The following is a 57,303-nucleotide window of genomic DNA, read 5'->3' as shown; positions in this document are numbered from 1 at the left end:
CCAACGCCTCCGGCGGCAACGCCAGCCGTCCGCACACCGCGATCACGTCCTTCCCCGCCGCCCGCGCCGCCGAGGCCACCCCCGCCGGCGCCTTCCCGTGCAGCGTCTGCTCGTCCAGCGACCCCTCCCCCGTGATCACCAGATCCGCCCGCTCCAGCGCGGAGGCGAACCCCAGCACGTCCAGCATCACCTCGATGCCCGGCCGGAACCGCGCCCCCACCAGCAGCGCCCCGAAGCCGATGCCGCCCGCGGCGCCCGCCCCCGGCGACCCCGCGTGCGCGGAGGCGTCCAGCACCTTCACGTAGTGCGCCAGTGCCGCGTCCAGCCGCTCCACGTCCTCCGGCGAGGCACCCTTCTGCGGCCCGTACACCGCCGCCGCGCCCTTCGGCCCGGTGAGCGGGTTGTCGACGTCGCTGGCCAGCACGAACTCCACGGACGCGAGCCGCGGGTCGAGACCGGACAGGTCGGCCGACGCCAGCTCGGCCAGCGCCCCGCCACCGGGCCCCACGGGCTCGCCCGACGCCGTCAGGAACAGCGCGCCCAAGGCCGCCAGCATCCCCGCCCCGCCGTCGGTCGTCGCGCTGCCGCCGACGCCGAACACGATGGTCCGCGCACCCGCGTCCAGCGCGGCCCGCAGCAGCTCCCCGGAGCCGTACGTCGAGGCGGTGAGCGGCGCGAGGACCCCGTCGGGCAGCCGCTGCAGCCCGCTGGCCTCCGCCATCTCCACGACGGCGGTGCCGTCCCGCAGCGCGTAGCCCGCGGTCACCTCGTCGCCGAGCGGGCCGCGGACCCGGACCTCGTGCCGTGCGAACCCGGCCGCCACGGCCGCCGCGACGGTGCCGTCGCCGCCGTCGGCCACCGGCAGCGCCTCGACCTCGAGGTCCGCCCGGACCCTGCGCAGCCCGGCCGTGACCCGCTCGGCGACCTCCACGGCCGTCAGCGACCCCTTGAACTTGTCCGCGGCGACCAGCACCCGCTGTGCCGACGGCGTCGTACGCGTACCGCTTCCTGCAGCGTCCGCCACTTGCCTTCCCCTCGCTCATCGGGCCCCGCGCACGCGTGCGTGCCGGGGCCAGTCGCGCCGCTGCGACCCTAACCGCCGCACGCCGTGCCCGTCATGCCCCGACCGGCCCGTGGACCGGTCACGCGCACAACCGCCCGGAAACGGGTAGACCGGTCCCATGACCGCCACGACCGACGGGCCCGACGCGACCGACGCGACCGACGCGACCGACGCGACCGACGGGCCAGGACTCGCCGACCGGATCCTCGGCGGCTGGCTGGGCCGGATCGCCGGCAACATGCTCGGCAAGCCGGTGGAGCAGGGCGAGGTGTGGACGCGGGACCGCATCGACCGCTATCTGCGGGCGACGGACGCCCTGCCGCTCACCGACTACCTGCCGGAGCCTCCGACGGCGGAGGAGGAGCGGGCGCTGCGCCCGGAGTGGCGGTACTGCGTGCGGGGCCGGGTGCACGGCAGCTGCCGGGACGACGACGTCGACTACGCGATCCTGGGCCTGCACCTGCTGGAGACCCACGGCTTCGGTTTCAGCACCGAGCAGGTCGGCGACCTGTGGCTGCTGCGGCTGCCGTACCTCCAGACGTTCACCGCGGAGCGCGCGGCGTACCGGAACCTCGCGGGCGGTCTGAAGCCGCCGCTGACGGCGACGTACGAGAATCCGTACCAGGAGTGGATCGGCGCGCTGATCCGCGCCGACGTGCACGGCTGGACCTCGCCGGGCGCCCCGCGCCGGGCCGCCGCGCTGGCCCGCAAGGACGCCGTGCTGTCCCACACGGGCAACGGCGTGTACGGCGCGATGTGGGCGGCGGCGCTGATCGCGGCGGCGTTCACGGCGCCGACCGTGCGCCACGCGGTGGACGCGGCGCTGACGGTGATCCCGGCGAGCAGCCGGCTGGCCCGCACCGTGCGCCGGGTGACGTCCCTGCACGGGAGCGGGCTGTCCTGGGAGGACACGCTCACCACGCTGGAGGAGGAGACGGCGGGCCTCGGCTGGATCCACACGGTTCCGAACGCCGCCGTGCTCACCGCCGGTCTGCTGTACGGCGACGGCGACTTCTCCCGGACCGTGGCGCTGACGGTGCGGGGCGGTCTGGACACCGACTCCAACGGCGCGACGGCCGGTTCGGTGGCCGGCGTGATGTGCGGCGCGGCGGCCGTGCCGGAGCAGTGGAAGGAGCCGCTGGAGGACACCGTGCGCAGCGCGGTCTTCGGCTTCGACGGGGTGCGGATCAGCGAGCTGGCGGAGCGGACGCTGCGGCTGGCGCAGGCGGAGGCCTGAGCCCCTGCCGGCGTCGGCCGTGCTCCGGCGTGTGCGCCCGCCGTGTCGATCAGGGGACGGCGTGTGCTGCCGTGCGCCGTCCGGGCAGGTGGCGACCGCCCCGGCGGGGTTTGTCGGCGCCGTTACCCTTCCCGCATGACCACCACGCAAGAGACCCAGGACTTCGCCGGTTACATCGCCTCCCTCCCCCGTGTTCTCGCCGGGGCCGCCGCGCTCTTCCGCGACGAGGAGGGGCGGGTGCTGCTCGTCGAGCCGAACTACCGGGAGGGGTGGGCACTGCCCGGCGGCACCGTCGAGTCGGACGACGGGGAGAGCCCGCGCGACGGGGCGCGCCGGGAGACGGCCGAGGAGATCGGCCTGGACCGTGAGCTCGGCCGGCTCCTCGCGGTGGACTGGGTGCGGACGCCGGGCGTGCCGCCGCTGGTGGCGTACCTGTACGACGGCGGTGTGCTCGGCGCGGACGAGCTGCGGGCGATCCGGCTCCAGGAGGAGGAGCTGCTGTCGTGGCGGCTGGTGGAGCGCGCGGAGATCACCGCACACCTGCCGGGCTCGCTCGGCCGCCGGGTGCTGGCCGGTCTCGACGTGCTCGCCGACGGCTCGGGCACGGCCGAGCTGGAGGACGGGCACCGGGTGCACTGACCCGCCCGTAATCCGCTGGCCGGGCGCGACCCGGCCGCCCTACCCTCGCCGCATGAGCAAGCCCCTCGTCGCCCTCCTGACCGGCGCCGGCGTCAGCACCGACTCCGGCATCCCCGACTACCGCGGGCCCGCCGGGCTGTGGCGCCGCGACCCGGACGCCGAGAAGCTCGTGACGTACGAGTACTACATGGCCGATCCGGAGATCCGCCGCCGGTCGTGGCGGATGCGGCAGGAGAACTTCGCCGCGCTGCCCGAGCCGAACGTCGCCCACCGCGCCGTGGCCGAGCTGGCGCGGTCCGGGGTGGCGGTGCGGGTGATCACGCAGAACGTGGACGGACTGCACCAGCTCGGCGGCATGCCGGACCGCAAGGTGCTGGAACTGCACGGCACGGCGCGCACCGTCGTCTGCACCACGTGCCGTGCGCGGACGCCGATGGAGGACGCCCTGGCCCGTCTGTCGGCCGGCGAGCAGGACCCGCCGTGCGCGGACTGCGGGGGCATCCTCAAGCCGGCGACGGTGATGTTCGGCGAGGCGCTCGACCCGGTGGTGCTCGGCGAGGCGGTGGCGATCACCAAGGCGTGCACGGTGTTCGTCGCGGCCGGCACCAGCCTCCAGGTCCATCCGGCCGCCGGCCTCGCACAGGTCGCCGTCGACCACGGCGCCCGCCTGATCGTCGTCAACGCCGAGCCGACCCCGTACGACGCCCTCGCCGACGAGGTCCTCAACGAGCCGATCGGCACGGCTTTGCCGGCGTTGCTGCGCCGGATCGCCGCCTAGAGCCGGGCCCGTCTTTCTGAAACAGGGCCGTCCCGCGTTCAGAACAGGGCCGTCCCTCGTTCGAAGTCGAGCAGGCGCCGCTTGCGGTCCAGGCCGCCGCCGTAGCCGGTGAGGCCGCCGGTGGAGCCGACGACCCGGTGGCACGGCACGATGATGCCGACCGGGTTGCGGCCGTTGGCGAGTCCGACCGCGCGGGAGGCCTTGGGGTTGCCCAGGAGGTCGGCGAGCCGGCCGTAGGTGGAGGTCTCGCCGTAGGGGATGCGCGTCAGCTGTCCCCACACCCGGCGCTGGAACGGGGTGCCGTGCAGGCGCAGGGGGACGGTGAACTCCTTCAGCTCACCCGCGAAGTAGGCGGCGAGCTGCTCGGTCGTCTCGGCGAAGGGGGTGTCGTCGGGGGCGCCGAAGGTCTCCTCGGCCGGGCGGTGCCGCTGGCCGGTCATGTAGAGGCCGCACAGGACGCCGTCGTCGGCGACGAGGGTCAGGGGCCCGTAGGGGCTGTCGGTCACGGTGTGCTGTCTCATCGGCTGTGTGTTCTCCGCCTCGGCTGTGAGTCCTCCGCCGGTCAGGCCGGCAGGAAGTTGATCGGGTGGCTGTCGGTCGCCCAGAGGTACTGGACGGCGTAGGCGCGCCAGGGGCGCCAGGCCGCCGCGCGGGCGGTGAGGGCGGACGGGGTGGCGGGCAGGCCCAGGTCGCGGGCGGCGCGGCGGACGCCGAGGTCGGTGGGGAGGAAGGCGTCGGGGTCGCCGAGGGCGCGCATGGCGATGACGTCGGCCGTCCAGGGGCCGAAGCCGGGAAGGGCGAGGAGCGCGGCGCGGGTCTCCGGCCAGTCGCTGTCGGCGCCCAGGCGGAGGTCACCGTCCGCGAGCCGGCGGACCAGCGTGGTCAGGGTGGTGCGGCGGGTGCGGGGCATGGCGAGGGCGTCCGGGTCGAGCGCGGCCAGGTGCTCCGGCGTCGGGAAGAGGTGGGTGAGGCCGCCCTCGGGGTCGTCGACGGGGGTGCCGTGCGCGGTGACCAGGCGGGCCGCGTGGGTGCGGGCGGCGGCCGTGGACACCTGCTGGCCGAGGACCGCGCGGACGGCGAACTCCGCCTCGTCGACCGTGCGCGGCACCCGGCGGCCGGGCGCCTTGTCGACGAGGGGCGCGAGCGCGGGGTCGGTCCGCAGCTGCTCGTCGACGGCGACCGGGTCGGCGTCGAGGTCGAGGAGGCGGCGGCAGCGGCTGATGGCGACGGTGAGGTCGCGGGGGTCGCCGAGGGCGAGCCGGCAGGCGATGTGGTCGGGGCGCGGCGCCAGCGTCATGATGCCGTGGCCGTAGGGGAGCCGCAGGGTGCGCCGGTAGGCGCCGTCCCGCCATTCCTCCACGCCGGGCACGGCGGTCGCGGCGAGGTGGCCGAAGAGGTTGTCGGGGTTGAGCGGGGCGCGGAACGGCAGGCGCAGGGAGAGCGTGCCCGGGGTGTCGCGGCGCGCGGTGTCCCGCGGGGTCCGGGCGCGGAGCTCGCTGGGGGTGAGCGCGTACACCTCGCGCACGGTGTCGTTGAAGGTGCGCACGGAGGAGAAGCCGGCCGCGAAGGCGACGTCCGCCATGGGCAGGTCCGTCGTCTCGACGAGCGTCCGCGCGGTCTGCGCGCGCTGGGCGCGGGCCAGGGCGAGGGGTCCCGCGCCCAGCTCGGCGTACAGCTGGCGTTCGATCTGCCGGGTGCTGTAGCCGAGGCGGGCGGCGAGTCCGGTGACGCCCTCGCGGTCGACGACGCCGTCGGCGATCAGCCGCATGGCGCGGGCCACGAGGTCGGCCCGCACGTTCCACTCCGGGGAGCCGGGGCTGGTGTCGGGGCGGCAGCGCTTGCACGCCCGGAACCCGGCCTGCTGGCAGGCGGCCGCGCTCGGGTGGAACACCATGTTCTCCGGCTTGGGCGGGACGACCGGGCAGCTGGGGCGGCAGTAGATGCCGGTGGTCAGGACGGCGGTGTAGAACCAGCCGTCGAACCGTGCGTCCTTCGACCGCACGGCGCGTACGCAGCGCTCGGTGTCGGTGTACATCCCCTGGTGCATGTCTCCAGGATCGGTTACGGCGGCGTGGCGGTCTGGCGGGAATCCGACATGCAGGTCGGGGCGCGTACGGGCCTACTCGGCGGGGGCCGCCAGAAGCTCCCGCATCGTTTCCGCAGCCCGTACCGCCGCGTCGCCGCAGCAGTTGTTGAACAGCACGTGCAGTTCGTCCGTCCGCCGTGCCGCGCGGCGCAGGCGCGGCACCCAGGCGGCGAGTTCCGTGACGTCGTAGTCGTGGCGGAAGCGGTCCTCCTTGCTGCCCCTCCCCCACGCCCCGCTGCGGCCGTGGAACCGTACGACCGCCAGGGCGGGGCGGGTGACGGGAAGCAGGGGCGGCAGGGAGGCGGTGAGGCCCTGGGCCATGTCGACGCCGACCGTCGTGGCGCCCAGGGAGGCCAGCAACTCCCAGGTGGCGTCCGCTTGTCCGGGGTGCCACCAGGCGGGGTGGCGGAACTCGACGGCGAGGGGCCAGCCCTTGGTGCGTTCCGCGCAGTCCTCCAGGAAGCGTTCGGCCGGGGAGCCGGGGGTGAACCAGGGCGGGAACTGGAACAGCACGGCGCCCAGCCGTCCGGCCGTCCGCAGGGGGTCGACCGCCTCGGCGAAGCGGCCCCACACCTCGTCGAGCAGGGCGGGGTCCACCGGCCCCCGCGCGGGTACCCGCCCGCGCAGGTCTGCCGGAAGCGCCTCCGGGCGGGTGGGGTGGCCGGTGAGCAGGGAGAACGCCTTCACGTCGAAGCGGAACCCGTCCGGGGTGCGCTCGACCCACAGCTCGCTGTTGCGGCGGCGCGGCAACGCGTAGTAGCCGGAGTCGACTTCGACGACCGGCAGGCGCTCCGCGTAGTGCCGCAGCCGCCCTTCGGCGTCGCGCCGTCCGCGGGGATACCAGCCGCTCGCGAGGAGTTGGCGGTCCGTCCACGAGCAGGCGCCGACCAGGATGTCACCCATGGGAGCCCGGTTACCCCGGGCTCCCATTAGTGTGCCCGGCTATTCGGTGGCCGTGGGCCGGCGGGAGAGGGCGTGCGCCCGGTCCACGTCGGTGAGCGGGCGCAGCCGGTAGGTATAGGCGTGGTCGCGGTCCGCGAGGAGCTTGAACTCGTCGTGGGTGTGCGCGCCCCAGCTGTCGTCGCCGCCCACGCCCATCTGCCGGTGGTTGACCCGCAGTACGACCGCGTCGCGCGGGGTGAGCTGGTAGTCGTGGCGGACTCCGGCGGACAGGTCCTCCGGGGTGAAGTGCGAGGCGTTGATCTCCAGGAGGGGTTCGCCGGACACCAGCAGCCCGCGTCCGTCTCGGCCGGTCAGGGCGGCCCAGCGGACGTCGGTCTTGTTGCCGTTCTCCTGGGGGCGGATGTACGGCGTCCACTGGTCGGCCACCGTCGAGGCGTAACGTCCCACGTCGGTGCCGGTGTTGCGGTCCCAGTGGTTCTCCTCGGGGCCGCGCCCGTAGTAGTGCAGGCGGTCCAGGCGGCGGGGCAGGAACAGCAGCGTGCCGACCTCGGGGAGGTAGGGCAGGGTCGCGGCGCCCGGGTGGAGGGTGTTGTCCACCTTGATCTCGCCGTGGCCGAAGACCGTGTACGTGGTGGAGTACGCGGACTCGACGGTGGTGGGGAGGGTGCCGATGACGCGGATCTCGACGGCCCGGTCGTCGAGCGTCCGTACGGTGACGCCGGTGACCGTGCGCCGCGCGCCCGCGTCGCGCCAGGTTCCGTTGCGCAGGTGCTGGCCGTTGCCCCGGTCGTTGTCGGTGGGCGCCCGCCAGAAGTTGGGCACCGGACCGGAGGTGAGCAGGCGGGTGCCGCCCGCCCGGTAGTCGGTGAGGAGGCCGGTGCGCCGGTCGACGGTGACGGAGAAGCCCCGGCCGGTGATCCGGATGTCCTCCTCGCTCACCTCGTGCCGCAGCACGGGGACTTCCGCGAGGGGCGCCGGGACCACGGCGGGGCTGCCGGCGTCGAGCGGGAGCTGGTGCCGGGCCACCTCGAAGCCGGCCTCGGCCCAGGGGGTGCGCTCCCGGGTGGTGAAGGACAGCTGGAGGAAGAACTCCGTGCCCGGGGCCGGGTTCCGGGGCAGGCGCACGGGCAGCTCGACGGACTTCTCGGACAGCGGCGCCACGTCGAGCTGGTCGCGGGTGAGCCGTCCGCCTCCGATCACCTCACCGTCGGCGACCAGCTCCCACCGTCCGTCGACGTCACGGACGTTGGTGAACAGGTACTCGTTGGTGAGCGTGACGGCGCCCGGGCCGCCGCCCGGTGTGCGGGCGGCGCCGATCGCCTGGTGGACGCGTTTGACCTCGGCGGCCTTGCCGGTGAGCCCGCGGTCGGCGGTGAGGATGCCGTCCGCGACGAAGGCGCCGTCGTTGGGGTTGTCGCCCCAGTCACCGCCGTACGCGAGGAAGGTCCTGGCCTCGGGGCGCTTGCGCTCGGTCCTCACCGTGGCGGCGTCGAACCAGAAGCGCACGCCGTCGTCGCCGGGTGCCCGCTCCTCGGAGGCCAGTTCGGCGGCGGTGAGGGCGCGGGCGTAGACCCGGGCGCGGCGGATCGTGCCGTCGAACTCCCGCGTCTGGTTGTCCGCGTCGGAGGCCAGGGACAGCGGCGCCGTGTTGCCGGTGGGCCGGCGGTCGGTGGTGCGGGTGGCGCGGACGGCACCGTCGACGTGCAGGGTGAGGGTGCCCGCGTCGGCGTCGAAGACGCCCGCGACGTGGTGCTCCCTGCCGCTCCAGTCGTCCGGCACGGTCCAGTTGACGGCGATCCACTCGCCGCCGGAGTGGATGAAGAACTCCACCCTGCGGTCGGTCTGTTTGAGGGCGTACTGGGTGTCGCCCTTGGCGACGATCGGCTGGTGGTAGCCGGGCACGCCCGGTGTGAACCACGCCTCCAGCGTGAGGGAGCCGGTGAGGTCCAGGCTGTCGTGCCGTTCGAAGACGGTGATGCCGGACAGGCCCTTGTCGCGGTCGAGGCGGCCGCGGGTGGCGAGGATCTCGCCGCGCAGCGCCGCGGGTCCCGACTCGGTGAGCAGGGTGCGGCCGGGCACGGGGGTGTGCAGGGACTGGTCGGCGAAGTCCCAGATCCAGCCGCCCTGGAGGACGTCGTGGCGGCGCACCACGTCCCAGTACTTCTTGAAGTTGCCGTTGGAGTTCCCCATGGCGTGGGAGTACTCGATCATCACGTACGGCCGTGTGTCGGCGGTGTCCCGGGCACGCTGTTCCACGCGGGCGGGGCTCTCGTACATGCGGGAGCGGATGTCGCTGACGCCGGGCCGGTCGTCGCCCTCGTACTGGATGACGCGGGTGGTGTCGTAGGAGCGGATCCAGTCGTGCATGGCGGTGAAGGTGGAGCCGCCGCCCGCCTCGTTGCCGAGCGACCAGATGACCACCGAGGGGTGGTTCTTGTCGCGGTGGACCATGTTCTGGGCGCGGGCGACGCAGGCGGCGGTCCAGTCGGGGTGGTCGCCCGGGTAGCGGTCGCGGATGCCGTGGGTCTCGAGGTTGGTCTCGTCGACGAGGTAGAGGCCGTACGCGTCGGCGAGTTCGTACCAGAGCGGGTTGTCGGGGTAGTGCGAGGTGCGGACGGAGTTCATGTTCATGCGCTTGACGAGGGTGATGTCCCGGACCATGTCCTCGCGGGTGAGGGCGGTGCCGCGGGCCGGGTGCATCTCGTGGCGGTTGGTGCCGCGGAAGGACACGGGACGGCCGTTGATCCGCATCAGCCCGTCCTTGAGGGCGAACTCCCGGAATCCCACGCGGTGGGAGAGGGTCTCGACGACCGTGCCGGCCGGGTCACGGAGCTGGAGGACGGCCGTGTAGAGGTACGGGTCCTCCGCCGACCACAGCCGCGGCTCAAGCACCGCCCGCGACGCCCGCACGGTGACGTCCCGGCCGGTTTCCACGGACCCCAGGTCGGCGGTCCGCCGCAGCGGCCGGGACCACACGGCGTGCCCGCGCGCGTCGTACAGCTGCGTCTCGACGGTGTACCGGCCGCCGCCGTCCGCGCCGTCGCCGTACGCCCGCACGTGCGCGGTGACGTCCAGCTCGGCGGAGGTGTACGTGTCGTCCAGCGGCGTCTCCAGCTTGAAGTCACGCAGGTGGACCGGTGGGGTGGAGTACAGGAAAACCGAGCGGAAGATGCCGCTCAGCCGGATCATGTCCTGGTCCTCCAGCCAGTCGCCGTCGGAGTAGCGGTACACCTCCACCGCGATCTGGTTGGTACCCGGGCGGAGGTGGTCGGTGACGTCGTACTCGGAGGGCGTGTAGGAGTCCTCGTCGTAGCCGACGAGCTCGCCGTTGATCCACACGTAGTGCGCGGACTTGACGCCTTCGAAGTGCAGGAAGACGCGGCGGCCCCGCCAGTCGCGCGGGACGGTGAACGTGCGGCGGTACTGGCCCACCGGGTTGTAGCGGGTGGGCGCGGCGGGCGGCTGCGGCTCCTCGCCCTGGCCGTTGGGGCCCCAGTAGGGGTAGGTGATGTTCAGGTAGACCGGGAAGTCGTGGCCGTGCAGCTGCCACACCGACGGGACGGGGATGGTGTCCCAGCCGCGGTCGTCGGTGTCGGTGCGGTGGAAGCCGGGGTCCCGGTCCTCCGGGCGGTCCGCGTAGGCGAACTTCCAGGTGCCGTCGAGGTCGAGCCGGTACGGGGAGCGGGTGCGGTCGGCGGCGAGGGCCTGGGGGACACCGGCGTACGGCATGAGGGTGGTGTGCGGGGCTTCGGTGCCGACCCGGAAGACGCCGAAGTCGTTCCACTCCGGAGGGCCGTCGTCCGGCAGCGGGCGCGGGCCGGCCGCATGCGCGGCGCCGGACGGGGCGGACAGGGCGAGGGCGCCGAGCGCGGCGGCGCCGGACTCCAGGAGACGGCGGCGGCTGACGACCGGCCGCCCGGGGCGGGCGGGACCTGCGGCGGGAGACACGTGCGGGTGCGGCATGACCGTGGCCTTCCTCGGTTCGACAGGGCACTGCACGGACTGAGGGCGCGTCGGATCCCCCGACGGCGCGGCGGCACGGCGGCGACGTCACGCCGGGGGAGAACCACGACGGGTGGTGACGGTGCGACTACTGGGCCCGCCATACCCTAGGACTCGCACACAAACGAAGCAATGATGCCGTCGGACTCTGTGCGGTAGTGGTGGTTCCGCACCCGTCGACGGCCGGACGCGTCATGGCTGGGACGCGCCACAGTCTGTACGCGCCGGGGTCTGGCGCGCGGTCGTCCGGAAGGGGATGCGGCCGGCGTCCCGTCAGCTGCCGGTGGTCGTGCCTTCCGGTTCCGGCGTGCCGTGCTCGCCCAGCCAGCGGGCGAGCTTGCCGCGCCGGCCGATGGCCCGCAGCCGGCGTTCGGCGTCATCGCGGGTCTCCGGAGTGGCGATGAGCAGCAGTTCGTCCCCGGCGCGCAGCACCGTGTCGCGGTCCGGCACCAGCGTGGTGCCGTCCCGGACGATCAGCGTGATGACGGTCGGGGGCGGCAGCCGCAGTTCGAAGACGGCCACGCCGTGCAGCTGGGAGCCCTCCGGGATGCTCACCGTGAGCAGGTCGGCGTCCAGGACGTCCAGCGGCGCCGCCTCCACCTGGATCTCGCGCAGCGCGTCGCCACGCACCAGGCCGAGGCGCCGGGCGACGGCGGGCAGGGTGGGGCCTTGGAGCAGGGTGAACAGGGCGACCAGCACGAACACGATGTTGAGGATGTCGCGGGCGTGCGGCACGTCCTCCACCACGGGGAAGGTGGTGAGCACGATGGGGACCGCGCCGCGCAGACCCGCCCAGGAGATGAACGCCTGCTGCCGCCAGGGGATGCGGAACGGCAGCAAACACAGCAGCACGGAGATGGGGCGGGCGACCAGCAGCAGCACCAGGCCGACGACGAGGGCGGGCAGGATCGCGGCGGGCAGCTCGCTGGGGTCGACGAGCAGGCCCAGCATGACGAACAGGCCGATCTGGGCCAGCCAGCCGGCACCCTCGGCGAAGGACCGGGTGGCGGCGCGGTGCGGCAGCTGCGAGTTGCCGAGGACCAGACCGGACAGGTAGGCGGCGATGATGCCGCTCGCACCGGCCGCCCCGGCGGCGGCGAAGGCGATGATGCCGAAGCCGACCGTGGCCAGCGGGTAGAGGCCCGTGGCGGGCAGCGCGATGTGGCGCAGGGCGACGGCGCCCAGGTGACCGATCACGACGCCCAGCAGGCCGCCGACCACGAGCTGGAACAGCAGGCTGCCGAAGAGGGGACCGATCGCCGGGACGTCGCTCGTGGTGGTGGAGAAGACCAGCACCAGGATGATGGTCGGCGCGTCGTTGAAGCCGGACTCGGCCTCCACCAGCCCGGTCAGTCTCCGCGGCAGGGGCAGTGCCCGCAGGACGGAGAAGACGGCGGCGGAGTCGGTCGAGGAGACGATCGCGCCGAGCAGCAGCGCCACGTTCCAGTCCAGGCCGAGCAGCCAGTGCGCCCCGGACGCGGTGACCACGACGGAGACGACCACGCCGAGGGTGGCCAGCACACCGGCAGGCGCGACCAGCCGCCGTACGTCGCTCCACTGGGTGGTCAGACCGCCCTCGACGAGGATCACGGCCAGCGCGGCGGTGCCGAGCGCCTGGGCCAGCTGCACGTTGTCGAACCGCAGGCCGAGCCCGTCCTCACCGGCCACGATCCCCACCGCGAGGAACAGCAGCAGACTGGGCAGACCCACCCGGTGCGCGGTACGGGCGGCGGCGATGCTGGCCAGCAGCACCGTCCCCGCGATGAGCAGCGTCAGGTACAGCTCGGGCAAGGTCATCAATCGGTTCCTCGTGCCGTCCTCTGCCGTCCGTGGTCCGCCGGCTCCCCGGCCCCGCCGTCGGCGCTGTGCATCACGATCACACCGGGCGAGGCGGCGCAGGCGTACATACACGCCAGGCGGAGGCCGACGTCGACGGGATCAAGGGGGCTCTTCGAACCCTCACCCGGCGGGGCGGGCGGCCGCCATAAGGGTCATCACCCAATTGGAGGCGTGCCGGACATGTACGGCGGGAATGCTCGGTGCACGGATCTCGGCGCCCGGGCCGTGTCTGGGTAAAGTGGTCGCAAAGGTGCCGGTTCCCGCCGCTGTGTACCGCCGGCGCCCCGGCCGAAGCCCTCCACCCCGGGTGAGAAGAGGCGCGACATGGACTCCTGGCTGATCTGGCTGATCGTCGCGGCCGTGCTGGCCGTGGCGGAGATCTTCACTCTCACCGCCGCCCTCGGGATGCTGAGCGTGGCCGCGCTGGTCACGGCGGGGGTCGCCGCCGTCGGGATGCCGCTGGGGGTCCAGCTGGTCGCCTACGCCGTCCTCACCGTTGTGACCCTGGTGTTCGTACGTCCCCTCGCCCTGCGCCACGTGATGCGGCCGCAGGGTCCGCGCTTCGGTGTGGACGCGCTGGTGGGCAAGCCCGCACAGGTGCTGACGGCCGTGTCGGGCACCGGCGGCAGGGTCCGCATAGACGGCGAGGAGTGGACGGCCCGCAGTTACGACGAAACGCTGGTGATCTCACCCGGAACGACCGTCGACGTCATCGAGATCAGTGGCGCCACCGCGATCGTCTACCCACGGGACTGAAGCCATGGACATCTCCGCCTCGCTCATCGCAGGCCTGCTGGTCGCGCTCCTCGCGATCTTCACCGTCGTCCGCGCGGTCCGTATCGTGCCGCAGGCGCGCGCCCGCAACGTGGAGCGGCTGGGCCGCTACCACAAGACCCTGAACCCCGGCCTCAACCTCGTCATCCCGTACATCGACCGGGTGCACCCGCAGATCGACCTGCGGGAGCAGGTGGTCTCCTTCAAGCCGCAGCCGGTCATCACCGAGGACAACCTGGTCGTCGAGATCGACACCGTCCTGTACTTCCAGGTCACCGACCCGCGGGCGGCCTTCTACGAGATCGCCAGCTTCCTCCAGGCGGTGGAGCAGCTCACCGTCACCACGCTGCGCAACGTGGTGGGCTCCATGGACCTGGAGAAGACCCTCACCTCCCGGGACACCATCAACAGCCAGCTGCGCGGGGTGCTGGACGAGGCCACCGGCAAGTGGGGGCTGCGGGTCAACCGGGTGGAGATCAAGGCGATCGACCCGCCGCAGTCCATCAAGGAGGCCATGCAGAAGCAGATGCGGGCCGAGCGGGACAAGCGGGCCGCGATCCTGGGCGCCGAGGGGCAGCGCCAGTCGCAGATCCTCACGGCGGAGGGCGACAAGCAGGCGGCGGTGCTGCGCGCGGAGGGCAACCGGACCGCCGCGATCCTGGAGGCCGAGGGCCAGTCGCGGGCCATCGACGAGGTGTTCCAGGCCGTCCACCGCAACGACCCCGACCCCAAGCTCCTCGCCTACCAGTACCTTCAGGCGCTGCCGCAGCTGGCGCAGGGCCAGGGCAACAACTTCTGGGTGATCCCGAGTGAGATCACCAGCGCGCTGCAGGGTGTCTCCAAGGCGTTCAGCGAGGTGCTGCCGCCCTCACCGGCCACCCGGGAGAAGCCCGCCGCCGACGACGCGGCCGCGGCGAAGGCGGCCGACGACACGGCCGAGGCGGCACAGGCCGCCGCCGAGGCGGTGGCGGACGCGGCGGAGGCGGACGGCCGCCCGCCACGGGGCTGAACGAGCGGGGCCGGGCAGCGGCGTGAGCGGTGGCCGGCCCCGTTCGGACCGGCCACCTGGCACCCGCCGCGTGCGTCGCCCGCGTGCCCGTACGCCGTGAGCGCGTGCGCAACCGCGCCGATCCTGTGCGGACGGCCGGCCGGGAGCGTGAGGCTCGCTGCGGGCACCCGCCCGGCACGGTGGCCGGCTCGGGTCAGGCGTTCCGCTCCTGCGGGTGCAGGTCGAGTGTGATGTGCGGGTCGAGCGCGTGCAGGAAGTCCGGGGCGTCGAAGATCTCGCCGGCGGGGACGACGCCGACGGCCCTGGTGCGGCCGGTCAGGACGCGCTCGAGGGCCTCGGTGACGAGGGGCGCGGTGACGGCGTAGATGTCCTGTCCACCGGCCGTGGCCCGGCGTTCGGCTCCGCCGGAGCGGACGACGACGTCGACGAGGAAGGTCTGGCTCGAGCGCCCGCGCTCGTCGGCGGCGGTCGGGACCGGGGTGTGAGGGGCGGCGACGTCTCGGGCCGCCTCGGCGCTCATGTAGGTGGTCACCTCGGGGATGCGGAGGTGCTGGGGGACGGTGACGACGTCCGCCATCGTGAACTCCGCGATCACCGGCCGGGGCCCCACGGGTTGCGGGAAGGTCCACTCCACGGTGGGCGGGGCGTCGGTGCGGCGCTCCCACCGCCCGCCGCTGTAGCGCAGGCGGTGGGCGCCGCGCCGCTCGCGGGAGACCGCGCCCGAGAGCCGGGTGCCGGCGGTGGGGTGCCAGTCGCTGAGGGCGTAGGCGATGTGTGCCTCGTCGGCCTCGGTCCAGTCACCCATCGCCGCGGTGGTCAGCAGGTCGCCGAGGCCGCCGAAGAAGGCCATGGCCGGGACGATCACCGCTCCGGCGTCCCGGGCCCGCTCGCGGTAGCGGGCGAAGGTGTCGAGGTTGGCCTCGAGCTCGGCGGCCACGTCCAGGTAGGGGATCCTCGCGCGGAGCGCGGCTTCGACGACGGGGCCGGTGGTCGACGCGAAGGGGCCGGCGCAGTTGATGACCGCCGCCGTGCCCGCCAGGGCCCGTTCCAGCGAATCCGGGTCCTCGACCGACGCCACGCGGGCCTCCCGCCCGTGTTCGCGGGCCATCTCCTCCAGGGTCCGCACGTTGCGCCCGGACAGCACCGGGACGAACCCGCGGGCGGCCAGCTCCGCGACCACGAACCGCCCGGTGTGGCCGTAGGCGCCGAACACCGTCACCAGCTGACCTGACCCCATGAAACTCTCCCCTGTACGCGCACGCCCGCCGCGAGGTCGATCGCTGCGGCCTGACATCCCCATCCTGTCCCTCCGGCAGCACCGCACAGGAGCGTCGGAAACGACATGTCGCGTACAGTTCCGGACATGCCCGCCGTCGCGCTGGCCGTCACCGACGGCATGCTCCACTACGAACTGTCCGTGGCCCTCGAGGTCTTCGGGGCCGACCTGACCCACGTCGTGAACCCCTGGTACGACTTCTCCCTCTGCGGGAGCGGTCCGGTGTCCGTGGACCGCTTCCGCCTGGAACCCGACCGGGGACTCGACCACCTCGCACACGTGGACACGGTGATCGTCCCCGGCTGGGCCGACACCGACCGCGATCCGCCCGCCGAGCTGGTCGAGGCGGTGCGCGCGGCCCACGCGGCGGGTGCCCGCGTGGCCTCACTGTGCACGGGTGCCTTCATCCTGGGCGCGGCGGGACTGCTCGACGGCAGGCGCGCCACCACGCACTGGGCCCACACGCGGGAACTGGCCCGGCGCCACCCGGCGGCCACCGTCGACCCGGACGTCCTCTACGTCGACAACGGCGACGTCCTCACCTCCGCGGGCAAGGCCGCCGCCATGGACCTGTGCCTGCACCTGGTCCGCCTCGACCACGGCTCGGCCAACGCCAACAGGATCGCCCGACGCCTGGTCACCCCGCCCCACCGGGACGGCGGCCAGGCCCAGTTCATCGCCACCCCCCTCCCCGCCCCGGGCAGCCACCCCCTGGGCGAGCTCTTCCCCTGGGCGCTGGAGCGGCTGGACCAGCCGCTGACGGTGGAGGACCTGGCCCGTCAGGCCCGGATGAGCTCACGTCACCTCGGCCGCCACTTCAGGCACCTCACCGGCACCACGCCGCTGCGATGGCTCCACACCCAGCGCATTCGCCATGCCCAGGAGCTGCTGGAGACCACCGACGCCACCGTGGACACCATCGCCGCGGCCACCGGCATGGGCACGGCCACCACCCTGCGCCGACACTTCCACCGCAGCGTCGGCGTCCCGCCCGACGCCTACCGCCGCACCTTCCGTCCGTGAGGAGCGCCCAGGCCCCCCGTGCGCGGGCCTGGGCGACACCGCGGGACGGGCTCCGCCGCGTCGGGTCAGGTCGTGCGGGCGGTGAAGGCCTGGTGGGCGCGGTCGTCGAAGAGGACGAAGGTCACTTCCTCGACCGCCGTGTCCGTCGCGCGGACCGTGTCCACGGCGATGCGGGCCGCGTCGTCCAGGGGCCACCGGTAGACGCCGGTGGAGATGGCGGGGAACGCGACCGTGCGGGCGCCCAGTTCGTCGGCGACGCGCAGCGACTCCCGGTAGCAGGAGGCGAGCAGCGCGGAGCGGTCCTCGCTCTCGCTGTACACCGGACCGACCGTGTGGATCACCCAGCGGGCGTCCAGCCGGCCGGCGGTCGTGGCGACCGCCTGACCCGTGGGCAGCCCCCTGCCGTACCGGGAGGCACGCAGGGCGCGGCACTCGGCGAGGATCTCCGGGCCGCCCCGCCGGTGGATCGCGCCGTCCACGCCGCCCCCGCCGAGCAGGGACGAGTTGGCCGCGTTGACGATCGCGTCGGCGCTCCGGCGGGTGATGTCGCCCTGGACGAGGGTGAGGGTGGGGGTCATGTCTGGCGGAGCCTCCTCCACACCGCCTTGGCGGCGTTGTGCCCCGGCATGCCGTGCACGCCCGGACCGGGCGGGGTGGCCTGCGAGCAGATGAAGACGGCCGGGTGCGGTGTCGTGTACGGGGACAGGGACAGCTTGGGACGCAGCAGGGTCTGCAGCCCCGAGACCGCGCCGGTGGCGATGTCCCCGCCGACGTAGTTGGCGTTGCGGGCGGCCAGTTCGGGCGGTCCCGCGGTGGCGCGGGCCAGCACGCGGTCACGGAACCCCGGGGCGAAGCGTTCCAGTTGGCGCTCGATGGCGTCGGTGAGGTCGCCGGTCCAGCCGTGCGGGACGTGCCCGTAGACCCAGAAGACGTGCCTGCCGGCCGGGGCGCGGGTGGGGTCGACGACGGAGGGCTGGACGGTGATGAGGAAGGGCGCGTCGGGTGCCCGGCCCTCCCGGGAGGCGGCGCGCAGCGCGGCGCCGATCTCGGCGCTGTCCGCGCCGATCTGCACGGTCCCGGCGGTGCGCGCCTCGGGGGCGGTCCACGGCACGGGTCCGTCCAGCGCGTAGTCGATCTTGAAGACGCCGGGGCCGTAGCGGTAGCGGGCGTAGTGGTCGCCGAAGCCGGCGATGCGGGCCAGCGCGGTGGGCGAGGTGTCGAAGACGTACGCCCGGGCCGGCGGCAGGTCGTCGAGGCGCTTGACCTCGTAGTCGGTGTGGACGGTGCCGCCGAGTTCGCGCAGGTACCCGGCGAGGGCGTCGGAGAGTGCCTGGGAGCCGCCGCGGGCGACGGGCCAGCCGCGGGTGTGCGCGGCGAGGGCGAAGACCAGGCCTATGGCCGAGGTGGCGAAGCCGCTGAGCGGGGCCATCACATGGGCGACGAGGCCGGCGAACAGGGTGCGGGCCCGCTCGTCGCGGAACCGGCGGGTCAGCCATGTGGACGGGGGCAGGCCGACCAGGCCGAACCGGGCGAGGGTGACCGGGTCGCGGGGCAGGGCGGTCAGCGGCAGCGACATGAAGTCGCGGACCAGGGTGTCCCAGTGGGGCAGGAACGGCGTCACGAGCCGCCGGTAGGCGCCGGCGTCACGCGGCCCGAAGGACGCCGCCGTCTCCGCGACCGACCGGGACAGCACGGCCGCCGTGCCGTCCGGGAAGGGGTGCGCCATGGGCAGCTCGGGGTGCAGCCACTCCAGGCCGTGGCGCTCCAGCGGGAGGGCGCGGAAGGCGGGCGAGCTGACGGCGAGGGGGTGGGCGGCGGAGCAGGGGTCGTGCCGGAAGCCGGGAAGGGTGAGTTCCTCGGTGCGGGCGCCGCCGCCGACGGTGTCCTTGGCCTCGAAGAGGGCCACCGAGAAACCGCGCCGGGCCAGCTCCACGGCGGCGGTCAGCCCGTTCGGCCCCGCCCCCACCACGACCGCATCGAGCATCGACGGCACCTTCGGACTCCTTCGTCAGCCGACGGCCACTTGAGGATCAGGATATGCCCGGGCGTGAACGATCTCGGCGGGCCTTCGGTCACACGGCCCGGACCTGGCCCGGCGTGCGGTGAGGGACCGGGATACGGCGACCGCCGTGCGGCGGTCAGACGGCGCGCGACAGCAGCTCCACCACCCGCCGGGCGGTGGCCTCGTCGCGGGCCGCGGTGAAGGGCAGGGTGTTGCCGCCGCGGATCTCGTAGGGCCGCCCCGCGCGGGTGAGGTGGGCGCCGCCCGCCTCCTCCACCAGCAGCAGTCCGGCCGCGTGGTCCCAGGCCAGCTCCCAGTTGAACGCGGTGGCGTCCAGCTCGCCGCGGGCCACCGCCAGGTACTCCAGGCCGGCCGAGCCGCAGGGGCGCGGGGCGACGCCGTCGGTGCGCAGGCCGAGCAGGGCGCGCTTCTGCTCGTCGGTGGTGAAGTCGGGGTGGGAGGTGGCGACGCGCAGGTCCCGGCCGGCCTCCGGGGAGCCGGAGCGCAGCGGCTCGCCGTCGAGGCGGGCGCCCTGTCCGCGGACGGCGGTGGCCAGCAGGCCGCGGGCCGGCGCGTAGGTCCAGGAGGCCCGCACCACGCCGTCGAGTGCGAGGGCGACCAGGGTGCAGAAGCCGGGCTCGCCCCGCACGAACTGGCGGGTCCCGTCGACGGGATCGACGATCCAGACCGGCGTCCGGCCCCGTATCGCCTCGTACGACGCCGGGTCGGCGTGCACCGCCTCCTCGCCGACCACCGCGGAGCCGGGCAGCAGGCGGGGCAGCTGCCGGGTCAGGTACAGCTCGGCGCCGCGGTCGGCGTCGGTCACCAGGTCGTGCGGTCCGCTTTTGCGGTCCACCTCGTGCTCGGCGAGGCGGCGCCAGCGCGGCATGATCTCCCGCGCGGCGGCCTCGCGGACCGCTTCCTCCACGTCGTGGGCGTGCCGGGCCAGGAAGTCGTCGATGGTTGCGTCGGTGTCGATCACTCCTCCATGAGAGCACGCGCCACCGACAGCCCCCGCCCCGCCCGCGGCGATCTCGGGTGCGCGCGGACCGGAAATGGGCTGCCCGCCCCGTGGTCCATGGGCTCAGCGGCCCACCGCGTACCCCTGCTGCCCGCGCGGGTTGGCCGCCGCCGAGAGGACACCGGTGTGCGGATCGCGGGCCACCGCGCACAGCCGTCCCTCGGACCAGGCGTCGCCGACCGTGACGTCGTGGCCGCGGCGCCGCAGCTCCTCCACGACCTCCGGGTCGGTGCGGGACTCGACGGTGACGCTGCCCGGCCGCATGCCGCGCGGGTAGAAGGAACCGGGGAAGCTGTCGTTGTGCCAGTTCGGGGCGTCGATGGCGCCCTGGAGGTCGAGTCCGCCGCGCACCTCGGCGCGCAGGGCGACGGCGAGGAAGAAGTGCAGCTGCCACTGGTCCTGCTGGTCCCCGCCGGGCGTGCCGAACGCCATGACGGGCACCCCGTCGCGCAGCGCGAGGGACGGGGTGAGCGTGGTGCGGGGGCGGCGGCCCGGGGTGAGGCTGTTGGGCAGGCCCTCCTCCAGCCACGTCATCTGCAGCCTGGTGCCGAGCGGGAAGCCCAGTTCGGGCACGACGGGGTTGGACTGGAGCCAGCCGCCGCTGGGCGTGGCGGAGATCATGTTGCCCCAGCGGTCGACGATGTCGAGGTGGCAGGTGTCGCCCCGGGTGGAACCGTCGGCGAAGACCTCGGGTTCGCCGGGCACCGGGGAGGTGGGGCTCTTCGCGACGGTCGGCTCTCCGGCGCCCGGCGCACTCACGGCCTCGCGTCCGGTGCCGGCGAGGCGGGCGCGGCCGGCCAGCCGGGGGGTGCGGCCGCCGGGGCTGCCGGGGCGCAGTTCGTGGGAGGCGCGGGGGCCCACCCTGGTCCGGCGTTCGGCGTTGTACTCGGCGGACAGCAGGTCGTCGAGCGGCACCTCGGCCGCGTCGCCGTACCAGGCCTCGCGGTCGGCCATGGCGAGCTTGCAGTTCTCGATCAGCAGATGCAGATAGGCGGCGGAGCCGTACGGCGGCAACTCGAGCGGGAGCAGGGCGAGTTGCTGGAGCAGTACCGGTCCCTGGCTCCAGGGCCCGGCCTTGCACACGGTCCACCCGTCGAAGTCGTAGGTCACCGGGTCCTCGTAGCCGGCGGACCAGGCCGCGAGGTCGTCGGCGGTCAGGGTGCCGGTGTGGTGCTCGCCGCTGGTGTCCAGGGTGGGGCGGGCGGACTGCCGCAGCAGCGCCTCGGCGACGAAGCCGGTGCGCCACACGTCCCGGGCGGCCTCGATCTGCGCCTCCCGGTCGCCCGCCCCGGCGACCTCGGCGAGCAGCCGCTTCCAGGTGGCGGCGAGGGCGGGGTTGCGCAGGAGTTCACCGGGGCGCGGCGACCGGCCGCCGGGGAGGTAGACCTCGGCGGAGCTGGTCCACTCGGTCTCGAACAGCTCGCGCACGGTCTCCACGGTCTCGCCGACCCGCTCGACGGGCGGGTGGCCGTCCTCGGCGTAGCCGACGGCGTACTTCAGGACGTCGGCGAGGGATTTGGTGCCGTGGTCGCGCAGCAGGAGCATCCAGGCGTCGAAGGCGCCGGGCACGGCGGCGGCGAGCGGTCCGGTGCCGGGGACCAGGTCGAGGCCGAGCGACCGGTAGTGGGCGACGGTGGCGCCGGCCGGGGCGACGCCCTGCCCGCACAGCACGCGCACCTCGCCGCCGGCCGGTGCGAGGAGGATCGGCACCTCGCCCGCCGGGCCGTTGAGGTGGGGTTCGACGACGTGCAGCACGAACGCCCCGGCGACGGCCGCGTCGTAGGCGTTGCCGCCGTCCTCGAGGACGGCCATCGCGGACTGGGAGGCCAGCCAGTGGGTGGAGGACACCATGCCGAAGGTGCCCTGAAGGGTCGGTCGGGTGGTGAACTGCATTCCCTGCCCTCGGTGTTCGCGTCGTCCGGCCGCCCTGTCCGGCCACCGCCCGGTCCGGGCCGGCGGCCTCGGCCACTGCCGCACGCAGGGTAAGCGCGTACCGCCGGACGACGCCACCCCCGGGGCCGTACGGGGCGGCCCGTTGGCCGGAGTGAAGCCCGACGGCGAAGAGGTCTAGACCCCATACGTCTTACGTCCTACGGTCGGTGGGCGGCAACATCCATACGCACAAGCCGATTTCCCGGTCCGTACCCATGCTGGAGGTCTCGTGGGAAGACGCACGACAACTCTGACGGTGCTCGGCGCGTGCTTCGCGCTCGCAAGCACCCTGACGGCGGGGGCGCCCTCGGCCGGAGCCGCGCAGGCCAGTCCGCGCGCGGCCGCCCCGCTGCCGCCGGTGACTCCCGCCCCGCAGTCGATGTCCCGCGCCGGTGACGACGTCCCCGTCACGGGACGCGTGATCGTCGTGGCGGACGCGGACACCGACGTCCCCGCGCGCACCCGTCTCGTCGCGGAGCTGAAGCGGCACGGCGCCGACCGCGTCGACGTCGTCGCCCCGGGGGACGTCCCGCGGGCAGCCGCCGGGCTGCTCACCGTGCGGCTCGGTCCGGCGGCCCGCCCCGACATGGCGGAGGGGCTCGGTGACACGGCCGTCCCCGACCACGCGGAGGGTTATGCCCTGCGTGTCGCGCGGACCGGTCGGGGGCCCCAGGTCGTACTGGGCGGCACGGACGGCGCCGGCCAGTTCTACGCAGTGCAGACGCTGCGTCAGCTGTTCGTCCGCTCCCCGGGAGGCGGCTGGAAGGTGGCCGGTGCCCAGGCCGGCGACTTCCCGTCGATGCCGCTGCGCGGCACCATCGAGGGCTTCTACGGACAGCCCTGGACACACGCCGAGCGCCTCGACCAGATGGACTTCTACGGCGACGTCAAGGCCAACACGTACATCTACGCGCCCAAGGACGACCCGTACCACCGGGGCAAGTGGCGCGAGCCCTACCCGGCGGACAAGCTGGCGGAGCTGGGCGAGCTGGTGGAGCGGGCCACGGCGAACCACGTGCGCTTCACCTTCGCGGTTTCGCCGGGCGGGTCGATCTGCTACTCCGACCCGGCCGACCGCAAGGCGCTCAAGGACAAGCTCCAGGCGCTGTACGACCTGGGCACCCGCGCCTTCTCCGTCCCCCTCGACGACATCGACCACAGCCGCTGGAACTGCGAGGCCGACCGGGCCGCGTACGGCGAACCCGGCACCGGGGCGGCCGGGAAGGCACAGGCCGACCTCCTCAACGACGTGCAGCGCGACTTCGTGGCCACCCATGACGGCACGTGGCCGCTCCAGATGGTGCCGACCGAGTACTACAACCACACGGAATCGGCGTACAAGCGGGCGCTGCGGGAGAACCTCGACCCCGAGGTCGAGGTGATGTGGACCGGGGTGGGCGTCGTGCCCGACGGGATCACCAACACGGACGCGGAGCAGGCCGCGAAGGTCTTCGGCCGCAAGGTGTTCGTCTGGGACAACTATCCGGTCAACGACTTCGGCAACACGAGCGGACGGCTGCTACTCGCGCCGTACGACAAGCGTGAGGCAGGCCTCTCCGACCACCTCTCCGGCGTCGTGGCCAACCCCATGAACCAGCCCTACGCCAGCAAGGTCGCCGTGTTCGGCACCGCGGACTTCGCCTGGAACGACCGCGCCTACGACGCGGACCGCACCTGGCGGCAGGCCCTGTCCTATCTGGCGGGCGGCGACCCGAAGGCCACCGAGGCCCTGCTGACCTTCGCCGACCTGGAGCACCTGGCGCCGACGTTCGGCGCCACCCCGTGGCAGCCGCAGGCTCCCGAACTCGACCGGCGCGTCGGGGCGTTCTGGACGGCGTGGGACGCCGGGGACCGTTCCGGCGCGCTCCGGGACCTGCGCCCGTACGCGGCCGCGGTCGAACGCGCGCCGGCCGTCATCCGCTCCGGCGCCGTGCAGGAGGGCTTCACCGCCGACGCGGCGCCCTGGCTGGACTCCACCGAGCTGTGGGGCCGGGCGGCGGTCCGGATGACCGACGCGCTCGCGGCGCGGCAGGAGGGGGACAAAGCGGCGTCCGACCGGCTGCTGGCCGAATCCTTGGAGCTGCAGGAGCAGGCCCGCGCCGTCCGGACGGACCCGCCCCGCAACGCGTGGGGATCGGTGCAGCCCAAGGTCGGCGACGGCGTGCTCGACGCCTTCCTCACCCAGGCCGACCTGCGGCTGCGGCTGTGGGACTCCGCGGGCGGCGCGCGCAACCTGGCGCCCGAAGGGACGGCGTCCGCCTCCAGCGTGGAGCAGGACCTCGACCGGCTGGCCGCCCGATACGTCAACGACGGCCGCCTGGACACCCGTTGGGCGTCCGGCTACACGGACGACGCCTGGGTGCAGGTCGAGCTGGCCGGGCCGACGAAGGTCGCCGCGGTGACCGTGGCCTGGGAGAGCGCCTGCGCGACGGAGTACGCCGTGCAGACGTCCGTGGACGGGACGACCTGGCGGACCGGGTCCACGCAGCGTCCGGAGTCCTGCGGCAACGACGTCGTCCGGCTCCCCGCCGACGAGGCCGTGCGGTACGTCCGCGTGCAGGGCGTCGAGCGCAGGACGACGTGGGGTTACTCGATCCACGAGCTGGGCGTCTACGGGACGCCCGCCTCCTGATCCCGTGACAGGGGGCTGCCGCCCGGAGTTGTCTCCGGGCGGCAGCCCCCGTCACCCGGCCGCGCTCACCGCGCGAACGCGACCGCGCTCACCCGGCCGTGAGCCCGGCCACGAACGTCGCGGTCAGCGCGGTCGGGGCGGTGATGGCGGTGCCCACGACGACGCTGTGCGCGCCCGCCGCCAGCGCCTCGGCGGCCTGCTGCGGCGTCGCGATGCGGCCCTCGGCGATCACCGGAACGGCGAGCGCACCGGCCAGGTCGGCGACGAGCGCGAGGTCCGGCGCCGTCTGCACGGGCGATCCGGGTACGTAGCCGGAGAGGGTCGTGCCGACGAGGTCGGCGCCCTGCTCGGCGGCGTCACGGCCCTCGTCGAAGGTGGACACGTCGGCCATGACCAGGGCGCCCGCCTCGTGCACGGCCTCCACGAGGTCGGCGAAGGCGCTGCCGTCGGGGCGCGGGCGGGCGGTCGCGTCGGCGGCCACGACGGCGGCCCCGGCCTCCACCAGTGCGAGCGCGTGCCGCACGGTCGGCGTGATGAAGACGCCGCTGTCGCCGTCCTTCCACAGCCCGATCACCGGGAGGTCCACGGCCGCGACGGTGGCGGCGACGACCTCCGGGTCGTTGACGCGTACGGCCGCCGCGCCGCCGGCCCGGGCGGCGAGGGTCATGCGGACCAGGGTGTCGGTGTGCCGCATCGGGTCGCCGGGCGGGGCCTGGCAGGACACGATCAGTCGGCCCTTCAGGGCGGCGGCCAGGGGCAGGGTCATCGCGGTGCTCCGGTGGTGCGGTCGGGGTGGTGCAGGGGCAGGGTCGAGGTCAGCGCGGCCGCGCCGAGGACCCCGGTGTCGGGTCCGCCGCGCGGCGGTACGGGACGCAACCCCTTGAGGGGCGGCATGAGTTCGCCGGTGAAGGCCGCGTGCAGGGCGTCCAGGTACAGGGCGCCGATGCGGGGCACCCCGCCGCCGACGACCACGCGGTCGGCGCCGAGCGCGTTGGCGAGTCCGCCCAGGGCGCGGCCGGTGGCCTCGGCGCCGAGGACGACGGCGGCGACGGCGTGCGGCTCGCCCCGGGCGGCGCGGGCGGCGACCGTCTCCAGGCGGTCGGCGGGGGTTCCGCTCATCCGCGTGTAGTGGGCGGTGATGCCGGGGCCCGCCGCGATCGCCTCCAGGTGGCCGGTGGCGCCGCAGGTGCACGGCAGCCCCTCGGCCTCGGGACTCGGCAGATGGCCGAGGTGCCCGGCGACGCCGGCCGCTCCGTGCAGCATGCGCCCGTTCACGGCGACGGCGCCGCCGACTCCGGTGCCGACGGCGGCGTAGATCATCACGGCCGTCTCCTGCCCGGACGGCCCGGTCAGTTCCGTGGCCGCCGCCGCGCGCACGTCGTTGTCGCAGGCGACGGGGAGGCCGGTGCGGGCGGCGAGTCCGGCGGCCAGGGCGGTGCCGGCCCAGCCGCGGATGGTGTCGGTGGCGCTGGTGACGGTTCCGGTGGCGGGGTCGACGACCCCGGCGGCGGCGACACCGATCGCCGCGGCCTCCCGCGTCCGTACCGCGCGGGCGGCCTTGCCGAGGGCGTCCAGCACGGCCTCCGCGCCCTCGGTCGCCGGGGTGGGCAGGAAGTGCCGGTCCAGGACGGTCCCGTCGGGGGCGACCAGGGCGGCGGCGATCTTCGTGCCGCCCAGGTCGAGGCCGATCACCGGGGCGTCGTCCGGACGCCGTCCCCGTATGCGTCCCCTCATCGGACGGGCAGCAGGCCGGCGCCGCGCAGCCGCTCCTCGACGAAGGAGACCGACGCGTCGCCCAGCTGGATCTGCGGGGCGGCGGTGGTGCCCTCGGCGAACACCCCGAGTAGGCGCAGCGCGTGCTTGAAGGCGCCGATGGCGGACGAGTTGCGGCCCATCTCGCTCTCCGGTCCGGCGTCGACCATGCCGAACAGCTCGACGAGCCGCTCCTGTTCCTTCACGGCGCGGTCGAAGTCCCCTGCGCGCACCGCGTCGTGGAGGCGTACGTAACCGGCCGGATCCACGTTGCCGAGGCCCGGTACGACGCCGTCGGCGCCGGCCAGCAGGGCGGCGTCCACGGTGAGTTCGGACCCGGTGAGGACGCTGAAGCCGGGGGCGGGGCCGTCGGCGCGGCCGTGGCGTCCGCCGAGCTCGACCAGGAGCCGGCGCAGGCCGCCCTCGTCGCCGCTGCTGTCCTTGAGGCCGGCGAGGGTGCCGTCCTCGGCGAGCTCGCGGACCAGGGCGACGGAGAGCTTGCTGTGCACGGAGACCGGGAGGTCGTAGGCGTACAGCGGCAGGTCGACGCGGGAGCGCAGGGTGCGGAAGTGGTGCGCGATCTCGACGGGGTGGGTGCGGGCGTAGAAGGGCGCGGTGGCGACCAGGGCGTCGGCGCCGGCCTCGCGGGCGGCCTCCGCGTGGACGAGGACGCGGGGGGTGGTCATGTCGATGACGCCGGCGAGCACGGGGACCCGTCCGGCGACGGCCTCGACGACCGTGCGCAGGACCGTGTCCCGCTGCCGGTCGGTGAGGAAGGCGACCTCGCTGCTGGAGCCCAGGGCGAACAGCCCGTGCACTCCCCCGCTCACGAGGTGCTCCACGTGCCGGGTGAGGGAGGCGGTGTCGATCTCGCCCGACGCATCCAGGGGGGTGCAGACGGGCGGGACGACGCCGCGGAGGGGCTGGGACGAGGACATGGGTGTCTCCTGGGCTGTGCGGATGGTGGTACGGGAGCCGCCGGCCCGCCCGCCGTCTGGCGTGCGGGCGGGCCGGGGCACCGGGGTCAGGACGTGGTCACGGTGAGCGTGCCGTCACCGTAGGACCGCTGGGTGCCGCGGACGAGGTAGGTGGCGGTCACCGGCGCGCCGCCCGAGGCACCGGCCGGGACGGTGACGGGAATGCGCATGTTCGCGCCCTGGCCGGGCTTGAGCGCCGGCACGGTGACCGAGGGCACGCTCCAGCCGGACGGCAGGGTCAGCGAGACCGAGCCGGAGGGCAGGTCCTTGTCGTTCTGGCTGACGACGCGGACGGTGACCTCGGTGGTTTTCCCGGCGGGCAGGGACGCGGGCGGGGTGACGGTGACGGGCGCGCAGACGCCGCCGAGCCACTGCACGTCGAAGGAGGAGTAGGTGATGTGCTGGTAGTTGCCGCGCTCCCAGAGCAGGCCCACCCGGTCGTTGCCCGCGGTGCCGGTGCCGAGCGGGGTGAGGGTGGAGTAGGCGGCGGCGCCGGACTCCACCGTCTTGCGGACCGGCCAGTTCTGCCCGTTGTCGCAGGACAGGCGGACGGTGAGGTTGCTGCGGCTGTTGGTGGTCGCCGTGTTGCTGAACATCAGCCACTGGGCCCGCGGGTGGGTGGCGGGCACGTCGGGTGCGAAGCGGGCGACGGAGCCGTTGTTGGCGGGGTCGGGCAGCTCCTTGTCCTGCTGGAACGGCGTGTAGGTGACGCCGCCGTCGGAGGAGTAGGCGACCGTGCGGTAGGGGGCGGAGCGGTTGTTGAGCATGATGCGGCCGTCGGACAGTTCGACGGTCTTGTTCTCGTCGCCGCCGGGGCCGACGGGCGTACCCATCCTCCAGGTGGCGCCGTGGTCGTCGCTGTAGGCGCTGACCGCGTAGTTGGCGCCGTTGTTGCGGATGGCGTACTGCTGGATCAGGCGGCCCTTGTAGGTGCCGTTGCGCACCTGGATGCCCTCGCCGGAGGCGGCGAACATGCCTGCCCAGGACGGGTTCTTGATCTCGGCGGTGATGCGGTCGTGCTTCCAGGTCAGGCCGTCGTCGTCGGAGTAGCTGTAGTCGGCCTGGAGGACGTTCGGGTCGCTCTCGTCGTTGCCGGTGGCCGAGCCGAAGAAGCCCTGGTTGACGGAGGCCGCGTAGAAGACGAAGACGCGGCCGGTCTCCCGGTCGACGAGGAGGCTGGGGTCGCCGAAGCCCTTGGGCGCGGCCTCCTTGCGGATCACCTGCTGGGCCTGCCAGGTGGTGCCGCCGTCGGTGCTGCGGCGCAGCACCACGCCGAGGTTGCCGGGCAGGTCGCCGAGGGTGGGGCGGGCGTCGTAGGCGGCGAGCAGGGTGCCCTTGGTGGTGCGGGTCAGTGCGGGGATGCGGTAGTACGGCGAACCGGTGCCGGCGGTGGCGATGTCCTGCGAGACGAGCGTGCCTGGGGCGGGGGCGGCCTGAGCGGCGGACGTGGCCGGGTGGGCGGCGGGGGTGCCGGCGACCAGGAGGGCCAGGGCGGCGCTCGCGGTGGTGACGGCGAGGGTGGCTCTACGCTGCATGAACGTGCCTCTTCTCGGTGAGGGGGTCAGGCGAGCTGGGGGTCGTGCAGGGTGGAGACGCCCGGGTCGACGGGCCGCGGGGTGGAGAACCGCTCCCGCACCCAGGCGAGTTGTGCGCGCCGGTGGTGTCCGGCGCCGCCCTCGTGGCCGTTGAACTCGTAGACCTTGAGGTTCTTGGCGCCGCCGTACAGGTGGTAGGCGGCGAAGCAGGTGGAGGGCGGGCAGACGGCGTCCATCATGGCGATGGAGAACAGGGACGGGGCGGTGGCGCGGGCGGCCAGCAGGGCCGCGTCGACGTAGGACAGGGTGGTGAACACCGTCTCGACGCGGTCGCGGTGCAGGCTCAGGTACTCCGCGATCTCGGTGTACGGCGGTGCGCCGGCGACCAGTGCCCCGCGCCGGATGTCGCACAGGAACGGGGTGTCGGGCATGACGCCCGCGAGGCCGGGGACGAGTCCGGCGACGGCGAGCGCGATGCCGCCGCCCTGGCTGTGCCCGGTGACGACGACGCGGTCCGGGTCGACGGCCGGGTGGGTCTTGGCGGCCTCGGTGAAGCGCACGGCGTCGGTGTAGACGCGCCGGTAGTAGTGGTCGTCGGGGCTGTCGACACCGCGGGTCAGGAAGCCGGGCACGTCGCCGTGGAGGGAGGCGGTGTCGGGGGTGGCGCCGGCGGCGGTGGACCAGCCCTGGCCGCGGGTGTCCATGATGAAGTGGGCGTAGCCGGCGTTGGCCCAGAGCACCTGCTCGTGCGGCAGTCCGCGGCCGCGCCCGTAGCCGAGGAACTCCACGACGCAGCCGAGCGGCCCCTCGGCCCCGGCGGGCAGGTGCAGCCAGCCCCGGACGGGTTCGCCCGCGAAGCCGGGCACGGTCACGTCGTAGGTCGTCACCTGGGTCAGGCCCGTGTCCTCGGGGGTGTAGCGCGGAGGTGCGCCGAGCGCGCGCGCCGTGCGCAGGGTGCGGTCCCAGAACGCGTCGAGGTCGGCGGGTTCGTCGAGGTCGGGGCGGAGTGCGAGGCACTCGGCGAGGGTGAGGTCCGTGAGCGGCATGGAGGGCCCCGGTGGGTGAGGCGTGCGCTCGGCGCAGCGCGGTGACGGTCGAGAGCAGACGTCTGATGTCTGCTGTCCTGGGACCCTAGAGACCCGGGCAGACGACCGTCAAGTGCTCCTGCGAGAAGCGGGAACCACCCCGGCGTGACGGATGGGACCCCGCCCCCATGACGGCAGGCATCGCCCCGCCACCGGCGTGGAACGGCGGATGCGGCCCCGGTGACCGGGGCCGCATCCGCCGAATCGGCGCCGGTCAGCGGCGCGCCCGGGCCTCCGCGATGCGCTGCCGCACGGGCTCGTAGTGCTCACTCAGCGCCGCCGCGAACTCGGCGGCGTCCCGGTCGCGCACCGCGTCCACGATCCGCTGGTGGTTGGCGATGGTGGCCGCCTCGTGTTCGTGCGTGAACACGTCGAGGTGCGGCGCGACGATGACGTAGACGTCCCAGAAGGCCGAGGAGAGCTGGCCGATCAGGTCGTTGCCGAGGGGGGCGAGCAGCAGGGTGTGGAAGGCACGGTCGGCCTCGACGAAGCCGTGCCCCTCACCGGCGCCGGCCCGGCGCATCTCGTCGACCAGGTTGCCCAGCCGGTCGATCTGCTCGTCGCTGAGCGCCTCGACGAGCCGCTCGGCCATGCCCCGCTCGAACAGCTCGCGGACCTCGATGAGGTCGCTCATCACCTGGAAGTCGTCGTCCGGGCTGAGCAGACCGCGGAAGGCCAGGCTCTCCACCAGCGCGGACAGGCTCAGCCGGCCCACATAGGTGCCGTGTCCGTGCCGCACCTCGACGATGTCGAGCGCGGTGAGGATCCTGATCGCCTCACGCACGCTGGAACGGCTGGCTCCGAGCGCCTCGCACAGGGCGGGCTCGGTCGGCAGCGGGTCGCCGGGGCGTAGCTCGTTGCGCAGAATGTACGACTTGATCCCGTCCACGACCTCCTGGCGCAACGGCTGTCGCACCGCCTTGGGTTCCGGTTCGGCACCCCGAATCGCCCTTTGTCCCACCGCCACCTCTTGACCCCTCTCCCTTGCCCGACTACGTTCCCACGCTATCAAGCATCAGACATCAGACGTCTGATGCATCCCGGCGGGATACGTTCACGCCGGACCGTCGTACAGAATCAGCCATTCCGCTTCCTCGCCCGTCTTTGACTCCCGCCAGGAGGGTTCCTTGACCCCGCGCAGCGCAACCGGCGTCGACCGCCGCACCTTCATGAGATACACCGGCGCCCTCGGTGCGGCGACCGCCATCACCGCGGGCCTGTCCGCCTGCGGTGGTCCGGGCAGCACCAATGACGGCTCCGGTGGTTCCGGCGGCAGCACCGACACCATCGAGGCCGGGCTGTCGTACCCGCTCTCCACGGGCTTCGACCCCATGATCACCTCCGGCGCGACCCCGTTCGCCGCCAACATGCACATCTTCGAGGGACTGGTGGACCTCGACCCGGCCACGCTGGCCGCCCGGCCGACACTGGCCACCGAGATGCCGAAGAAGATCAACGCGACCACCTACCGGGCGACCCTCCGCAAGGGTGCCACCTTCCACGACGGCTCGCCGGTCACCGCCGAGGACGTGGTGTTCAGCTTCGAGCGGGTCCTCGACCCCAAGAACGCCTCGCTCATGGCGCAGTTCGTGCCCTTCGTCGACCAGGTGACCGCGGTCGACACGGCGACGGTCGAGTTCAAGCTGAAGTACGCCTTCGCGCTCTTCCCCTCGCGCATATCCGTGGTGCGGATCGTGCCCAAGAAGATCGCCGGCGCCGACGCCAAGGCCTTCGACGCCAAGCCGGTCGGCTCGGGTCCCTACCGCTTCGTGTCGGCGGTCCGCGAGGACAAGATCGTGATGGAGGCGTACGACAAGTACAACGGTCCGCACCCCGCCAAGGCCAAGAAGATGGTCTGGCACCTGATCTCCGACCCGTCCGCCCGGGTCAGCGCGCTCAAGTCCGGCCGCGTCCAGGCCATCGAGGACGTGCCCTACATCGACGTCAAGGGCATCACGGGCAAGGACAAGGTGGAGTCCGTCCAGTCCTTCGGCCTGCTCTTCCTGATGTTCAACACCAAGGACAAGCGCTTCGCCGACAAGCGGGTGCGCCAGGCCCTGCACTACGCGCTCGACACCGAGAAGATCATCTCCACCGCCCTGCTGGGCAACGCCGAGGCCGCCACCGGCTACGTGCCGGCCACGCACCCCGACTACCGCAAGGCCGCCACCGTCTACGGCCACGACCCGGCCAAGGCCAAGAAGCTGCTCGCCGAGGCGGGCGCGGGCAAGCTCTCCTTCACGCTGCTCCTCACCGACAACGGCTGGGTCAAGGACATCGCGCCGCTGATCAAGGAGAGCTGGGCCGCGGTCGGCGTCGAGGCCAAGCTCGACATCCAGCAGTCCGCCGCGCAGTACGCCAAGATCGACAAGGGTGACTTCGAGGCTCTGGCCGCGCCGGGCGACCCGTCCGTCTTCGGCAACGACGCGGACCTGCTGCTGCGCTGGTTCTACTACGGCTTCTGGCCGGAGAACCGCTACGGCTGGGCGGGCAGCGCCGCCTACAAGAAGGTCAAGTCGCTGCTGGACAAGGCCGCCGCGGAGGCCGACGAGGCGAAGCGCAAGGACCTGTGGGCGCAGGTGACCGACACGGTCGCCGACGAGGCCGCCCTGTACCCGGTGCTGCACCGCAAGCTGCCCACCGCCTGGCGGGACGGGACGCTGCCCGGGTTCAAGCCGCTGCCCACCACCGGGCTGTCCTTCATCGACGTCGGCCGCGCCTGACCCGCACGCCCCGGCCGACGGGCCGCCGCGCCGTGACGGGCGGCGGCCCCCGCCCCAATCGCTAGGAACCTCACGATGGTTGCTTTTCTCCGGCTCGCGCTGCGCCGCGTCGCGATGATGCCGGTGATGATCCTCGGCATCGCCCTGCTGGTCTTCGTCGTCCTGCAGTTCTCGCCGGCCGACCCCGCGTACAACGCGCTCGGGGACAGCGCGAGTCCCGAGGCGCGTGCCGCGTTCGCCGAGGAACACGGTCTCAACGACCCGCTGCCCGTCCGGTACTTCGCCTTCCTCGGCGATCTGGTGCAGGGCGACCTCGGGGTCACCGTGGCGCCCAGCCAGCCGGTCGCCGACCGGATCGCCAACGCGTTCCCGCTCACCCTCCAGCTGACGCTGCTCGGCCTCACGCTGGCCATCGTGCTGGCCCTGGTCCTCGGCGTCACCAGCGCCGTGTACCGCGACCGCTGGCCCGACCAGGTCTTCCGGGTGCTGTCGATGATCGGCATCGCCCTGCCCTCGTTCTGGATCGGTGTCCTGCTCATCCAGCAGTTCGCGCTGAACATGCCGGTCTTCCCGACCGGCGGCTACGTCAATCCGGCCGACTCCTTCACCGGCTGGCTGGAGAGCCTCACCCTGCCCGCCGTCGCCCTCGCCCTGCCGGTCGCCTCCTCGCTGGCCCGGCTGATCCGCACCTCGATGGTCGCCGAACTCGACCGGGACTACGTGCGCACCGCCCGCGGCAGCGGCCTGCCCCCCTTCATGATCATCCGGTCGGTGCTGCGCAACTCCCTGATCACCCCGCTGACCGTGCTCGGCGTCAAGGTGGGCTACATGCTCAGCGGCGCCGTCGTCATCGAGGCGATCTTCGACCTGCCCGGCATGGGCAAGCTGATCCTCGAAGGCGTCAACGGGGGCGACGTGGGGCTGGTCCAAGGCACCGTGCTGACGATCGCCGTCGCGTTCCTCGTGGTCAACGTCGTCGTCGACCTGCTCTACCTGCTCGTCAACCCGCGCATCAGGACGGTGTGATGTTCGCTCCACGCTCCCTCGCCGAGCGGCTCCGGCCCGGCACCCGCCTGCGCCGCCTGCCCGTGCCCTCCCGGATCGCGCTCGCGGTCCTCCTCGTCGTGGTGCTGGGCGCCGTCTTCGCACCGCTGCTCACCCAGGACCCCCTCGCCACCGGCACCCCGGCCCTGCCGCCGGACGCCGACCACTGGTTCGGCACCGACCGGGCCGGCCGTGACGTGTTCGCCCGCGTCGTGCACGGCGCCCGCTACTCCCTGGTCATCGGGTTCGGCGCGACCCTGCTCGCGCTGGCCATCGGCTCGTCCCTGGGCGCCCTCGCGGCCACCTCGCGCAAGTTCGCCGACGAGTCGGTGATGCGCACGCTGGACGTCGTCATGTCGTTCCCGCCGATCGCGCTGGCCGCCGTGCTGGTGGCCGTGTTCGGCGCCAGCGTCCCGGTGATCATCTTCACCATCGCCTTCGTCTACTCGCCCTCGCTCGCCCGGGTCGTCCGGGCCAACGTGCTGGAGCAGTACGGCGAGGACTACGTCGCCGCGGAGCAGGTCATCGGTGCCCGCCGCCACTACATCGTGGCCCGGCACGTCGCCGTCAACTGTGCGGCGCCGGTGCTGGTGTTCGCGACCGTCATGGTGGCCGACTCGATCATCTTCGAGGCGAGCCTGTCCTTCATCGGCGCGGGCGTGCAGGACCCCGACCCCAGCTGGGGCAGCGTGCTGGCCTACGGGCGGCAGATCCTGCTCTCCGGCGGCTGGTGGGCGACCCTCTTCCCGGGCCTGTGCCTGCTGATCACGGTGCTCGCTCTGAACGTCCTGTCGGAGGGCATGACGGACGCAGCAGCCTCCCCGGACAAGGCCCGCGCCGACGGCGGCGACACCGTCGAGAAGATCGCCGCCGCCGAGCCGGCCGCGGACCGGAGCGCCGCCGACGCCGCGCTCACCGAGCTCGCCACCCGGATCGAAGCCACGGAACCCGCCGTGCCGCCGCTCGCCCAGGACGCCGCCGACCTGCTCGTCGTACGCGACCTGTCGATCCGCTTCCCCGACCGCTACGGCGACATCCCCGTCGTCGACGGCATCTCCTTCACGGTCCGCGAGGGCGAGACGCTGGGCCTGGTCGGCGAGTCCGGCTGCGGCAAGTCGATCACCAGCCTGGCGATCATGGGCCTGCTGGCCCGCAACGCCGAGGCGTCGGGTGAGATTCTCTACCGGGGCCGCGACCTGCTGAAGCTGTCGCCGAAGGAACGCCGGGCGCTGATGGGCCCGGAGATCGCGATGGTCTACCAGGACGCCATGTCGTCGCTGAACCCGTCGGTGCTGATCGGCACCCAGCTCAAGCGGCTCACCTCCCGGGGCGGCACCCGCACCCCGGCCGAACTGCTCGAACTGGTCGGCCTGTCCCCCGAGCGCACCCTGCGCAGCTACCCGCACGAGCTGTCCGGCGGTCAGCGTCAGCGTGTGCTCATCGCGATGGCGCTCTCCCGCAGCCCGCGGCTGCTGATCGCCGACGAGCCGACCACCGCGCTCGACGTGACGGTGCAGGCCCAGGTCGTCGAGCTGCTGGTGCGGCTGCGCGACGAACTCGGCTTCGCCATGGTGCTGGTCTCGCACGACCTCGCCCTGGTCGGCGACCTCGCCCACCGGGTGGCGGTCATGTACGCGGGGCAGGTCGCGGAGGCCGGTGACACCCGGGCGCTGCTGACCGACCCGGCACACCACTACAGCCGGGGCCTGCTGGGCTCCGTCGTCTCGCTGGAGGCGGGCGCCGAGCGGCTGCACCAGATCCGTGGTGTGGTGCCCGCGCCGAAGGCGTTCGGCGCCGGCTGCCGTTTCGCCTCGCGCTGCACCGCCGCCACCGAGCTGTGCGCCACCACCCCGCCGCCCGCCACCGACCGCGGCGACTCCCCCGACCACCTGTTCGCCTGCCACCACCCGGCGCCCGTGCGCCCGTCGGCCAAGTCGCTGGAGGGTGCCCGATGACCGCCCCCGAGGAAACCATGACGGACCCGCTGGTGCGGCTCGACGGCATCCACGTCCGGCACAAGGCGCGCAGCGGAGGCATCCTGCGCCGGGACGCCGTGCACGCCCTGACCGACGCCTCCCTGGAGGTGCGGCGCGGCGAGATCCTCGGCCTGGTCGGCGAGTCCGGCTGCGGCAAGTCCACCCTGGCCCGGGTGGTCACCGGGCTCCAGCGCCCGACCGAGGGTCAGGTGTACTTCAAGGGCCAGGACCTGTGGACGATGCCCGCGGGGGAACGCCGGAGCCGCTTCGGGGCGAGTGTCGGGGTGGTCTTCCAGGACCCGTCCACCGCGCTGAATCCGCGCCTGCCGGTACGGCGGATCCTGCGCGACCCGCTGGACGTGCACGCCCGGGGCACCCGCGCCGAGCGCGAGCAGCGCGTCGAGGAGCTGCTGGACCTGGTGGGCCTGCCCGGGCACACCCTGGGCGCGCTGCCCGGCCAGCTGTCGGGCGGGCAGCGTCAGCGGGTGGCGATCGCCCGCGCCCTGGCGCTGGAGCCGGAGCTGATCGTCGCCGACGAGCCGACCAGCGCCCTGGACGTGTCGGTGCGCGCGCAGATCCTCAACCTCCTGGTGGACCTGCGTGCCCGGCTCGGCCTGGCGATGGTCTTCATCTCCCACGACGTGCAGACCGTGCGGTACCTGGCCGACCGGATCGCGGTGCTGTACCTGGGCCGTGTGGTGGAGGAGGGCCGGTCCGCGCAGGTCACGGGCGACTCCCGGCACCCGTACACCGAGGCACTGCTGTCGGCCACGCCGAGTCTGCTGGAGCGTCCCGAGCGGATCGTGCTGCACGGTCCGGTGCCCTCGGCGACGAACCCGCCGTCCGGCTGCCCGTTCCGCACCCGCTGCTGGAAGGCGGACGACGCCTGCGCCACCGTGTTCCCGGCCGCCTCCGACGGCCCGGACGGCCACCGCTGGCACTGCGTCCACCCGCAGCCGGCCGCCGGGGCCGGCACGGTCCCGGCCGCCCGCGCCGTCTGACCGCGCCGTCTGACCGCCCGCGCCGGCGGGCCGGGACCCGTCCCGCCCCGCCGGCGTCGGCTTCGGCTTCGGCTTCGGCTTCGGCTTCGGCGTCGGCTTCGGCTTCGGCTTCGGCTTCGGCTTCGGCGGCAGGGAACCGGGGGAACATCTCCCTTCCCGCCGGTGTTGGCGCCCAGGGGTACAGGAAAGGCGGAGTCGTGCACGGTGAGTACAAGGTCCCGGGCGGCAAACTCGTCGTCGTGGACGTCGACGTGGAGGACGGCGCGCTGCGTCACGTGCGCGTGGCGGGCGACTTCTTCCTCGAACCCGACGAGGCGCTGGACGCCGTGAACGGCGCCCTGGAGGGCGCCCCGGCCGACACCGACGCCGCCGGTCTCGCCGCGCGGATCGAGGCCGCCCTGCCCGAGGGCACCGTGATGTACGGGCTGACCTCGGAGGGCGTCGGCATCGCGGTGCGCCGCGCCCTCGCGCACGCCACCGACTGGACCGACTACGACTGGCAGCTCGTCCACGAGGGCCCGCAGTCGCCCGCGCTGCACATGGCCCTCGACGAGGTGCTGACCGCCGAGGTCGCGGCGGGCCGGCGGCCTCCCACGCTGCGCGTGTGGGAGTGGGCCTCCCCCGCGGTGATCATCGGCAGCTTCCAGTCGCTGCGCAACGAGGTGGACGCCGAGGGCGCCCGCCGGCACGGCGTCGACGTGGTGCGCCGCATCTCCGGCGGCGGGGCGATGTTCGTGGAGCCCGGCAACACCATCACCTACTCCCTGTCGGTGCCGGAGGCGCTGGTGCAGGGCCTGTCCTTCCAGGACAGCTACGCCTATCTCGACGACTGGGTGCTCGGCGCGCTCGGCGACATGGGCATCAAGGCCTGGTACCAGCCGCTGAACGACATCGCCACCGACCAGGGGAAGATCGCCGGCGCCGCGCAGAAGCGGATCGTGGGCCCGGGCGGCGGACCCGGCGCGGTGCTGCACCACGTGACGATGTCGTACGACATCGACGCGGACAAGATGCTCGAGGTGCTGCGCATCGGCAAGGAGAAGCTGTCCGACAAGGGCACCAGGAGCGCGAAGAAGCGGGTGGACCCGCTGCGCCGGCAGACCGGCCTGGCGCGCGAGGCGGTCATCGGGCGGATGGTCGACTCCTTCCGCGCCCGGTACGGCCTGACGGAGGGCAAGGTGACGGACGAGGAGCTGTCGCGCGCTCGGGAACTCGCGCGGACGAAGTTCACCTCACCGGAGTGGGTCGCCCGGGTGCCCTGACGCTCAAATCCCCCTATTCGCAGAGGAACAACGGCAACCGGCCGCCGTCGCGGGACCACCCCGTCACCGCGTGCCTACGGAGCGAGTTGAGCCCTTCCGCACCGTGACGATGCGTGTGACACTGGCGTCCCGTCCGCTGTGCGGGCCCCCTCCGCACCGTCCCCCACGAGAAGTGCGCCGTGCGTTCCTTTCCTCTGCCGATCGCCCTGACCGCCCGTCTGTCCCCGGTGGTCGTCCTCGCCGCGGCCGGATGGGCGCTGTCCTCCGGCCCGCTGGCCCCGCCCGAGGCGCCCGAGAAGAAGCCGACCGGGAAGGCGGCGGCCCAGTCCCCGGCCGCCCCGTCCGAGACGCGGGCGGTGAAGACGTACTCCGCGGCGCCCGCGCCGTGCACCGCGCTGAGCGCCAAGACCGTCAAGTCCCTTGTGCCGGGCGCCAAGACGGCCGGCAAGGAGATACCGTCCACGGACTCCGGGCTGCGCCGCACCTGTTCGTGGAACGCGCTCAAGGGCTACGAGTACCGCTGGCTCGACGTGTCGTTCGAGGTGCTGGACTCCGACGAGGCGGCGGAGCAGTCGTACGGCGGGCGGCTGGAGGAGAAGAGCGGCGGGGGCGCGGTGCCGGGGGTCGGCGACGCGGCGTACTCGGTCGTGAACCTCACCACCGAGGACAAGCAGCAGACGCGTGAGGGCGTCGTGGTGGCCCGCTCCGCCAACGCGCTGGTGATCGTCACGTACAACGGCAGCGACTTCGAGTCGAAGAAGGCGCCGGGTACGGAGGAGATCAACAAGGGCGCGATCAAGGCCGCCAAGGAGGCGGTGGCCGCGCTGGCGAAGGCGCGAGGCTGAACCGGAACTAATGGTTCCGTGACATCTGTCACAGCCCGTTCGCGATCTGACCGGGTCGCTTAGTAGACCTCGCGGCGGCGACATGGGGGACTTGTCCGTCTTGGCCGGACAGGGGGCCGGGCCCGTCCGGGCGGTGGTCCGGCGGGGATCGGTGGCACCCCGGTTCGTCGCCGCATGCGGCTTTCTGACGCGACGGCAGACGGTCCGCCCGGCCCCGCCCGGGCGGGTCGGCACGCTCCCCCGCCCGTCGCAAGGCCCTCGGGAACCTACGAAAACGAGTAGTAGAGAGGCCCTTTGCGCCCCGCGCCGGGCCGTCCCGAGAATGACCAGCCTCCGCACACCCAGGGGTGAGGTCACGTATGGGAATCCATCGCCATCAGCAGAAGTACCGGCGGACGGTCGTCGCCGCGGTCGCCGTCGGCGTCATAGGCATACCCTCGGTCGCCATGGCCTGTACCGACTGGCCGGGCGACGGGCAGCGGGAGGACCGCACGACCGCGGTGCCGTCCGCCGGCGAGGACCGCTGGGACGGGCCCGGCTGGTACGGCCGCTGGCGCAGCCAGCACGACACCGACCCCACGCCGGTGGCGTCGGACGCGCCGAGCGCCTCCGCGAGCCCGTCGGAGGACGCCCGCGCGAAGCACGGCGGGAAGCCCTCGCACAAGCCGAAGAACACGCACAAGCCGAAGAAGAAGGCCACGAAGCCCGCCTCCGCGGCCCCCTCCACCACCTCGGCCGCCCCGAAGCCCACCACCGCGGCCCCGAAGCCGTCGACGGCGGCTCCCGCGCCCACCACCGCGGCCCCGGCGCCGACGACCACCACCCCGAAGCCGACCGCCACCGCCTCCGGTGCCGTCGCCCGGGTCGTGGAGCTGGTCAACGCCGAACGTGCCGAGGCCGGCTGTTCCCCGGTGACGGCCAACGCCACCCTGAACACGGCCGCGCAGCGGCACAGCGAGGACATGGCGTCGACCGGAACCATGTCGCACACCGGCTCGGACGGGTCCGACCCCGGTGCCCGCATCACCCGCGCCGGCTACACCTGGAGCACCTACGGCGAGAACGTCGCCTACGGCTACTCCACGCCCGAGCAGGTGATGCAGGGCTGGATGACCAGCCCCGGCCACAAGGCGAACATCCTCAACTGCTCGTTCAGGGAGATCGGCGTCGGCCTGTCCGGCACCTACTGGACGCAGGACTTCGGCACGGCCCGCTGAGGCCGGCTCCCCCGGGCGCCCCGGGGCGGCGGCGGGTCCTCACACCCGCCGCCGCCCCGCCATGAGCGCGACGTACACGACGAGCGAGGCCGCCAGGCCCACCGCCCAGCCGTAGTCCGCGAGGGGCTTCAGGAAGGGGATCAGCCCGTCCTCCGGGAAGGGGCCCTTGCCGGGCGCCGAGTGGGAGCCGCCCACCGCGAGCACCCCGCCGACCGCGAAGGCCACGACGGCGTGCACGTTCCAGCCGGAGGTGTACCAGTAGCGTCCGCCCGGCGTGTACAGGTCGGGCAGGTCCAGCACGGTGCGGCGCACGATCCAGTAGTCGGCGATGAGGATGCCGGCGACCGTGCCGAGCAGCCCGCCGACCAGGCCGAGCCAGGTGAAGATGTACAGCTCCGGTGTCTCGGTGAGCTTCCAGGGCATGATGACCACGCCCACGACACCGGTGATCAGCGCGCCGGTGCGGAAGCTGATGAGGCGCGGCGCCAGGTTCGCCAGGTCGTAGGCGGGTGACACCACATTCGCGGCGATGTTCACGGAGATCGTGGCGACGAGCACGGTGATCAGCGCGAAGAGCAGTCCGAAGACGTTGTCGGTCTTGGCGGCCAGCGCCACCGGGTCCCAGATCGCGGCGCCGTAGACGGCCTGCGAGCCGGAGGTGACGAACACCGACAACAGCGCGAACAGCGTCATGGTGGTGGGCAGTCCGAGTGTCTGCCCCCAGACCTGGGCGCGCTGCCCCGCGCCGAAGCGGGTGAAGTCGGGGATGTTCAGGCTGAGCGTCGACCAGAAGGCGATCATGCCCATCAGGGACGGGAAGAACACCGGCCAGAAGTCGGCGCCCCAGCCCAGCTTCGAGGGCTGGTCGAGCAGCGGACCGAGACCGCCGGCCTTGTTCGCGACCCACGCCAGCAGCACCAGCGCGCCCACGATGACGAACGGCGCGGCCCAGTTCTCGAACCGCCGCAGGGTCTCCATTCCCCGGTAGATGATGGCCAGTTCGAGCGCCCAGAACAGCACGAAGCACACCCACAGCGTCCACGGCTGGCCGCCCACCTCGGACGCCTCGGCCCAGCCGCCGAACAGCTTGCCGAGCAGGACGAAGATGCCCTGGCCGCCGATCCAGGTCTGGATGCCGAACCAGGCGCAGGCGACCCCGGCCCGGATGAGGGCGGGCAGGTTGGCGCCGCGCAGTCCGAAGGAGGCACGGGCCAGCACCGGGAACGGGATCCCGTACTTGGGGCCGGCGTGCCCGGTCAGCAGCATCGGCGCGAGCACGACGACGTTGGCCAGCGCGATGGTGAAGACGGCCTGCTTCCAGTCCATGCCGAGCGCGACCAGCCCGGACGCCAGCAGCCAGGACGGGATGTTGTGCGCCATCCCCACCCACAGGGCGGTGAAGTTGTACGTGGTCCAGCGGCGCCGGGCCAGCGGTACGGGCAGCAGGTCGTCGTTGACGAAGCGGGCGTCGGTGAGGGCGGTGCCCGGCGGGAGCTCGACGCGCCCCGCCGGGTCGGGTATCGGATTCTCGGACGGCGCCGGCGGAACGGTCGCGGTCATGGGCGTGCCTTTCGCAGTGGTACCGGTTCAGTCGCTGAGTGCCGGGATGATCTCCGCGCCGTACGCGTCGATCGTCGTTTCCTGCGCGTCGTGCATGTCGTACACCGCGAACTGGTCCACGCCCAGGTCGCGCAGTGCCCGGAGCTTCTCGATGTGCGCCTCGGGCGGGCCGAGGAGGCAGAAGCGGTCCACGATCTCGTCGGGCACGAAGTCCGTGGACGGATTGCCGGCCCGTCCGTGGTGGCTGTAGTCGTAGCCCTGGCGGCCCTTGATGTAGTCGGTCAGCGCCTCGGGGACCATGCCGGAGTGGTCGCCGTAGCGGGAGACCAGGTCGGCGACGTGGTTGCCGACCATCCCGCCGAACCACCGGCACTGCTCCCGGGCGTGCGCCGGGTCGTCGCCGACGTACGCGGGTGCGGCGACGCAGATGGTGACCGCGTCCGGGTCGCGGCCCGCCTCGGCGGCGGCGTCCCGTACGGCCTTGACCATCCACTCGGTGAGGAAGGGGTCGGCGAGCTGGAGGATGAAGCCGTCGGCCTTGCGGCCGGTGAGGGCGAGCGCCTTGGGGCCGTAGGCGGCCATCCAGACCGGCAGTCTCCCGTCGCGCACCCACGGCAGCCGCATCGGCTGGCCGTCCACCTCGGCCTCGCGTCCCTCGGCGAGGTCGCGGATCACGTCGATCGCCTCGCCGAGCCGGGCCAGGGTGTTGGGCTTGCGTCCGGCGACGCGCATCGCCGAGTCGCCGCGGCCGATGCCGCAGACGGTGCGGTTGCCGTACATGTCGTTGAGCGTGGCGAAGGTGGAGGCGGTGACCTCCCAGGTACGGGTCCCCGGGTTGGTGACCATCGGACCGACCTTGAGGGTCGTGGTGTTCGCCAGGATCTGGCTGTAGACGACGAAGGGTTCCTGCCACAGCACGGCCGAGTCGAAGGTCCACCCGTGGGTGAACCCGTTGCGCTCGGCGCGCTTCATCAGGCTGATGACCCGCGAGGCCGGCGGGTCGGTCTGCAGGACGAGGCCGAAGTCCATGCGCTCCGCTCCTAGGTGAGGTACTGACAGGTGGAACGCGGGGTGTAGACGCCGTGTCCGGCGTGTCCGGTGTACTCCCGGTCGGTGACGACGGGGACCCCGCGCGAGAACACGGTCTCGACGCGGCCGGTGACCCGCTTGCCCTCGTAGGCCGAGTAGTCGACGTTCATGTGGTGGGTGTCGGCGGACATCACCTGCTCGGCCGCCGGGTCGTAGATCACGACGTCGGCGTCGGCGCCCGGCGCGATAGTGCCCTTCTTCGGGTACAGGCCGAACATCCGGGCCGGGGTGGCGCAGGCGATCTCGATCCAGCGGCGGCGGGTGAGGTGCCCGTCGAGGACCGCCTGGTGGAGCAGGTCCATGCGGTTCTCCACGCCGGGCAGTCCGTTGGGGATTTTGGAGAAGTTGCCGCGGCCGAGTTCCTTCTGGCCGGTGAAGCAGAACGGGCAGTGGTCGGTGGAGACCACCTGGAGGTCGTTGGTGCGCAGGCCCCGCCACAGCGCGGCCTGGTGTTCCTTGGGGCGCAGGGGTGTGCTGCACACGTACTTGGCGCCCTCGAAGTCCGGCTCGGCGAGGTTGTCGGTGGACAGGAACAGGTACTGCGGGCAGGTCTCGCCGAAGACGTTCAGGCCCTGGTCGCGGGCCCGGGCGAGTTCGACGACCGCCTCGGTGGCGGAGACGTGCACGACGTACAGCGGGGCGCCGGCGACCTGCGCGAGCCGGATGGCGCGATGGGTGGCCTCGGCCTCCAGGAGGGCCTTGCGGACCTCGCCGTGGAAGCGGGGGTCGGTCTCGCCGCGGGCGAGGGCCTGCTCGACGAGGACGTCGATGGCGATGCCGTTCTCGGCGTGCATCATGATCAGGCCGCCGTTGTCGGCGGAGCGCTGCATGGCGCGGAGGATCTGGCCGTCGTCGGAGTAGAAGACGCCGGGGTAGGCCATGAACTGTTTGAACGAGGTGACGCCCTCTTCCACGAGGAGGTCCATCTCCTTGAGCGTCTCGTCGTTCACGTCCGAGACGATCATGTGGAAGGCGTAGTCGATCGCGCAGTTGCCCTCCGCCTTGGCGTGCCAGGCGTCCAGGCCCTCGCGCAGGCCGTGGCCGACGCTCTGCACCGCGAAGTCGACGATCGTGGTGGTGCCGCCCCAGGCGGCGGCCCGGGTGCCGGTCTCGAAGGTGTCGGAGGCGAAGGTGCCGCCGAACGGCAGCTCCATGTGGGTGTGCGCGTCGACCCCGCCCGGGATCACGTACTTCCCGGTGGCGTCGACGGTCCGCTCGGCGGTGAACGCCTCGGCGGCGGGTGTGCCGGAGGCGGCGAGGGCCGCGATGCGGCCGTCCTCCATGAGGACGTCCGCGTGGGTTTCGTCGGAGGCGGTGATGACGAGTCCGCCGCGGATGAGTGTGCGGGTGCTCATGTCGGGGTCGCTCCTCCTGGTGGGTACGTGCGGGTTGTTCGTGGCTTGTCGCGCAGTTCCCCGCGCCCCTTGGGGGCGTTGGTCCTCAGGGCGTTGTCAGGGGGCCGTAGGCGCCCGGATTGCGGTCGCGGTAGAACTGCCAGCGGTCCCGGACCTCTCGCAGTGTGGACAGGTCCAGGTCGCGGACGACGAGTTCGGTCTCCTTGTCGCTGGCGACCTCGCCCACGAAGCGGGCCTCCGGGTCGACGAAGTAGCTCGTGCCGTAGAAGTCGTTGTCCCCGTACTCCTCGACGCCCACCCGGTTGATGGCGCCGACGAAGTACTCGTTGGCGACGGCCGCTGCCGGCTGTTCCAGCTGCCAGAGGTAGCCGGACAGCCCCCGGGAGGTGGCCGACGGGTTGAAGACGACCTCCGCGCCCGCGAGTCCGAGCGCGCGCCAGCCCTCCGGGAAGTGACGGTCGTAGCAGATGTAGACGCCGATCCGGCCGGCCTGTGTGTCGAAGACGGGCCAGCCGCTGTTGCCCGGGCGGAAGTAGAACTTCTCCCAGAACCCCTTGACCTGCGGGATGTGCGTCTTGCGGTACTTGCCGAGGTAGCTGCCGTCCGCGTCGATCACGGCGGCCGTGTTGTAGAGGACGCCGGGCTGCTCCTCCTCGTACATCGGCAGTACCAGGACCAGACCCAGTTCCCGGGCGAGGCGCTGGAACCGCTCGACGACCGGACCGTCCGGGATGCGTTCGGCGTACTCGTAGAAGGCGGGGTCCTGCACCTGGCAGAAGTACGGTCCGTAGAAGAGCTCCTGGAAGCACAGCACGTGAGCGCCCTGCGCGGCCGCGTCGCGGGCGGCCTGCTCGTGGACCTGGATCATCGATTCCTTGTCGCCCGTCCAGGCGGTCTGGAAGACGGCGGCTCGGATCACTCGGCTCATCGGGACCTCCGGTCGCTCGGTGTGCAGTGAGCCTAGGAAGCGGACGAGCGGGCTTTGAGTGGCAGCGTGTCACGCTTGCCGGGGTGCGGCGTGTCACCGTGTCATCCGCGGACGATCCCATGTGTCACCGCCGTTGCCGCAGGTGGTCGCTCGTTTCAGTGGTGTTGCGCGTCGTGCGCGAGGAGTGCGATGTGCAGGGAGGCGGCCTGTTCGAAGTCGTCCAGGTCCACCCCCAGCCGTATCTGTATCGCTTCCAGGCGGCGGTACAGCGCGGGCCGGGAGACGTGGTGCAGCTGCGCGGTACGGGACTTGTTGCGGCCGGTCGCCAGGTACGTGCGCAGCACCGGCAGCAGGTCCTCGCCGGGGTCGCACAGCAGCCCCGCCAACTCCCGCTCGGCGAAGGACTGCACCTGCGGTTCGTCCCGCAACAGGCGGATCAGGCCGCGCAGATGGACGTCCCGCAGCCGCACCACGGGCGGCAGGTCCAGGGCGGCGGCGGAGTCCGCCACCGCGTCCGCGACATGCCGTGCCTCGCGCAGCCCGGCGGGCACGTCGTCGAAGGAGGTGCGGGCACCGGCGGCCGCGACCACGACGGGCCCGTCCGCCGGTTCGGCGCGCAGCCGGGCCGCGAAGTGCGCGGTGAGCGCCTCGGCGTCCTGGTCGCGGGCGAGGCTGAGCAGCACGGCGGTCGCGGTGTCCGACAGCTCTCCCGCGACGCCGGGCAGGCCGAGGAGCCGCAGCACGCGGTCCAGCGGGGCGGCCCGGCGGCCGTGCACGACGAGCGGCACGAAGGTGCGCCGGGTCACCGGCAGCCCGGCCGCGCGCGCCCGGGGCAGCAGGTGCCGGGCGGGTACGGCGCCGCCGACCAGGTCGGTGACCAGGCTCGACGCGGACTGTTCCTCCCAGGAGCAGTCGGTGCCGCCGAGCATGCGGTGCAGCACCAGGGCCTCGGCGGCCCGGTCGGCGAGCAGCCGCCCGGTCTCGGTGTCGCCGCGGTAGCCGCACAGCACCAGCCGGCCCCAGTGCCCGCCGCGCCCGCCGAGCTCGGCGCGGATCCAGCCGTCGCCCTCGCTGCGGCCGGCCTGCCGGGCGATGCGTTCCCAGTCGCGCAGCACGTCGTCGACGGCCGGACGCTCGCCGGCCGTGCCGAGGACACGGTGGGCGAGGTTGGTGACGACGACGGGGCAGCCGCTGTGCCGGGCGATCTCGTCGAGCAGCCGTTGCAGCGGGGCGCCGCCGGTGATGAGCGCGGTGAGTTCGGTGCGGACCGCCTCGGAGAGGCTGACGGCGGCGAACTTCCGCCGCACCAGCCGGGACTGCACCTCCTCGGTCAACTGGGCGAAGGGGAAAGGGCGGTGGAGCACCACGAGGGGCAGCTGGCAGCGTTCGGCCACCCGGCGCATGGCCTCCGGCGGGGAGGGGAAGGCCCGGCCGAGGCCCAGGACCACGGCGGAGGCCTCCGCGCGGTGCAGGGAGCGGACGTACTCCGCCTGCTTGTCCTCGTCGCCGGCGAGCAGCACCCCGGTGGTGAGCACCATCTCGCCGCCGCTGAGCATCACTCCGACGTCGGCCGCCTCGGCGACGTGCACCCAGCGCACCGGCCGGTCCAGCCGGCCGGCGCCGGCCACCACCTCGGGCTGTCCGGCGAGGACCCGTTCCAGGGCGAGGACCTGCCGGACCGAGAGGGCCGGTGCCGGTGGCTCCCAGGTGGTCATGGCGGCGTCCTCCGGTGCGTGTGGGGCTACTGGATGCTCCTCAGGGCGTTCTCGAGGATCGCGGCGCCCTCCTCGGCCTCCGCGACGTTGAGGGAGAGCGGCGGGGCGACGCGCAGGGCGCTGGTGTCGTGGCCGCCACCCTTGCCGATGAGGAGGCCGCCCCTGCGGGCCGCCTCCAGGACGGCGGACGCGGCGGCCGGGTCGGCCTCGTCGGTGCCCGGTGTGCAGAGCTCGATGCCGATCATCAGGCCGCGTCCGCGTACCTCCCGGACGGCCGGGACCTGGGCGGCGGCGGCCCGCAGCCGCTCGATGAGCAGCCCGCCGACCCGGCGCGCGTTGCCCTGGAGGTCGTGCTCCAGCGCGTAGTTGAGGTTGGCCAGGCCCGCCGCCATGGTGATCTGGGTGCCGCCGAACGTGGAGATGCTGTTGGCGTCCAGGCAGTTCATGATCTCGGCGCGGGCGACGACCCCGCCGATGGACATGCCGTTGCCGATGCCCTTGGCGAAGGTGAGCATGTCGGGCGGGCCGCTGCGGCCGTGCGCCTGCCAGCCCCAGAAGTGCTCGCCGGTGCGGCCCCAGCCGGTCTGCACCTCGTCGGAGATCCACAGGACGCCGCGCTCGTGCAGCACCTCGCGGAAGGCCGCGTAGAGCCCGTCGGGCGGGGAGGTGAAGCCGCCGACGCCCTGGATCGGTTCGGCGATCAGCGCGGCGGGCGGACGGGTGTGTCCGAGAAGGTCCTTGAGGTCGTCGACGCAGGCGGCGACGAAGTCGTAGTCGTCCAGGTCGGCGAAGGGGCCCCGGGTGCGGACGCCGCCGTGCACGTAGAGGGTCTGCAGCGGGGAGAGCGAGGTCGGGGACCAGCCGCGGTTGCCGGTGATGCCGACGGAGCTGAAGGAGCGTCCGTGGTAGCTGTTGCGCATCGCCAGGACCGTGTTGCTGCGCCGGTAGGCGGTGGCGAGCATCAGGGCGGTGTCGTTGGCCTCGGTGCCGGAGGTGGTGAAGAAGACCCGGGCGTCGGGGATGCCGCTGAGCTTGGCGATCCGTTCGGCGAGGTCCACCATCGGCCGGTTGAGGTAGAGGGTGGAGGAGTGCAGGATCCGCCCGGCCTGTTCGGTCACCGCCTTGGTGACCTCGGGCAGGGCGTGGGCGGTCATGGTGGTGAGGATGCCGCCGAAGAAGTCGAGGTAGCGGTTGCCCCGGGAGTCCCAGACGTGGCGTCCCTCGCCGTGGGTGATCTCCAGGGGCTCGTCGTAGTAGAGGGCGAGCCAGTCGGGCAGCACGGAGCGGTGGCGGCTCAGCAGGTCGTCGTTCACGGCCGCACCAGCCCCTCGTAGGCGTCGGGGCGGCGGTCGCGGTAGAAGGCCCACTGCTGCCGCACCTCGTCGACGAGGTCGAAGTCCAGGTCCCGGACCACCAGTTCCTCCTTGCTGTCGCTGGCGAGGTCGCCGACGAACTGTCCGCGCGGGTCGACGAAGTAGCTCGTGCCGTAGAAGTCGTTGTCCCCGTACTCCTCGACGCCCACGCGGTTGATGGCGGCGACGAAGTACTCGTTGGCCACGGCGGCCGCGGGCTGTTCCAGCTGCCACAGGTGGGCCGACAAACCGCGGTGCGTGGCCGACGGGTTGTAGACCAACTGGGCGCCGTTGATGCCGAGTTGCCGCCAGCCCTCGGGGAAGTGGCGGTCGTAGCAGATGTAGACGCCGACCTTGCCGACGGCCGTGTCGAAGACGGGCCAGCCGAGGTTGCCCGGACGAAAGTAGAACTTCTCCCAGAACCCCTTCACCTGCGGGATGTGGTGCTTGCGGTACTTGCCGAGGTAGGTGCCGTCGGCGTCGATCACAGCCGCGGTGTTGTAGTAGTGACCGGACTGCTCGATCTCGAAGACGGGGGCGACGATCACCATGCCGGTCTCGCGGGCCAGCTCCCGCATCCGGCGCACGGTGGGGCCGTCGGGGACCTCCTCGGCCCAGCGGTAGTGCTCGGCCTCCTGGACCTGGCAGAAGTAGGGGGCGTTGAACACCTCCTGGAACCCGATGACCTTCGCGCCCCGCCGGGCCGCCTCGCGGGCGTGCTCCTCGTGTTTCGCCAGCATGGACTCGGTGTCGCCGGTCCAGGTGGCCTGGACCAGGGCGGCGGTTACGACGTTGGGCATGAGCTGCTGCTCCTTCGACGCGACGTCAGCGCCTCTACGCCCGTAGAGACGGCCGTAGAGGGACGAACGTAAGCCTCTCGGACGGCCTTGCCAAGACCATCGTCGTGCGGGCCGTGGAGTCGATCCGGATTGACACCCCTGTGGGTGAGTCCGCCCGGCCGCCCGCCCCCGGTCAGGCGGCCAGTCCCGCGACGCGCAGGGCGTGCAGGACGTCCCAGTGCCGCTCCTCCGACACGCCCCGGGCCGCCGTCAGCAGCAGCGGCACCAGGCGCCGGGGGTCGGGGGCCGCGGTGCGGGCGGCGTCCTGCGGGGTGCGCATCCGGACGCAGGCGTCCAGCAGGGCCCGCAGCTCGCGGTGACGAGTGCCTTCGGCCAGGGCGAGGGCGGCCTGGCCTATCTCGTCGGCCGGCCGTACCACGCCCTGCCGCAGGATCTGCTCGCCGTCCTCGGCCCGGCCCGCCGCGGTGAGCGCGTCGGCGGCGGCGACGAGGCGTTCGGCGGGCAGCGACGCGGCCGCCTCCCACAGCAGGGTCGCCCAGTCGGCCCCCAGCCCGGCCCGCTCCATCGCGTCGGCGAGCAGCGGGAACCGTACGGCGGGCCAGTAGGCGGCGTCGTTCAGAGCGGCGTGCGCCTCGCCGGCGCGGCCTTCGCGGCGCAGCCGTACGAGGGTGCGCACCAGGTGTCCGGCCTGCCGCAGGTCCTCCACGCCGGCCCGCTCCCCGGCCGGCGGCCCGGCCTGCCCGCCCTCGTCCGCGGCGGCCCCGGCGAACCGGGCGCCACGCGAGACGGAGGCGGCGACGGGCAGCTCGGGGACGGCGGCGGGCGGCGCGACGACGGGCGCCTCCCCGCCGTCCTCCACGCCGGCGAACCGCGCACCGCCGCGCCGCCGCTTGCGGGGCGCGGACGGACCGCCGTCCGTGGACGCCTCCGGCGGGACATGCCGCTGCGCGGCGCGCGGCTCGGGCGGGACGGGGTCGGGGGCCGGATACCGCTCCTGCCGTGAGCGGGGCGGAGCAGGCCGCGAGTGCTCCGCCCCGGCACTCGGCACCGGGCCACGCCCGCGTGGTGCGGGGGCCGGCGCCGTGTGCGTGCGGGTGCGCCGGTCCAGGGCCGCCATCCGGGCGGTGAGTTCCGCGCAGCGGGCAGCCGCGCGGCGGTGGTCGTCCTCGGCCCAGGCGAGGTCGTTGCCGAGGGCGTCGGTCTCCTCGCGGCCGGCCGCGGTGGCGAGCCGGCGCGTCAGCTCGGCGCGGCGGTCCGCGGCGTACCGCTGCTCGCGCAGCATGACGTCGAGCCGGTCGCTCAGGGCCTGCCGGGCACCGGGCCGGCCGTCGAACGCGGTGGTCGCCTCGGCGTGCAGCAGGCGCGCCCGCGGGGCCTCCGCCTCGGCGACCGCGGGTCCGTGGACGGCTGCCAGGTCGTGGAGCAGGGACTCCACCACGTCCCAGGGCGGCGGTTCGCGCCCTTCGAGACACGCCCGCATGCCGTCGGGGTCGCGCTGCCAGAACACCAGGCACCAGCCCGCGTACCGGTCCAGTCGCGCCAGCAGACCCCGCAGATGGTCCGTGAACTCCCGGACACTTTCCGGGAGTTGCTCCGCAGCCATAGCCAACTCCCGCCGGATTCCGGAGTAACTTGACTCCGTAGGTAACACCCGGCGTGTTACGGCGGCGCTACGGCGAGTTTTCCGGCGGGGTGCGGACCCGGCACCGGGAACGGCGCCGCCCCCGCTCAGGCGGCGATCGACGCGTCCGGGGTGTCCGGCGCCTCCAGCGGCCCGCAGCGCCCGATCAACGCGTCCATCGACAGACCGAGCGCGCCGGCCAGCGCGGCCACGGTGAAGAACGCGGGGGTCGGGGCCCGCCCCGTCTCGATCTTGCGGAGGGTCTCCGCGGAGATGCCGGCGCTCGCGGCGACGTCCGTCATGCTGCGGGTTCCGCGCGCCTCGCGCAGCAGCCTGCCGAGCCGCTCGCCGCGTTCACGCTCTTCGGGGGTCAAGGGGGTGCGCACCATGACCCCATTCTAATACCGGTATAGTAATTGGCATGGTGGAGCTCAAGACCGACGCATCGATCGATGCCATGTACGAGGCCGGACAGGTCGTCGCCCGTGCGCTGACGGCCGTACGGAAGGCCGCCGACGTGGGCGTGTCCCTGCTGGAGCTGGACGAGGTGGCCCGGGACGTGCTGAACGCGGCGGGCGCGACCTCGCCGTTCCTGGGATACCGGCCCTCGTTCGCACCCACGCCGTTCCCGGCGGTGATCTGCGCGTCCGTCAACGACGCGATCGTGCACGGCATCCCGGACGGCTACCGGCTGCGGGACGGGGACCTCGTGTCCATCGACTGCGGCGCCCAACTGGGCGGCTGGGCCGGGGACTCGGCGATCAGCTTCGTGGTGGGTACCCCGCGCCCGGCGGACGTCCGGCTGGTCGAGACGGCCGAGCGGGCGCTCGCCGCCGGCATCGAGGCGGCCGTCGTCGGCAACCGCATCGGCGACATCGCGCACGCCATCGGCACGGTGTGCCGCGGCGCGGGCTACGGGATCATGGAGGACTACGGAGGCCACGGCATCGGCCGGCACATGCACGAGGACCCGCCGGTGCCGAACGAGGGCCGGCCGGGACGCGGGCTGCCGCTGCGGCACGGCATGGTCCTGGCGATCGAGCCGATGCTGATCGCCGGCGGCACGGACGCGTACCACGCCGCCCCGGACGGCTGGACCCTCCGCACCAACGACGGCACCCGCGCGGCCCACACGGAACACACGGTCGCCATCACGGACGCGGGGCCCCGCGTCCTGACGGCGCGGGACTGAACCGGAGGCCGGCCCGGCAGCCGGGCCGGCCCTCGTCACGGCCTCGCGACGGAACTGCCCCGCGCGGTGCCGTCCCGGTGCCGTACCGGTTCCGCACCGTACCGGTGCTGATTCAGGTGCCGTCGCCGGTGGTGAGCGGCGCCGGCACCGTGCGGGAGGACCGGGCGCGGGCGCCGCCCCGCGCGGGGCCACGACCGGGGGTGTCGGCCCCTCTCCCCCGCCGGGCAGTGCCCGGAATTCCTCCGACGGGGGCGAACCTGGACATGCCCGCGCATACGGATCGTGTCATCGTGGGCATGAGCGCGGCTCGGCCGGGTTACCCGGCTCCGGCACGTCGACCCAGCGAAGGAACGGATGACGATGACGAGTGGTTTCGTCGGCCCGGAGGGTGACCCGTTCGCAGAATTCCTCGCCCGCTTCTTCGGCGGACAGCGCCCCCGGCAGATCGACATCGGCAGGCTCCTCAGCCAGCCCGCCCGGGAACTCGTGCGCGGCGCCGCCCAGTACGCGGCCGAGCACGGCAGCCGTGACCTGGACACCCAGCATCTGCTGCGTGCCGCCCTCTCCGCCGAGCCGACCCGGAGTCTGCTCAGCCGGGCGGGCGCGGACCCGGACTCGCTGGCGTCCCAGATCGACGACCGGTCCGGGCCCGTGCAGCACCCTCCCGGCGAGGCCCCACCGCCGACGTCACTGTCCCTGACGCCCGCCGTCAAACGGGCGCTGCTGGACGCGCACGAGATGGCCCGGTCGAGCGGCGTCGGCTACATCGGCCCGGAGCACGTGCTCAGCGCCCTCGCCTCCAATCCCGATTCGGCGGCCGGCCACATACTGAACGCGGCCCGGTACACCCCCTCCGGCCCGCCCGAGGCGCCGGAGACCCAGCAGCCCCGCACCGAACGCCCCCGGCCCTCGTCGGGCACCCCGACGCTGGACAAGTACGGCCGTGACCTCACCGCGCTGGCCCGCGAGGGCCGTATCGACCCGGTGATCGGGCGGGACGTCGAGATCGAGCAGACCGTAGAGGTGCTGTCCCGGCGCGGCAAGAACAACCCCGTGCTGATCGGAGACGCGGGCGTCGGCAAGACCGCCGTGGTGGAGGGGCTGGCGCAGCGGATCGCCGAGGGGGACGTGCCCGACATCCTCCTCGGCCGGCGGGTGGTCGCCCTGGACCTGACCGGCGTGGTCGCCGGCACCCGGTACCGGGGCGACTTCGAGGAGCGGATGAACAACCTCGTGGAGGAGATCCGCGCCCGCTCCGACCAGCTGATCGTCTTCATCGACGAACTGCACACCGTGGTCGGCGCGGGAGGCGGCGGCGAGGGCGGCTCGATGGACGCCGGGAACATCCTCAAGCCGGCCCTGGCCCGCGGCGAACTGCACATCGTCGGCGCGACGACCCTGGAGGAGTACCGGCGGATCGAGAAGGACGCGGCCCTGGCCCGCCGCTTCCAGCCGATCATGGTGCCCGAGCCCACCCCCGCGGACGCGATCGAGATCCTGCGCGGCCTGCGGGACCGCTACGAGGCGCACCACCAGGTCCGCTACACCGACGAGGCGCTGGTCGCGGCCGTGGAGCTGTCCGACCGCTATCTGAGCGACCGGCGGCTGCCGGACAAGGCGATCGACCTGATCGACCAGGCGGGCGCCCGGGTGCGGCTGCGGGCCCGCACCAAGGGCACGGACGTCCGCGCGCTGGAGCGCGAGGTCGAGCAGCTGACCTGCGACAAGGACCAGGCGGTCGCGGACGAGCAGTACGAGCAGGCGATGCAGCTGCGCGACCGCATCACGGAGCTGAAGGAGCGCGTCGCGCAGGCCGGCGGCGACGGCGAGGTCGACGAGGGGCAGAGCCTGTGGGTGGACGCCGAGGCGATCGCCGAGGTGGTGGCCCGGCAGACGGGCATCCCGGTCAGCAGGCTCACCGAGGAGGAGAAGGACCGGCTGCTCGGCCTGGAACAGCACCTGCACCAGCGGGTGGTGGGCCAGGAGGAGGCCGTACGGGTCGTCTCGGACGCCGTGCTGCGCTCCCGCGCGGGCCTGTCCAGTCCGGACCGGCCGATCGGCAGCTTCCTGTTCCTCGGCCCGACGGGCGTCGGCAAGACGGAGCTGGCGCGGGCGCTCGCCGAGGCGCTGTTCGGCAGCGAGGACCGGATGGTCCGGCTCGACATGAGCGAGTACCAGGAGCGGCACACGGTGAGCCGCCTGGTGGGCGCGCCGCCCGGGTACGTGGGCCACGAGGAGGCCGGTCAGCTCACCGAGGTGGTGCGCAGGCACCCGTACTCGCTGCTGCTGCTCGACGAGGTGGAGAAGGCCCACCCGGACGTCTTCAACATCCTGCTGCAGGTGCTGGACGACGGCCGGCTCACCGACTCGCAAGGCCGCACGGTGGACTTCACCAACAGCGTGATCGTGATGACCAGCAACCTCGGCTCCGAGGCCATCACCCGGCGCGGTGCCACCCTGGGCTTCGCGACCGGCGGTGCGGAGGCCGACGAGGAGGCGCGGCGGGAGCAGATCCTGCGGCCGCTGCGGGACCACTTCCGGCCGGAGTTCCTCAACCGGATCGACGAGATCGTGGTGTTCCGCCAGCTCACGCCCGAGGAACTGCGGCAGATCACCGACCTGTTGCTGGAGAGCACCCGTCGCCGGCTGAAGGGCCAGGACATCACGGCCGACTTCACCGACGCGGCCGTGGACTGGCTGGCCGAACGCGGCTACGAACCGGAGTACGGTGCCCGGCCGTTGCGCCGCACCATCCAGCGTGAGGTCGACAACCAGCTGTCGCGGCTGCTCCTGGACGGGCGTGTGCGGGAGGGCGGCCGGGTGACGGTGGACGCGCAGGACGGGCGTCTGGTCTTCCGTACGCAGGAGACGCCGGCACCCGAGCTCTGACCCGCCCGTACGGCACGGCCCGGCACCCCTGGTCAGGGATGCCGGGCCGACGGGTGTGAGAGGCCGGCGGATGTGAGGGACCGACGGAGGTAAGGGGCCGCTACCGCCTCGGGTGGACGACCATCGCCGAGCCGCCACCCCTGCGGACCTTCTCCGCCGCGGCGAGCCAGGCTCCGCCGGGCAGCCGCTGCACGCCGGTCGTGGCGCCGATCTCCGGGTTCTCCCGGAAGGAATGCCCGATGGCCTCCAGGCGCTGCCGCAGCGCGCTGTCGAAGAGCCCGGGTTCGAGTTCGGTCTGCGCGGCGTTGCGCTGGCTGGCGCGCGGCGCGGCGATCGCGTCGACGAGCGGCAGGCCCCGGTCGAGGAAGCCGGTGAGGGTCTGCAGCACGGTGGTGATGATGGTCGCGCCGCCGGGTGACCCGAGCGCCACCACCGGCCGGTCGTGCCGGTCGAGCACGATCGTCGGCGCGATGGACGAGCGGGGCCGCTTGCCGGGGCCGGGCAGGTTCGGGTCGTGGACGGCGGGGTTCGCCGGGGCGAAGGAGAAGTCCGTCAGCTCGTTGTTCAGCAGGAATCCGCGTCCGGGGACGGTGATGCCGCTGCCGCCGGTCTGCTCGATGGTGAGCGTGTAGGCGACGACGTTGCCCCACCGGTCGGCGGTGGTCAGGTGCGTGGTGTTCTCGCCCTCGTACGTCGTCGGCGCGGCCGTGCCGCCCTTCGCGCACGGCGTCGGGTGGCGGGGGTCGGCGGGGGCGAGCGGACTGGTGAGGACGGCGTCGTCCTTGACCAGGCAGGCGCGGGAGTCCGCGAACCGCTGCGAGAGCAGTTCCTTCGTCGGTACGTCCTCGAAGGCGGGGTCGCCGACCCAGCGGCCCCGGTCGGCGAACGCGATGCGGCTCGCCTCGATGAACCGGTGCAGGTAGCGGACGTCGCTCGCCTTCGACAGGTCGGTGCGCTCCAGGATGTTGAGCGCCTCGCCGACCGTCGTGCCGCCGGAGGACGAGGGCGCGATGGAGTAGACGTCGAGACCCCGGTACGAGGTCTTCGTCGGGGGCTGGGACGTGGCGCGGTAGGCGGCGAGGTCGCGCGGCGACAGGTCGCCGGGACGCGCGTTCCAGCCCGACGCCGGGTCCACGGGCGGCTTGTTGACCGTGTTCACGATGTCGCGGGCGAGGTCGCCCCGGTACAGGGCGTCGACGCCCTTGCGGCTCAGCTCGCGGTAGGTGCGGGCCAGGTCGGGGTTCTTGAAGGTGGAGCCCACGGCGGGAAGTTCGCCGCCCGGCAGGAACAGCTTCGCGGTGTCGGGGAAGTACCGGAAGCGGGTCTCGTTGGCGGCGGTCTGCGAGCGGAAGGTCTCGTCGACGGTGAAGCCGTCGCGGGCGAGCCGTTCGGCTGGCTCCAGGACCGTGCCGAGTTTCCTCTTGCCCCACGTGTCGAGCGCCCGCTGCCAGGTGGCGGGCGTGCCGGGGGTGCCGACGGCGAGTCCGCTGCTGACCGCCTCGGCGAACGGGATGGGCGCGCCGTCCTCCATGAACAGGCCGGAGTCGGCGGTGAGCGGGGCGGTCTCGCGGCCGTCGAGGGTGTGCACGGTGCGGGACCGGGCGTCGTAGTAGACGAAGTAGCCGCCTCCGCCGATGCCGGCCGAGTAGGGCTCGGTGACGCCAAGGGCGGCGGCGGTGGCCACGGCCGCGTCGACGGCGTTGCCGCCCTTGCGCAGGACCTCGATGCCGGCCGCGGTGGCGTCGGCGTCGACGCTGGAGACGGCGCCGCCGTGACCGACGGCCACCGGCACCTTGGGCGTGGGCCGGGCGTGTGGGGCTGGCTCTCCGCGGGGGGTGGGCGGCGCGGCCGCCCCCACCGACACGACAGCGGCGGTGACCGCGAGGACCGCGAGATTCCGTGCGACAGGGCGACGCATCCGCACCTCCAGTAATGGGCCGTCCGGGCAGCTTAGTTCGTCGCCATGCCCGCGTCAGGGAGGCGCTACCGGGCGTGCCGCGCCGAGCCGTCCGGGACGTGACGCAGCCGGGCGTCGAACACGGGTTTGCCCGGGACCGCTAGCATGCGCGCCCATGAATGACGACGTGCGCAACATCGTGCTGGGCCTGGTGGCCGCGGGCATCAGCGCCAGCCTGGGCTGGATCGCCCGTACCTATCTCTGGAAGCGCAAGCTCCGGCGCAAGCAGGCCTTCTTCGGACTTCCCGACAACTCCGAGTCGTTGCTCGTCGTCAACCGCGACCCGGCGACGGCGGAACCGGCGGTGCACCGCTTCGACGTGTTCGCGCTGCTCGAACTCTCCGCGCTGATCAAGGACTGCGGGGCGCACGCCCAGGTGGTCACCCAGGACGCGGCGCACCAGGGGTTCGGCGAGCGGACGGAGTTCTGCGTCGGCGGTCCCGGGTCGAACCGGCGGATGGTCGCGCACATGGCGGCGATGCTGCCGGGGGTGCGGGTGAACGTGGACCCGGAGCCGGGCCCGGACCGCGGCGCCTTCCGGATAGGTTCCGACCTCTACCGCATGGAGCCCGGCGTCTCCGAGTACGTCCTGCTGGCGCGGCTGACGGCGGGGGAACGGCGGGACACCCGGCCGGTGTTCCTGTTCTGCGGCCAGCGGGCGATCACCAACCAGGCCGCGACCCGGTACCTCGCCCGCAACCACGAGCGGCTGGCCCGCAAGCACGGGTCCGGTTCCTTCGTGCTGCTCCTGAAGGTCATCAACTCGCAGGCGTACGGCCCCGATGTGGTGGAGCTGGTGGCGGACGTCAGCAAGCCCGCCCAGACGCCGCTGCCGCCTCCGGAGCCGGCGGCACGCAAGTCCCACCGCGCGGACTGACGACGCGCCGCGCCCTCGGGCGCGGGGGCTGCCGCCGCGCCCTGGGGCGCAGGTGCCTGCCTCCGCTGCGGCCGAAGCCCACGCCCGCCGAGGCGCGGGGGCACGTCCTCCGGGCGGGTCCTGGGGGCGGATCGCCCATCGGGCCGGGCGGGAGTGCTCATCAAGCGGGCCTTGGGCGGTCGATCACACCCCGGCCGGGCGGAGGCTGACGGTTCCTTCGCGGGACGGAGGGCGCCTCGGGGCGAGGGAAGAGTGCGCCCCCGTAGGGGCGGGTGGGGCACCACCCGCCCGGCGGGCAGCTGACCTTCTCCTCGCCGGCGGGCGACCGTGGTTTC

The 57,303-nt window shown here is 73.3% G+C and carries 44 protein-coding genes (1 of these 44 running past the window's edge); 17 read left to right on the top strand and 27 right to left on the bottom strand.

The window, feature by feature from the left end:
• A protein-coding gene (locus tag ACIF8S_RS20195) for a glycerate kinase (protein WP_400000788.1) crosses the window boundary here: on the bottom strand, nt 1–973 show its 5' portion. The gene continues 128 nt to the left of window position 1, outside the view; only the first 973 of its 1,101 coding nucleotides appear in the window; it begins with the start codon at nt 971–973; the stop codon falls past the left edge of the window.
• 328 nt (nt 974–1,301) lie between these two features.
• Between ACIF8S_RS20195 and ACIF8S_RS20190 the strand changes: the two genes are divergently transcribed.
• From ACIF8S_RS20190 to ACIF8S_RS20180, 3 genes are all read left to right on the top strand, one after another.
• Entirely contained in the window at nt 1,302–2,300 is a 999-nt protein-coding gene (locus ACIF8S_RS20190; protein WP_400000786.1) for an ADP-ribosylglycohydrolase family protein, read from the top strand.
• A 135-nt stretch (nt 2,301–2,435) separates the two neighbouring features.
• Nucleotides 2,436–2,939 carry an NUDIX domain-containing protein gene (locus ACIF8S_RS20185; RefSeq protein WP_400000527.1) on the top strand — a complete coding sequence of 168 codons (504 nt, stop codon included), beginning with the start codon at nt 2,436–2,438 and terminating at the stop codon, nt 2,937–2,939.
• 52 nt (nt 2,940–2,991) lie between these two features.
• Complete coding sequence (locus ACIF8S_RS20180) at nt 2,992–3,717, top strand: SIR2 family NAD-dependent protein deacylase (RefSeq protein WP_400000525.1); 726 nt, start codon at nt 2,992–2,994, stop codon at nt 3,715–3,717.
• A gap of 38 nt (nt 3,718–3,755) precedes the next feature.
• Here the strand turns inward: ACIF8S_RS20180 and ACIF8S_RS20175 are convergent, their stop codons facing one another.
• The 5 genes from ACIF8S_RS20175 to ACIF8S_RS20155 all read right to left on the bottom strand — a co-directional run bounded on the left by ACIF8S_RS20175 (nt 3,756) and on the right by ACIF8S_RS20155 (nt 12,505).
• Nucleotides 3,756–4,238: a methylated-DNA--[protein]-cysteine S-methyltransferase gene (locus ACIF8S_RS20175; protein WP_400000523.1), complete on the bottom strand. Its 483-nt coding sequence runs from the start codon at nt 4,236–4,238 to the stop codon at nt 3,756–3,758.
• Between the two features lie 41 nt (nt 4,239–4,279).
• Entirely contained in the window at nt 4,280–5,764 is a 1,485-nt protein-coding gene (locus ACIF8S_RS20170) for an AlkA N-terminal domain-containing protein (protein ID WP_400000522.1), read from the bottom strand.
• Between the two features lie 72 nt (nt 5,765–5,836).
• Nucleotides 5,837–6,706, bottom strand: coding sequence for a DUF72 domain-containing protein (locus tag ACIF8S_RS20165; RefSeq protein ID WP_400000520.1), 870 nt, complete (start codon nt 6,704–6,706; stop codon nt 5,837–5,839).
• Nucleotides 6,707–6,745: 39 nt separating this feature from the next.
• The gene (locus ACIF8S_RS20160; RefSeq protein ID WP_400000518.1) at nt 6,746–10,669 is read right to left on the bottom strand and encodes a glycoside hydrolase family 2 TIM barrel-domain containing protein; all 3,924 of its coding nucleotides are present in this window, start codon (nt 10,667–10,669) and stop codon (nt 6,746–6,748) included.
• Nucleotides 10,670–10,981: 312 nt separating this feature from the next.
• Nucleotides 10,982–12,505 carry a potassium/proton antiporter gene (locus ACIF8S_RS20155; protein WP_400000517.1) on the bottom strand — a complete coding sequence of 508 codons (1,524 nt, stop codon included), beginning with the start codon at nt 12,503–12,505 and terminating at the stop codon, nt 10,982–10,984.
• Between the two features lie 366 nt (nt 12,506–12,871).
• On the opposite strand from ACIF8S_RS20155, the gene ACIF8S_RS20150 reads away from it, so the two are divergent.
• Nucleotides 12,872–13,303: an NfeD family protein gene (locus ACIF8S_RS20150; protein ID WP_400000515.1), complete on the top strand. Its 432-nt coding sequence runs from the start codon at nt 12,872–12,874 to the stop codon at nt 13,301–13,303.
• 4 nt (nt 13,304–13,307) lie between these two features.
• Nucleotides 13,308–14,330 (top strand): SPFH domain-containing protein, encoded by a 1,023-nt coding sequence (locus ACIF8S_RS20145; protein WP_400000513.1) that lies wholly within the window; start codon nt 13,308–13,310, stop codon nt 14,328–14,330.
• A 193-nt stretch (nt 14,331–14,523) separates the two neighbouring features.
• Here ACIF8S_RS20145 and ACIF8S_RS20140 read toward each other — a convergent pair whose 3' ends face one another.
• The gene (locus ACIF8S_RS20140) at nt 14,524–15,567 is read right to left on the bottom strand and encodes a saccharopine dehydrogenase family protein (RefSeq protein WP_400000512.1); all 1,044 of its coding nucleotides are present in this window, start codon (nt 15,565–15,567) and stop codon (nt 14,524–14,526) included.
• A gap of 126 nt (nt 15,568–15,693) precedes the next feature.
• On the opposite strand from ACIF8S_RS20140, the gene ACIF8S_RS20135 reads away from it, so the two are divergent.
• Nucleotides 15,694–16,629 (top strand): helix-turn-helix domain-containing protein, encoded by a 936-nt coding sequence (locus tag ACIF8S_RS20135; RefSeq protein ID WP_400000511.1) that lies wholly within the window; start codon nt 15,694–15,696, stop codon nt 16,627–16,629.
• Between the two features lie 65 nt (nt 16,630–16,694).
• On the opposite strand, the gene ACIF8S_RS20130 is transcribed toward ACIF8S_RS20135, so the two are convergent.
• The 4 genes from ACIF8S_RS20130 to ACIF8S_RS20115 form a co-directional block, all read right to left on the bottom strand.
• Nucleotides 16,695–17,207: an O-acetyl-ADP-ribose deacetylase gene (locus tag ACIF8S_RS20130; RefSeq protein WP_400000509.1), complete on the bottom strand. Its 513-nt coding sequence runs from the start codon at nt 17,205–17,207 to the stop codon at nt 16,695–16,697.
• Nucleotides 17,204–18,613: a phytoene desaturase family protein gene (locus ACIF8S_RS20125; RefSeq protein WP_400000507.1), complete on the bottom strand. Its 1,410-nt coding sequence runs from the start codon at nt 18,611–18,613 to the stop codon at nt 17,204–17,206. Before ACIF8S_RS20125 ends, ACIF8S_RS20130 begins: the two co-directional genes overlap by 4 nt.
• Nucleotides 18,614–18,767: 154 nt before the next feature.
• Nucleotides 18,768–19,613, bottom strand: coding sequence for an inositol monophosphatase family protein (locus ACIF8S_RS20120; RefSeq protein WP_400000505.1), 846 nt, complete (start codon nt 19,611–19,613; stop codon nt 18,768–18,770).
• 102 nt (nt 19,614–19,715) lie between these two features.
• A complete protein-coding gene (locus ACIF8S_RS20115; protein ID WP_400000504.1) occupies nt 19,716–21,545 on the bottom strand; it encodes a gamma-glutamyltransferase family protein in 1,830 nt (609 codons plus the stop codon).
• A gap of 268 nt (nt 21,546–21,813) precedes the next feature.
• On the opposite strand from ACIF8S_RS20115, the gene ACIF8S_RS20110 reads away from it, so the two are divergent.
• On the top strand, nt 21,814–24,216 hold the full coding sequence (locus ACIF8S_RS20110) for a beta-N-acetylglucosaminidase domain-containing protein (RefSeq protein WP_400000502.1): 2,403 nt from the start codon (nt 21,814–21,816) through the stop codon (nt 24,214–24,216).
• An 88-nt stretch (nt 24,217–24,304) separates the two neighbouring features.
• On the opposite strand, the gene ACIF8S_RS20105 is transcribed toward ACIF8S_RS20110, so the two are convergent.
• The 6 genes from ACIF8S_RS20105 to ACIF8S_RS20080 form a co-directional block, all read right to left on the bottom strand.
• Complete coding sequence (locus ACIF8S_RS20105) at nt 24,305–24,982, bottom strand: N-acetylmannosamine-6-phosphate 2-epimerase (protein WP_400000500.1); 678 nt, start codon at nt 24,980–24,982, stop codon at nt 24,305–24,307.
• Nucleotides 24,979–25,950: an ROK family protein gene (locus ACIF8S_RS20100; RefSeq protein ID WP_400000498.1), complete on the bottom strand. Its 972-nt coding sequence runs from the start codon at nt 25,948–25,950 to the stop codon at nt 24,979–24,981. The genes ACIF8S_RS20105 and ACIF8S_RS20100 overlap by 4 nt, the downstream gene beginning before the upstream one ends.
• Entirely contained in the window at nt 25,947–26,906 is a 960-nt protein-coding gene (locus ACIF8S_RS20095) for a dihydrodipicolinate synthase family protein (protein ID WP_400000496.1), read from the bottom strand. The genes ACIF8S_RS20100 and ACIF8S_RS20095 overlap by 4 nt, the downstream gene beginning before the upstream one ends.
• An 86-nt stretch (nt 26,907–26,992) precedes the next feature.
• Nucleotides 26,993–28,480, bottom strand: coding sequence for an exo-alpha-sialidase (locus tag ACIF8S_RS20090; RefSeq protein WP_400000494.1), 1,488 nt, complete (start codon nt 28,478–28,480; stop codon nt 26,993–26,995).
• Between the two features lie 26 nt (nt 28,481–28,506).
• Complete coding sequence (locus ACIF8S_RS20085) at nt 28,507–29,526, bottom strand: acetylxylan esterase (protein ID WP_400000492.1); 1,020 nt, start codon at nt 29,524–29,526, stop codon at nt 28,507–28,509.
• Between the two features lie 253 nt (nt 29,527–29,779).
• Nucleotides 29,780–30,532: a FadR/GntR family transcriptional regulator gene (locus ACIF8S_RS20080; protein ID WP_400000490.1), complete on the bottom strand. Its 753-nt coding sequence runs from the start codon at nt 30,530–30,532 to the stop codon at nt 29,780–29,782.
• A 202-nt stretch (nt 30,533–30,734) separates the two neighbouring features.
• Between ACIF8S_RS20080 and ACIF8S_RS20075 the strand changes: the two genes are divergently transcribed.
• The 7 genes from ACIF8S_RS20075 to ACIF8S_RS20045 all read left to right on the top strand — a co-directional run bounded on the left by ACIF8S_RS20075 (nt 30,735) and on the right by ACIF8S_RS20045 (nt 39,633).
• On the top strand, nt 30,735–32,288 hold the full coding sequence (locus ACIF8S_RS20075; protein ID WP_400000785.1) for an ABC transporter substrate-binding protein: 1,554 nt from the start codon (nt 30,735–30,737) through the stop codon (nt 32,286–32,288).
• A 75-nt stretch (nt 32,289–32,363) separates the two neighbouring features.
• Nucleotides 32,364–33,314, top strand: coding sequence for an ABC transporter permease (locus ACIF8S_RS20070; protein ID WP_024883908.1), 951 nt, complete (start codon nt 32,364–32,366; stop codon nt 33,312–33,314).
• A complete protein-coding gene (locus ACIF8S_RS20065; protein ID WP_400000488.1) occupies nt 33,314–35,287 on the top strand; it encodes a dipeptide/oligopeptide/nickel ABC transporter permease/ATP-binding protein in 1,974 nt (657 codons plus the stop codon). Before ACIF8S_RS20070 ends, ACIF8S_RS20065 begins: the two co-directional genes overlap by 1 nt.
• On the top strand, nt 35,284–36,309 hold the full coding sequence (locus ACIF8S_RS20060; RefSeq protein ID WP_400000487.1) for an ABC transporter ATP-binding protein: 1,026 nt from the start codon (nt 35,284–35,286) through the stop codon (nt 36,307–36,309). The genes ACIF8S_RS20065 and ACIF8S_RS20060 overlap by 4 nt, the downstream gene beginning before the upstream one ends.
• Before the next feature lie 197 nt (nt 36,310–36,506).
• Nucleotides 36,507–37,571: a biotin/lipoate A/B protein ligase family protein gene (locus ACIF8S_RS20055; protein WP_349800049.1), complete on the top strand. Its 1,065-nt coding sequence runs from the start codon at nt 36,507–36,509 to the stop codon at nt 37,569–37,571.
• 179 nt (nt 37,572–37,750) lie between these two features.
• Nucleotides 37,751–38,416 carry a hypothetical protein gene (locus tag ACIF8S_RS20050; protein WP_400000485.1) on the top strand — a complete coding sequence of 222 codons (666 nt, stop codon included), beginning with the start codon at nt 37,751–37,753 and terminating at the stop codon, nt 38,414–38,416.
• A 359-nt stretch (nt 38,417–38,775) separates the two neighbouring features.
• Entirely contained in the window at nt 38,776–39,633 is an 858-nt protein-coding gene (locus ACIF8S_RS20045; RefSeq protein ID WP_400000483.1) for a CAP domain-containing protein, read from the top strand.
• Nucleotides 39,634–39,672: 39 nt separating this feature from the next.
• Here the strand turns inward: ACIF8S_RS20045 and ACIF8S_RS20040 are convergent, their stop codons facing one another.
• The 9 genes from ACIF8S_RS20040 to ACIF8S_RS20000 form a co-directional block, all read right to left on the bottom strand.
• Nucleotides 39,673–41,193, bottom strand: a complete 1,521-nt coding sequence (locus tag ACIF8S_RS20040; RefSeq protein ID WP_400000481.1) for an NCS1 family nucleobase:cation symporter-1 — start codon at nt 41,191–41,193, stop codon at nt 39,673–39,675.
• A 27-nt stretch (nt 41,194–41,220) separates the two neighbouring features.
• Entirely contained in the window at nt 41,221–42,222 is a 1,002-nt protein-coding gene (locus tag ACIF8S_RS20035) for a TIGR03842 family LLM class F420-dependent oxidoreductase (RefSeq protein WP_400000479.1), read from the bottom strand.
• A gap of 11 nt (nt 42,223–42,233) precedes the next feature.
• Nucleotides 42,234–43,637 carry a dihydropyrimidinase gene (gene hydA / locus ACIF8S_RS20030; protein WP_400000477.1) on the bottom strand — a complete coding sequence of 468 codons (1,404 nt, stop codon included), beginning with the start codon at nt 43,635–43,637 and terminating at the stop codon, nt 42,234–42,236.
• A gap of 85 nt (nt 43,638–43,722) precedes the next feature.
• Complete coding sequence (locus ACIF8S_RS20025) at nt 43,723–44,565, bottom strand: nitrilase-related carbon-nitrogen hydrolase (protein ID WP_400000475.1); 843 nt, start codon at nt 44,563–44,565, stop codon at nt 43,723–43,725.
• 155 nt (nt 44,566–44,720) lie between these two features.
• On the bottom strand, nt 44,721–46,280 hold the full coding sequence (locus ACIF8S_RS20020) for a PucR family transcriptional regulator (RefSeq protein ID WP_400000473.1): 1,560 nt from the start codon (nt 46,278–46,280) through the stop codon (nt 44,721–44,723).
• 26 nt (nt 46,281–46,306) lie between these two features.
• The gene (locus ACIF8S_RS20015) at nt 46,307–47,593 is read right to left on the bottom strand and encodes an aspartate aminotransferase family protein (RefSeq protein WP_400000471.1); all 1,287 of its coding nucleotides are present in this window, start codon (nt 47,591–47,593) and stop codon (nt 46,307–46,309) included.
• Nucleotides 47,590–48,432: a nitrilase-related carbon-nitrogen hydrolase gene (locus tag ACIF8S_RS20010; RefSeq protein WP_400000470.1), complete on the bottom strand. Its 843-nt coding sequence runs from the start codon at nt 48,430–48,432 to the stop codon at nt 47,590–47,592. The genes ACIF8S_RS20015 and ACIF8S_RS20010 overlap by 4 nt, the downstream gene beginning before the upstream one ends.
• A 172-nt stretch (nt 48,433–48,604) precedes the next feature.
• Nucleotides 48,605–50,035, bottom strand: coding sequence for a hypothetical protein (locus ACIF8S_RS20005; RefSeq protein WP_400000468.1), 1,431 nt, complete (start codon nt 50,033–50,035; stop codon nt 48,605–48,607).
• 125 nt (nt 50,036–50,160) lie between these two features.
• Nucleotides 50,161–50,442 carry a helix-turn-helix domain-containing protein gene (locus ACIF8S_RS20000; RefSeq protein WP_400000467.1) on the bottom strand — a complete coding sequence of 94 codons (282 nt, stop codon included), beginning with the start codon at nt 50,440–50,442 and terminating at the stop codon, nt 50,161–50,163.
• Between the two features lie 32 nt (nt 50,443–50,474).
• Here ACIF8S_RS20000 and map point away from each other — a divergent pair, with 32 nt between their 5' ends.
• Entirely contained in the window at nt 50,475–51,245 is a 771-nt protein-coding gene (map, locus tag ACIF8S_RS19995; RefSeq protein WP_400000465.1) for a type I methionyl aminopeptidase, read from the top strand.
• Between the two features lie 360 nt (nt 51,246–51,605).
• Nucleotides 51,606–54,134: an ATP-dependent Clp protease ATP-binding subunit gene (locus ACIF8S_RS19990; RefSeq protein WP_400000784.1), complete on the top strand. Its 2,529-nt coding sequence runs from the start codon at nt 51,606–51,608 to the stop codon at nt 54,132–54,134.
• Nucleotides 54,135–54,234: 100 nt separating this feature from the next.
• Here ACIF8S_RS19990 and ggt read toward each other — a convergent pair whose 3' ends face one another.
• Entirely contained in the window at nt 54,235–56,052 is a 1,818-nt protein-coding gene (ggt, locus tag ACIF8S_RS19985) for a gamma-glutamyltransferase (RefSeq protein WP_400000463.1), read from the bottom strand.
• Between the two features lie 154 nt (nt 56,053–56,206).
• On the opposite strand from ggt, the gene ACIF8S_RS19980 reads away from it, so the two are divergent.
• Nucleotides 56,207–56,968, top strand: a complete 762-nt coding sequence (locus tag ACIF8S_RS19980; protein ID WP_400000461.1) for a hypothetical protein — start codon at nt 56,207–56,209, stop codon at nt 56,966–56,968.
• Nucleotides 56,969–57,303 lie beyond the last annotated feature (335 nt).

Origin of the sequence: Streptomyces sp. NPDC085937 (assembly GCF_044540535.1) — a bacterium.
GTDB lineage: Bacteria > Actinomycetota > Actinomycetes > Streptomycetales > Streptomycetaceae > Streptomyces.
The sequence above is the reverse complement of the archived record's forward strand: the minus strand, read 5'-3'. Positions and strand labels throughout refer to the sequence as shown.

Excerpts from the sequence above, each read along its gene's own strand:
- ACIF8S_RS20115 (WP_400000504.1), bottom strand. The coding sequence starts at position 21,545 with ATGCAGTTCACCACCCGACCGACCCTTCAGGGCACCTTCGGCATGGTG.
- ACIF8S_RS20160 (WP_400000518.1), bottom strand. The coding sequence starts at position 10,669 with ATGCCGCACCCGCACGTGTCTCCCGCCGCAGGTCCCGCCCGCCCCGGG.
- ACIF8S_RS20100 (WP_400000498.1), bottom strand. The coding sequence starts at position 25,950 with ATGAGGGGACGCATACGGGGACGGCGTCCGGACGACGCCCCGGTGATC.
- ACIF8S_RS19990 (WP_400000784.1), top strand. The coding sequence starts at position 51,606 with ATGACGAGTGGTTTCGTCGGCCCGGAGGGTGACCCGTTCGCAGAATTC.
- ACIF8S_RS20020 (WP_400000473.1), bottom strand. The coding sequence starts at position 46,280 with ATGACCACCTGGGAGCCACCGGCACCGGCCCTCTCGGTCCGGCAGGTC.
- ACIF8S_RS20065 (WP_400000488.1), top strand. The coding sequence starts at position 33,314 with ATGTTCGCTCCACGCTCCCTCGCCGAGCGGCTCCGGCCCGGCACCCGC.
- ACIF8S_RS20040 (WP_400000481.1), bottom strand. The coding sequence starts at position 41,193 with ATGACCGCGACCGTTCCGCCGGCGCCGTCCGAGAATCCGATACCCGAC.
- ACIF8S_RS20060 (WP_400000487.1), top strand. The coding sequence starts at position 35,284 with ATGACCGCCCCCGAGGAAACCATGACGGACCCGCTGGTGCGGCTCGAC.
- ACIF8S_RS20070 (WP_024883908.1), top strand. The coding sequence starts at position 32,364 with ATGGTTGCTTTTCTCCGGCTCGCGCTGCGCCGCGTCGCGATGATGCCG.
- ACIF8S_RS20000 (WP_400000467.1), bottom strand. The coding sequence starts at position 50,442 with ATGGTGCGCACCCCCTTGACCCCCGAAGAGCGTGAACGCGGCGAGCGG.
- ACIF8S_RS20105 (WP_400000500.1), bottom strand. The coding sequence starts at position 24,982 with ATGACCCTGCCCCTGGCCGCCGCCCTGAAGGGCCGACTGATCGTGTCC.
- ACIF8S_RS20190 (WP_400000786.1), top strand. The coding sequence starts at position 1,302 with ATGCTCGGCAAGCCGGTGGAGCAGGGCGAGGTGTGGACGCGGGACCGC.
- ACIF8S_RS20005 (WP_400000468.1), bottom strand. The coding sequence starts at position 50,035 with ATGGCTGCGGAGCAACTCCCGGAAAGTGTCCGGGAGTTCACGGACCAT.
- ACIF8S_RS20090 (WP_400000494.1), bottom strand. The coding sequence starts at position 28,480 with ATGCAGCGTAGAGCCACCCTCGCCGTCACCACCGCGAGCGCCGCCCTG.
- ACIF8S_RS20135 (WP_400000511.1), top strand. The coding sequence starts at position 15,694 with ATGCCCGCCGTCGCGCTGGCCGTCACCGACGGCATGCTCCACTACGAA.
- ACIF8S_RS20035 (WP_400000479.1), bottom strand. The coding sequence starts at position 42,222 with ATGGACTTCGGCCTCGTCCTGCAGACCGACCCGCCGGCCTCGCGGGTC.
- ACIF8S_RS20095 (WP_400000496.1), bottom strand. The coding sequence starts at position 26,906 with ATGTCCTCGTCCCAGCCCCTCCGCGGCGTCGTCCCGCCCGTCTGCACC.
- ggt (WP_400000463.1), bottom strand. The coding sequence starts at position 56,052 with ATGCGTCGCCCTGTCGCACGGAATCTCGCGGTCCTCGCGGTCACCGCC.
- ACIF8S_RS20155 (WP_400000517.1), bottom strand. The coding sequence starts at position 12,505 with ATGACCTTGCCCGAGCTGTACCTGACGCTGCTCATCGCGGGGACGGTG.
- ACIF8S_RS20150 (WP_400000515.1), top strand. The coding sequence starts at position 12,872 with ATGGACTCCTGGCTGATCTGGCTGATCGTCGCGGCCGTGCTGGCCGTG.
- hydA (WP_400000477.1), bottom strand. The coding sequence starts at position 43,637 with ATGAGCACCCGCACACTCATCCGCGGCGGACTCGTCATCACCGCCTCC.
- ACIF8S_RS20075 (WP_400000785.1), top strand. The coding sequence starts at position 30,735 with ATGAGATACACCGGCGCCCTCGGTGCGGCGACCGCCATCACCGCGGGC.
- ACIF8S_RS20180 (WP_400000525.1), top strand. The coding sequence starts at position 2,992 with ATGAGCAAGCCCCTCGTCGCCCTCCTGACCGGCGCCGGCGTCAGCACC.
- map (WP_400000465.1), top strand. The coding sequence starts at position 50,475 with ATGGTGGAGCTCAAGACCGACGCATCGATCGATGCCATGTACGAGGCC.
- ACIF8S_RS20130 (WP_400000509.1), bottom strand. The coding sequence starts at position 17,207 with ATGACCCCCACCCTCACCCTCGTCCAGGGCGACATCACCCGCCGGAGC.
- ACIF8S_RS20025 (WP_400000475.1), bottom strand. The coding sequence starts at position 44,565 with ATGAGCCGAGTGATCCGAGCCGCCGTCTTCCAGACCGCCTGGACGGGC.
- ACIF8S_RS20145 (WP_400000513.1), top strand. The coding sequence starts at position 13,308 with ATGGACATCTCCGCCTCGCTCATCGCAGGCCTGCTGGTCGCGCTCCTC.
- ACIF8S_RS20170 (WP_400000522.1), bottom strand. The coding sequence starts at position 5,764 with ATGCACCAGGGGATGTACACCGACACCGAGCGCTGCGTACGCGCCGTG.
- ACIF8S_RS20185 (WP_400000527.1), top strand. The coding sequence starts at position 2,436 with ATGACCACCACGCAAGAGACCCAGGACTTCGCCGGTTACATCGCCTCC.
- ACIF8S_RS20010 (WP_400000470.1), bottom strand. The coding sequence starts at position 48,432 with ATGCCCAACGTCGTAACCGCCGCCCTGGTCCAGGCCACCTGGACCGGC.
- ACIF8S_RS20140 (WP_400000512.1), bottom strand. The coding sequence starts at position 15,567 with ATGGGGTCAGGTCAGCTGGTGACGGTGTTCGGCGCCTACGGCCACACC.
- ACIF8S_RS20125 (WP_400000507.1), bottom strand. The coding sequence starts at position 18,613 with ATGCTCGATGCGGTCGTGGTGGGGGCGGGGCCGAACGGGCTGACCGCC.
- ACIF8S_RS20085 (WP_400000492.1), bottom strand. The coding sequence starts at position 29,526 with ATGCCGCTCACGGACCTCACCCTCGCCGAGTGCCTCGCACTCCGCCCC.
- ACIF8S_RS20165 (WP_400000520.1), bottom strand. The coding sequence starts at position 6,706 with ATGGGTGACATCCTGGTCGGCGCCTGCTCGTGGACGGACCGCCAACTC.
- ACIF8S_RS19980 (WP_400000461.1), top strand. The coding sequence starts at position 56,207 with ATGAATGACGACGTGCGCAACATCGTGCTGGGCCTGGTGGCCGCGGGC.
- ACIF8S_RS20045 (WP_400000483.1), top strand. The coding sequence starts at position 38,776 with ATGGGAATCCATCGCCATCAGCAGAAGTACCGGCGGACGGTCGTCGCC.
- ACIF8S_RS20175 (WP_400000523.1), bottom strand. The coding sequence starts at position 4,238 with ATGAGACAGCACACCGTGACCGACAGCCCCTACGGGCCCCTGACCCTC.